This window comes from Nocardia macrotermitis (assembly GCF_009604405.1).
Classification (GTDB): Bacteria; Actinomycetota; Actinomycetes; order Mycobacteriales; family Mycobacteriaceae; genus Nocardia; species Nocardia macrotermitis.
Genome location: NZ_WEGK01000026.1, coordinates 1 through 57,671, shown reverse-complemented (window position 1 = coordinate 57,671; position 57,671 = coordinate 1). Strand labels below are relative to the sequence as shown.

49 protein-coding genes and 1 pseudogene (1 of these 50 running past the window's edge) are annotated in these 57,671 nt (G+C 67.9%); 32 read left to right on the top strand and 18 right to left on the bottom strand.

Annotation, left to right across the window (positions count from 1 at the left end; all coding sequences use genetic code 11):
* Positions 1–1,776, bottom strand: partial view of a heterodisulfide reductase-related iron-sulfur binding cluster gene (locus NRB20_RS35485; RefSeq protein ID WP_153415800.1) — the 5' portion only. It extends 1,695 nt beyond the left edge of the window; only the first 1,776 of its 3,471 coding nucleotides appear in the window; it begins with the start codon at positions 1,774–1,776; the stop codon falls past the left edge of the window.
* Positions 1,777–2,298: 522 nt separating this feature from the next.
* On the opposite strand from NRB20_RS35485, the gene NRB20_RS35480 reads away from it, so the two are divergent.
* A complete protein-coding gene (locus NRB20_RS35480) occupies positions 2,299–3,129 on the top strand; it encodes a hypothetical protein (RefSeq protein WP_227834189.1) in 831 nt (276 codons plus the stop codon).
* A 144-nt stretch (positions 3,130–3,273) separates the two neighbouring features.
* Positions 3,274–3,990: a hypothetical protein gene (locus tag NRB20_RS35475; RefSeq protein ID WP_227834188.1), complete on the top strand. Its 717-nt coding sequence runs from the start codon at positions 3,274–3,276 to the stop codon at positions 3,988–3,990.
* 14 nt (positions 3,991–4,004) lie between these two features.
* Here the strand turns inward: NRB20_RS35475 and NRB20_RS35470 are convergent, their stop codons facing one another.
* From NRB20_RS35470 to NRB20_RS35445, 6 genes are all read right to left on the bottom strand, one after another.
* The gene (locus tag NRB20_RS35470; RefSeq protein WP_153415799.1) at positions 4,005–4,841 is read right to left on the bottom strand and encodes an NRDE family protein; all 837 of its coding nucleotides are present in this window, start codon (positions 4,839–4,841) and stop codon (positions 4,005–4,007) included.
* A gap of 342 nt (positions 4,842–5,183) precedes the next feature.
* A complete protein-coding gene (locus NRB20_RS35465; protein WP_194290124.1) occupies positions 5,184–6,533 on the bottom strand; it encodes a S1 family peptidase in 1,350 nt (449 codons plus the stop codon).
* 110 nt (positions 6,534–6,643) lie between these two features.
* Positions 6,644–8,011, bottom strand: a complete 1,368-nt coding sequence (locus NRB20_RS35460; RefSeq protein WP_153415798.1) for a S1 family peptidase — start codon at positions 8,009–8,011, stop codon at positions 6,644–6,646.
* Positions 8,012–8,180: 169 nt separating this feature from the next.
* Positions 8,181–9,371 (bottom strand): Hsp70 family protein, encoded by a 1,191-nt coding sequence (locus NRB20_RS35455; protein ID WP_153415797.1) that lies wholly within the window; start codon positions 9,369–9,371, stop codon positions 8,181–8,183.
* Between the two features lie 46 nt (positions 9,372–9,417).
* Positions 9,418–11,913, bottom strand: a complete 2,496-nt coding sequence (locus tag NRB20_RS35450; protein WP_153415796.1) for a LuxR C-terminal-related transcriptional regulator — start codon at positions 11,911–11,913, stop codon at positions 9,418–9,420.
* A 7-nt stretch (positions 11,914–11,920) separates the two neighbouring features.
* Entirely contained in the window at positions 11,921–13,594 is a 1,674-nt protein-coding gene (locus NRB20_RS35445) for an Hsp70 family protein (protein WP_153415795.1), read from the bottom strand.
* Between the two features lie 263 nt (positions 13,595–13,857).
* On the opposite strand from NRB20_RS35445, the pseudogene NRB20_RS39725 reads away from it, so the two are divergent.
* Positions 13,858–14,004 (top strand): annotated as a pseudogene (locus tag NRB20_RS39725) (IniB N-terminal domain-containing protein); the annotation flags it as partial.
* A gap of 39 nt (positions 14,005–14,043) precedes the next feature.
* Here the strand turns inward: NRB20_RS39725 and NRB20_RS38735 are convergent.
* On the bottom strand, positions 14,044–14,775 hold the full coding sequence (locus tag NRB20_RS38735) for a hypothetical protein (protein WP_153415794.1): 732 nt from the start codon (positions 14,773–14,775) through the stop codon (positions 14,044–14,046).
* 924 nt (positions 14,776–15,699) lie between these two features.
* Between NRB20_RS38735 and NRB20_RS38730 the strand changes: the two genes are divergently transcribed.
* The 3 genes from NRB20_RS38730 (at position 15,700) to NRB20_RS35425 (ending at position 20,618) form a co-directional block, all read left to right on the top strand.
* Positions 15,700–16,830 (top strand): hypothetical protein, encoded by a 1,131-nt coding sequence (locus NRB20_RS38730; protein ID WP_153415793.1) that lies wholly within the window; start codon positions 15,700–15,702, stop codon positions 16,828–16,830.
* Between the two features lie 29 nt (positions 16,831–16,859).
* Positions 16,860–18,680, top strand: a complete 1,821-nt coding sequence (locus NRB20_RS35430) for a dynamin family protein (protein ID WP_153415792.1) — start codon at positions 16,860–16,862, stop codon at positions 18,678–18,680.
* Between the two features lie 378 nt (positions 18,681–19,058).
* Positions 19,059–20,618 carry a dynamin family protein gene (locus NRB20_RS35425; protein ID WP_319945818.1) on the top strand — a complete coding sequence of 520 codons (1,560 nt, stop codon included), beginning with the start codon at positions 19,059–19,061 and terminating at the stop codon, positions 20,616–20,618.
* Here NRB20_RS35425 and NRB20_RS35420 read toward each other — a convergent pair.
* Positions 20,599–21,744 carry a zinc-binding dehydrogenase gene (locus NRB20_RS35420; protein WP_153415790.1) on the bottom strand — a complete coding sequence of 382 codons (1,146 nt, stop codon included), beginning with the start codon at positions 21,742–21,744 and terminating at the stop codon, positions 20,599–20,601. The genes NRB20_RS35425 and NRB20_RS35420 overlap by 20 nt on opposite strands.
* A 128-nt stretch (positions 21,745–21,872) precedes the next feature.
* Here NRB20_RS35420 and NRB20_RS35415 point away from each other — a divergent pair, with 128 nt between their 5' ends.
* The 9 genes from NRB20_RS35415 to NRB20_RS35375 all read left to right on the top strand — a co-directional run bounded on the left by NRB20_RS35415 (position 21,873) and on the right by NRB20_RS35375 (position 32,246).
* Positions 21,873–22,955: a DUF1707 SHOCT-like domain-containing protein gene (locus NRB20_RS35415; protein WP_153415789.1), complete on the top strand. Its 1,083-nt coding sequence runs from the start codon at positions 21,873–21,875 to the stop codon at positions 22,953–22,955.
* A 9-nt stretch (positions 22,956–22,964) separates the two neighbouring features.
* Positions 22,965–23,792 carry a DUF1707 SHOCT-like domain-containing protein gene (locus tag NRB20_RS35410; protein ID WP_153415788.1) on the top strand — a complete coding sequence of 276 codons (828 nt, stop codon included), beginning with the start codon at positions 22,965–22,967 and terminating at the stop codon, positions 23,790–23,792.
* Positions 23,793–23,887: 95 nt separating this feature from the next.
* The gene (locus NRB20_RS35405; protein ID WP_153415787.1) at positions 23,888–24,775 is read left to right on the top strand and encodes a haloalkane dehalogenase; all 888 of its coding nucleotides are present in this window, start codon (positions 23,888–23,890) and stop codon (positions 24,773–24,775) included.
* A gap of 30 nt (positions 24,776–24,805) precedes the next feature.
* The gene (locus NRB20_RS35400; RefSeq protein ID WP_319945817.1) at positions 24,806–25,810 is read left to right on the top strand and encodes an RNA polymerase sigma factor; all 1,005 of its coding nucleotides are present in this window, start codon (positions 24,806–24,808) and stop codon (positions 25,808–25,810) included.
* A 360-nt stretch (positions 25,811–26,170) separates the two neighbouring features.
* Complete coding sequence (gene dnaK / locus NRB20_RS35395; RefSeq protein WP_153415786.1) at positions 26,171–28,012, top strand: molecular chaperone DnaK; 1,842 nt, start codon at positions 26,171–26,173, stop codon at positions 28,010–28,012.
* Positions 28,009–28,626, top strand: a complete 618-nt coding sequence (gene grpE, locus NRB20_RS35390; protein ID WP_319945816.1) for a nucleotide exchange factor GrpE — start codon at positions 28,009–28,011, stop codon at positions 28,624–28,626. The genes dnaK and grpE overlap by 4 nt, the downstream gene beginning before the upstream one ends.
* 32 nt (positions 28,627–28,658) lie before the next feature.
* The gene (gene dnaJ, locus NRB20_RS35385; protein ID WP_153415785.1) at positions 28,659–29,837 is read left to right on the top strand and encodes a molecular chaperone DnaJ; all 1,179 of its coding nucleotides are present in this window, start codon (positions 28,659–28,661) and stop codon (positions 29,835–29,837) included.
* The gene (locus NRB20_RS35380) at positions 29,837–30,250 is read left to right on the top strand and encodes a heat shock protein transcriptional repressor HspR (RefSeq protein WP_153415784.1); all 414 of its coding nucleotides are present in this window, start codon (positions 29,837–29,839) and stop codon (positions 30,248–30,250) included. The genes dnaJ and NRB20_RS35380 overlap by 1 nt, the downstream gene beginning before the upstream one ends.
* Before the next feature lie 826 nt (positions 30,251–31,076).
* Complete coding sequence (locus tag NRB20_RS35375) at positions 31,077–32,246, top strand: globin domain-containing protein (RefSeq protein ID WP_153415783.1); 1,170 nt, start codon at positions 31,077–31,079, stop codon at positions 32,244–32,246.
* A 150-nt stretch (positions 32,247–32,396) separates the two neighbouring features.
* Here the strand turns inward: NRB20_RS35375 and NRB20_RS35370 are convergent, their stop codons facing one another.
* On the bottom strand, positions 32,397–32,963 hold the full coding sequence (locus NRB20_RS35370; RefSeq protein WP_319945815.1) for a helix-turn-helix domain-containing protein: 567 nt from the start codon (positions 32,961–32,963) through the stop codon (positions 32,397–32,399).
* An 89-nt stretch (positions 32,964–33,052) separates the two neighbouring features.
* Here NRB20_RS35370 and NRB20_RS35365 point away from each other — a divergent pair, with 89 nt between their 5' ends.
* The 5 genes from NRB20_RS35365 to NRB20_RS35345 all read left to right on the top strand — a co-directional run bounded on the left by NRB20_RS35365 (position 33,053) and on the right by NRB20_RS35345 (position 35,530).
* The gene (locus NRB20_RS35365) at positions 33,053–33,256 is read left to right on the top strand and encodes a PLDc N-terminal domain-containing protein (RefSeq protein ID WP_153415782.1); all 204 of its coding nucleotides are present in this window, start codon (positions 33,053–33,055) and stop codon (positions 33,254–33,256) included.
* The gene (locus tag NRB20_RS35360; protein WP_153415781.1) at positions 33,249–34,076 is read left to right on the top strand and encodes an ABC transporter ATP-binding protein; all 828 of its coding nucleotides are present in this window, start codon (positions 33,249–33,251) and stop codon (positions 34,074–34,076) included. Before NRB20_RS35365 ends, NRB20_RS35360 begins: the two co-directional genes overlap by 8 nt.
* Positions 34,073–34,825 (top strand): hypothetical protein, encoded by a 753-nt coding sequence (locus NRB20_RS35355; protein WP_153415780.1) that lies wholly within the window; start codon positions 34,073–34,075, stop codon positions 34,823–34,825. Before NRB20_RS35360 ends, NRB20_RS35355 begins: the two co-directional genes overlap by 4 nt.
* A 112-nt stretch (positions 34,826–34,937) precedes the next feature.
* Entirely contained in the window at positions 34,938–35,174 is a 237-nt protein-coding gene (locus tag NRB20_RS35350) for a hypothetical protein (protein ID WP_194290122.1), read from the top strand.
* A complete protein-coding gene (locus NRB20_RS35345; RefSeq protein WP_319945814.1) occupies positions 35,171–35,530 on the top strand; it encodes a type II toxin-antitoxin system PemK/MazF family toxin in 360 nt (119 codons plus the stop codon). Before NRB20_RS35350 ends, NRB20_RS35345 begins: the two co-directional genes overlap by 4 nt.
* Before the next feature lie 12 nt (positions 35,531–35,542).
* On the opposite strand, the gene NRB20_RS35340 is transcribed toward NRB20_RS35345, so the two are convergent.
* Positions 35,543–36,328, bottom strand: a complete 786-nt coding sequence (locus tag NRB20_RS35340) for an FAD-binding oxidoreductase (RefSeq protein WP_153415778.1) — start codon at positions 36,326–36,328, stop codon at positions 35,543–35,545.
* Between the two features lie 65 nt (positions 36,329–36,393).
* Positions 36,394–37,554, bottom strand: a complete 1,161-nt coding sequence (locus NRB20_RS35335; protein ID WP_319945813.1) for an FAD-binding oxidoreductase — start codon at positions 37,552–37,554, stop codon at positions 36,394–36,396.
* A gap of 305 nt (positions 37,555–37,859) precedes the next feature.
* On the opposite strand from NRB20_RS35335, the gene clpB reads away from it, so the two are divergent.
* The 7 genes from clpB to NRB20_RS35300 all read left to right on the top strand — a co-directional run bounded on the left by clpB (position 37,860) and on the right by NRB20_RS35300 (position 46,139).
* Positions 37,860–40,448 carry an ATP-dependent chaperone ClpB gene (gene clpB, locus NRB20_RS35330; RefSeq protein WP_319945812.1) on the top strand — a complete coding sequence of 863 codons (2,589 nt, stop codon included), beginning with the start codon at positions 37,860–37,862 and terminating at the stop codon, positions 40,446–40,448.
* A gap of 212 nt (positions 40,449–40,660) precedes the next feature.
* Entirely contained in the window at positions 40,661–41,509 is an 849-nt protein-coding gene (locus NRB20_RS35325; RefSeq protein ID WP_153415776.1) for a DUF5666 domain-containing protein, read from the top strand.
* 85 nt (positions 41,510–41,594) lie between these two features.
* Positions 41,595–42,893 carry a hypothetical protein gene (locus NRB20_RS39470; protein WP_319945811.1) on the top strand — a complete coding sequence of 433 codons (1,299 nt, stop codon included), beginning with the start codon at positions 41,595–41,597 and terminating at the stop codon, positions 42,891–42,893.
* 7 nt (positions 42,894–42,900) lie between these two features.
* Entirely contained in the window at positions 42,901–43,710 is an 810-nt protein-coding gene (locus tag NRB20_RS35315; RefSeq protein ID WP_153415775.1) for an SDR family NAD(P)-dependent oxidoreductase, read from the top strand.
* Between the two features lie 51 nt (positions 43,711–43,761).
* Positions 43,762–44,307, top strand: a complete 546-nt coding sequence (gene pyrE, locus NRB20_RS35310) for an orotate phosphoribosyltransferase (protein WP_153415774.1) — start codon at positions 43,762–43,764, stop codon at positions 44,305–44,307.
* An 87-nt stretch (positions 44,308–44,394) separates the two neighbouring features.
* On the top strand, positions 44,395–45,453 hold the full coding sequence (locus NRB20_RS35305) for a beta-ketoacyl-ACP synthase 3 (RefSeq protein WP_319945810.1): 1,059 nt from the start codon (positions 44,395–44,397) through the stop codon (positions 45,451–45,453).
* The gene (locus NRB20_RS35300; protein ID WP_153415773.1) at positions 45,453–46,139 is read left to right on the top strand and encodes a lysoplasmalogenase; all 687 of its coding nucleotides are present in this window, start codon (positions 45,453–45,455) and stop codon (positions 46,137–46,139) included. The genes NRB20_RS35305 and NRB20_RS35300 overlap by 1 nt, the downstream gene beginning before the upstream one ends.
* Positions 46,140–46,295: 156 nt before the next feature.
* Here the strand turns inward: NRB20_RS35300 and NRB20_RS35295 are convergent, their stop codons facing one another.
* Positions 46,296–46,715 carry a hypothetical protein gene (locus NRB20_RS35295; protein ID WP_406603919.1) on the bottom strand — a complete coding sequence of 140 codons (420 nt, stop codon included), beginning with the start codon at positions 46,713–46,715 and terminating at the stop codon, positions 46,296–46,298.
* A 295-nt stretch (positions 46,716–47,010) separates the two neighbouring features.
* Between NRB20_RS35295 and NRB20_RS35290 the strand changes: the two genes are divergently transcribed.
* Together NRB20_RS35290 and NRB20_RS35285 are read left to right on the top strand one after the other, a co-directional pair.
* Positions 47,011–47,694: a TrmH family RNA methyltransferase gene (locus NRB20_RS35290; protein ID WP_319945809.1), complete on the top strand. Its 684-nt coding sequence runs from the start codon at positions 47,011–47,013 to the stop codon at positions 47,692–47,694.
* Positions 47,695–47,921: 227 nt separating this feature from the next.
* Complete coding sequence (locus tag NRB20_RS35285; protein ID WP_227834192.1) at positions 47,922–48,977, top strand: glycoside hydrolase family 76 protein; 1,056 nt, start codon at positions 47,922–47,924, stop codon at positions 48,975–48,977.
* 66 nt (positions 48,978–49,043) lie between these two features.
* Here NRB20_RS35285 and NRB20_RS35280 read toward each other — a convergent pair whose 3' ends face one another.
* Both NRB20_RS35280 and NRB20_RS35275 read right to left on the bottom strand, forming a co-directional pair.
* On the bottom strand, positions 49,044–49,709 hold the full coding sequence (locus NRB20_RS35280) for a DedA family protein (RefSeq protein ID WP_153415808.1): 666 nt from the start codon (positions 49,707–49,709) through the stop codon (positions 49,044–49,046).
* Between the two features lie 40 nt (positions 49,710–49,749).
* Entirely contained in the window at positions 49,750–50,397 is a 648-nt protein-coding gene (locus tag NRB20_RS35275) for a DedA family protein (protein ID WP_153415807.1), read from the bottom strand.
* A gap of 223 nt (positions 50,398–50,620) precedes the next feature.
* Here NRB20_RS35275 and fbaA point away from each other — a divergent pair, with 223 nt between their 5' ends.
* A complete protein-coding gene (gene fbaA / locus NRB20_RS35270; RefSeq protein ID WP_319945808.1) occupies positions 50,621–51,658 on the top strand; it encodes a class II fructose-bisphosphate aldolase in 1,038 nt (345 codons plus the stop codon).
* Positions 51,659–52,299: 641 nt separating this feature from the next.
* Positions 52,300–53,418 carry a BTAD domain-containing putative transcriptional regulator gene (locus tag NRB20_RS35265; RefSeq protein ID WP_153415806.1) on the top strand — a complete coding sequence of 373 codons (1,119 nt, stop codon included), beginning with the start codon at positions 52,300–52,302 and terminating at the stop codon, positions 53,416–53,418.
* 24 nt (positions 53,419–53,442) lie between these two features.
* Here the strand turns inward: NRB20_RS35265 and NRB20_RS35260 are convergent, their stop codons facing one another.
* Positions 53,443–53,781, bottom strand: coding sequence for an excalibur calcium-binding domain-containing protein (locus NRB20_RS35260; RefSeq protein ID WP_319945807.1), 339 nt, complete (start codon positions 53,779–53,781; stop codon positions 53,443–53,445).
* Positions 53,782–54,146: 365 nt separating this feature from the next.
* Between NRB20_RS35260 and NRB20_RS35255 the strand changes: the two genes are divergently transcribed.
* Entirely contained in the window at positions 54,147–55,589 is a 1,443-nt protein-coding gene (locus NRB20_RS35255) for a DUF4185 domain-containing protein (protein WP_153415768.1), read from the top strand.
* 135 nt (positions 55,590–55,724) lie between these two features.
* On the opposite strand, the gene NRB20_RS35250 is transcribed toward NRB20_RS35255, so the two are convergent.
* Complete coding sequence (locus tag NRB20_RS35250; RefSeq protein WP_319945806.1) at positions 55,725–55,928, bottom strand: DUF397 domain-containing protein; 204 nt, start codon at positions 55,926–55,928, stop codon at positions 55,725–55,727.
* A complete protein-coding gene (locus NRB20_RS35245) occupies positions 55,925–56,806 on the bottom strand; it encodes a helix-turn-helix domain-containing protein (RefSeq protein ID WP_194290121.1) in 882 nt (293 codons plus the stop codon). Before NRB20_RS35245 ends, NRB20_RS35250 begins: the two co-directional genes overlap by 4 nt.
* Positions 56,807–57,671 lie beyond the last annotated feature (865 nt).

The following is a 57,671-nucleotide window of genomic DNA, read 5'->3' as shown; positions in this document are numbered from 1 at the left end:
TTGCGTGTGGTGCACGACCTCGTAATTGCCGCCCACCTGCGGGTATTCGTTGTTCAGCGCGTTGAAGCAGTGCGCGCAGGTGACCACGATCTTGCGCTTGGCCTGCTCGACGCCCTCGAACACCGAGTTGAACGTCTCGATGTTCTGCATGGCCAGCTGCTGGAACAGGAATTCGTTACCCGCGCGTCGCGCCGAGTCACCGGTGCAGGTCTCCTCCTGACCGAGCACCATGAACTTCACGCCCGCGGTGGCCAGCAGTTCGGCGACGGCCTTGGTGGTCTTCTTCGCACGGTCCTCGTACGCACCGGCGCAGCCGACCCAGAACAGGTACTCGTACCCGTCGAAGCTCTCGGCGTCCTGACCGAACACCGGAATGTCGAAGTCCAGCTCGGAGATCCAGTTGAGCCGGTCCTTGGCGTTCTGGCCCCAGGGGTTGCCCTTGTTCTCCAGGTTCTTGAACAGACCCGCCAGCTCGGACGGGAACTCCGATTCGATCAGCACCTGGTAGCGCCGCATATCGATGATGTGGTCGACGTGCTCGATATCCACCGGGCACTGCTCGACGCAGGCGCCACAGGTGGTGCAGCTCCACAGCACCTCGGGATCGATGATGCCGCTGACATCCTCGGCCCCGACCAGCGGCCGCTCGGCCTCGGCCCGCGCCGCCTCCGAGATCTGCGCCAGCGCGGCCTCGTTCGGCTTGCCCTCGGCGTCGACCAGACCGATCTCGTCGCCGCCCATATCCTTCTTTCCACCGGCGAGCAGATAGGGAGCCTTGGCCTGCCCGTGGTCCCGCAGCGACATGATCAACAGCTTGGGCGACAACGGTTTACCCGTGTTCCACGCCGGACACTGCGACTGGCACCGACCACATTCGGTGCAGGTGGTGAAGTCCAGCCAGCCCTTCCAGGAGAAATCCTCGACCTTGCCGACGCCCAGGGTGTCGTTGTCGGGATCGATCTCCTCCATGTCCAGCAGGGCCTTGCCCTTGGACGTCATCGGCTTGGCCGCACCCAGCGCGACGCCGCCGTCGTCCTCACGCTTGAAGTAGATGTTGAAGAACGCCGCGAACCGGTGCCACGCCACACCCCAGTTGATGTTCTGGCTCACCACGGCCAGCCAGACCATCGCGGACATCAGCTTGATGAAGGCCAGGATCGAGACCAGTGCGGCGCTGGCGGGCAGGATCTTCGCGATCTGCATGGTCAGGAAGTCGCTGACCGCGTTCGACTCACCGTCGTAGCTGATCACCGCGGCCTTCACACCGACCATGCCGAGGCCCTCGATGAGCACGACCCACTCGACGAAGTACGCGGCCAGGAAGTTGGAGCCGCCGAAGCGCGACAGTCGCGCGGGCACGCGCGGGTGGTTCAACTGGCGGATGGTCATCAGCACGAGCCCGCCGATGATCGTCGCGATTCCGAGCAGTTCATCGATCAGGTGATAGACGAGGGTGTGGCCGACCCAGGGCCAGGTGAAGGTCGGGCTGAAGATCTGCCCGTACGCCTGGAAGACGAGAATGAAGCCGAGCAGGAACCCGACCATCACGAGCCAGTGCGCCCAGCCGACGGTCCGGAATTTGACCATCCGGGTGTGGGCCGCGAACTCCTTGATCATGGTGGCCAGGCGCGGGACGAACGGATGCCAGCGGTCCGGGGCGGGCTGTCCGAGTCGGATCGTGCGGACGATCTTCCAGACGGCCCAGACGAACGCTGCCCAACAGGGGATGCTGACGAGGACACCGATCGTGCCCAACGTGATCGTCAGGGCATTCATGTCGCGACCTTCCTTCGGTTCAACGAGCATTCGGCGGCAGGGCTGTTGCCGCCAGGGTTGTCTCGCATACTAACTGCCAGTAAGTTACTCGCCGGTAACTTAGCTGTCCACTCTATGATCGCTAACTGATACGCCCCAGCGTGCTGGGGTTCGTGGGCCCGGCTCTGTGAGTCGGCTCACGTATTGTCCTGGGCGTTTGCCGTGGCCGGAATGGGTATAACGGTAAAACTCGGCAATTGCCGGTCCGGGGCAAGGACACGCTTACTCCATCCGTGGGAAATGGATGTCGCTTCCTGCTGCCCGTTCGATTAGGCTCAGCGCGTCCTGCTTGCTGTGTAAATCTTTCACTCTGCTCGGGGAGGGTTCCGTAGGCCGCGCCCATCGGCTGTGCCGATGTGGCAGCGACACGAGGGATGCGCGGGCTCTCGCGGAGGGATGACGCACGGCAGTACCTGATGATGATTGGAAACTTGAATGAAGTTCCGCTCCGCTACCGCGGGTGCCGCACTGGTCATCGGTGCAATGACCGCAGCCGTCGGTACCGCGCATGCCGCTCCTGCTCCCAAGCCGGCCAAGGATGCGATCGACTACTCGGTCAAACTGGTCGACAAGGCGGTGGTGGCCACCTTGCAGGGGGGAACCTTCCAGGTGGTCGCGAAGCCCGGCGCCACCCCGCAGGCCGCGCCGCAGCAAATTGTCAATGTGAAAGACAAGGCCGGCAGAATTGCGATGGAAATGCCGCTGGATTACCGGATCTCCGGTGTCCGGATTCCGGTCGTTCCCGTTGTGAAAGACGGCGGTAAGGTGCTGCAACTGACGCCGACCAAACCTACCGGTACGGATATCTCGAAAGCCACCGTGATCGCGCAGCCGTTCACCACCGAGGGCACCCCGATCGCGGTACCGCAGTCCAAGGCCGACGCCCGGGCGCAGGCGAAGCTGAGCGAGGCGGCCGCGCAGAGCGCCTCGACGCAGCAGACCGCGGTCAAGAAGCAGAGCGTGGTCCCGCAGGCCAAGGACATCGCCTCCCCGCAGGAGGACAACGCCGCGATGAGCGACTTCGCGACGAAGTTCGGTCTGGCCACCGGTATCGGCAGCTTCGTCGGCATGGCGATCGGCGCGGTCGTCGGCTGCATCTTCGGTCTGCCGCTGTTCGGTGTGGGCTGCCTCGCCGGCATTCCGGTCGGCGCGACCCTCGGTGGCGTGCTGGGCACCATTGCCGTCGGCGGTCCGACCCTGGTCGCCGCGGGTATGGAACTGGTCCACACCATGCAGACCCCGGCCGGTAAGAGCAAGTGGGCGCAGGCCGTCGGCGTCACCCCCGCACCGTCGGCGAACAAGGCGCACAAGTAATCCCGATTTCCAGCAGACCGGCCCGCTCTCGCGTTTCGTGAGGGCGGGCCGGTCTCGTGGTGTCGGTCCCGCCGCGAAGCCCGGCCCGATCCGCCCGGTTCGGCTAAGATCACGCCCGAAACTGATGAAGGATTGGAATACCGAATGACGTTCCGCAGAAGCGCTGCGGCGGCGGCCGTGGTCATCGGCTCGATGACCGTCGGGCTGGGTACCGCGCACGCCGCCCCTGCACCCACCCGGCCGCAGCTCGAGTACTCGGCCGCGCAGGTCGGGAAGACGGTCGTCACCAAGCTGAAGAACGGTACGTTCCAGCTGGTCGACAAGCCGGGCGCGACGCCCGGACAGACCCGGCGGGTCGTGAACGTCAAGGATTCCACCGGCGCCATCGCCCTCGAACTGCCGCTGGACTTCCGCGTGTCCGGGGTGCGGATCCCGGTCACCCCGGTGCTGCGCGCCGACGGCCGCGAACTCGATCTGACCCCGGTCCGCCCCGCCGGTGTGGATCTGAGCAAGCCGATCGCGCCGCGGCTGGTCGATGCCTCGGTCGACGGGAAACCGTTGCAGGCCAAGCCCGTTGCCTCGGCGGTCGAGAATCAGCGGGCGTTCAACGACGTCGCGACCAAGGCGGGGCTGGCGTTCGCGGTCGGCGGTCTGGTCGGCGCGGTGATCGGCGGTCTGGTCGGTTGCGTGCTCACCTTCTGGATCGTGTGCATCCCCGGGTTGATCCTGGGCGGTATCGGCGGTGGTGTGCTGGGCACGATCATGGCGGGCGGTCCGCCGCTGAACCAGTCCGTCATCGAGCTCCAGAACACCTGGAAGGCCAAGGACGGCACCACCCAGTGGGCGAATCCCGGTCGCTGAGCGCGTTTTCCGGATCAGTCCGGTAGGGCCAGACGCCCGCTGAACGACACCTCGCCCAGCGGACGGCCGTGGATGGCGAAGGATCGTTCGGCGACCGTGAACTCGCCGTCCTCACGCACCAGCAGCACTGTGCTGCACCGGGTTCCGTGATCGGTGCTGGGGATGAAACGTGCCGAGACGATGCGCTCGCGGGCCAATGGCAGTCCGGTGGAAGGCAATTCGTCGTCGGGCGCGATCGTGCGGTCGGCCAGCACGGTGAAATAGCCGTCCACATCGCTGGGATCGTGCGCGACGGCGGCACCCAGAGCTCGCAGTCCCTCGCGCACCTTCGGCCAGGCCGGTGCGTCGGTGTCGGTGCGGATCACGGTGTCGCGCAGGGTGTTCGCCGAACCGAGCAGCGCGCCGTTGGACAGCCCGTGCAGGCCCGGCGGCAGCTCCAGCGGGGTGTGCGCGCTGCGATTGCTGTGCCACCACAGCGTCTGGAGGTCCGAGACGATCAGGTTGTAGCCGTTGTAGCGGTCCGGACCGATCGTGGTGAGGAACTTCTTCGGCGCGAGCTCACCGCGCAGGAAATCCATCAGCAGCGCACCGCGCGAACGCGTCTCGGTGCGATCCTCGCCCGGCCCACGCACATTCGTCACCGCCGCGAACCGATGCGCCGCGCCCATCAACCCCAGCCAGGTCCCGGGAACCGCGCCCGCCGCCCCCAGATCCCGCCCCGCCAGCAACCCGTCCACCTCGGGCCACCATCGCATGGAATCGGTCGGCCGGGTATAGAACTCGTCCCGATTGGCCGCCACGATCAACCGGTACTCGGGGTGCGCCCGCCACGCAGTCAGAACCAGACACATTATCTTTGCCTCCGCTTCGCTCACCCGCTCCGACAGCCGGTATCGACTCCGGACAGGATCCTCCGCATCCGCCGCGTCGATCCAGGTCCGGCCCGGGCAACGGCAGCGGGCCGTCGTTTCCCCGGGGCGGCGGAATTCGGTGACGTCGTGGGATATCCGACCGCGGCTCGGGGCCGGGGCGGTGCGCCACGATCGGATGCATATCACCAGAATGCCGGATGTGCCGTGACCGGGTAACCACCCAGCACCGCCGTTGAACTGCCACATCGTGTGCCCGGACAACGACCGGCGAACATGCGAAAGGGCCGACAGCGGTGTGCTGTCGGCCCTTTCGACGGGAAATCAGTTGGTGCGCAGGCGCAGACCCGGGTTGGCGGACAGGATCGCGCTGACGGGCTGGGCGAACAGCTGGGGCGCGTTACCGGTGAGTGCGCCGATCAGGTCGGGGATCGCGCAGATCGGGTAGTCGGCCACCGACGACGCGCTGGACACGCCCAGCGCCTTCGTCCCGGACACCAGCGGCCCGCCCGAATCACCGGGCAGCGCGCAGATGCTCGCGGAGAACGAGTGCTCCAGGTTGTGATCGCCGACCTGGACCTCCTGGTCGACCGCGCTCACCACACCGCAGCTGAAACCGGTGCGCGAACCCGACTTGCAGACCGGCGCGCCGATGACCGGATTCGCGACGCCGGTGATGGCCAGCGGGGCCCGCCCCGGAACGCGAACCAGGTTGTTGCTGAAGCGGTTCCGCGACGCGCTGTTGATCGCGACGATCGAGTAGTCCTGCGCGCCCAGCACCGACTTCTGGAAGGTGCCCAGCTGCGCGCCCAGGTGCTCGCCCGGCGCGACCTCGTACATGGCCGGGGCGTTCGCGGTGCCCGCGGCGGGGATGTTCGGATCGCAGTGACCGGCGGTGATGTTGACGACGTTGCCGCGGCCATCGACACCGTTGAAGCCCGAGGAGCAGATCAGCTGCATCTTGCCCGCGACCGAGGCGTACGCGTCACCGGCGGCGATCTGGCTGGTGCGCATCTGCCCCGCGACGGCGGACGCCTTCGCGATATCGGACTGCTGCGGACCGGTCGGCGCGGCGGCCATCACGATCACCCGCGCCGGATCGATGAATCCGGGCATCGGCAGTCCGGCCTTGTCGACGCGGACCGCGAGCGCGTTGTTCACGGTGTCGATCACCGCGCCGCGCACCTGCCCCGACACCGACTTGGGCTGACCGGACAGCCACTGCTGGAAGGTGTTCTTCTCGCTGCGCAACGCGGTCTCGGTCTTGGCGACCTGCTTGACCTGGTAACCGGCCTTGGCCGCGGCCTTCGCGGCGTCGTCGTGACCCGCGCCGGGAGCCAGCGCGACCACGGCCTTACCGGCGTCGTTCAGCCAGGCTCCGGCGAAGGTCTGCGGGTACTGCCGCTCGGCGGTGGTCGAGAAATCGCTCACCTGCTGGGCCACGTCGGCCCGGTGCAGGTACTCCTGCGGGGAGATCTTCAGATCCCGCTGCACCGCCGCGGCCAGATCGACCGGCAGATTCGGCGTGGGCGCCTTGGCCGGATCCGCCGATGCCGTGGCCGCCAGCGGGCCCAGCACCAGCATCGCCGCCGAGGCGGCGACCGCTGCGTCGCGGAAACGGTTGCGCGAGCCGCGTCGGGCAGCGCGCGAAGGCAGATGGCGTGGCAGGAGCATGTGCCGACTATATGGGTTTCGCACTCTGATGCCTACTTATCACGTCGGGTGATCGGCCGCGCTGGAGCACATGCCGAAATCGTTCGGGAGAAATTCAGGACAATTCACACTCATCCGGCATTCGGCCGCACGCGGACCGTGATCCCCGAGCCGAGCCCGCCACCGGATTTGGCATCGATGTCGGCCAGGATCGACCGGATCGGAATACCGAGCGAAGCCGTACCGCCGTACTGCGCGAGGTCGATATTGGCCTCCTTGCAGTCCGGTGCGTCGGCCGCGTTGGAACCGCTGGTGATGCCGAGTGCGAGCGTACCGGTGACGATCGCGCCGCCGCTGTCCCCGCCCAGGGTGCAGGCCGAACTGGCGAAACCGCGGACCGTCTTGGACTCGCCCTCCGCGGTGTACAGCTGCGTCTCGACCCGGTCCGCGACGACGTAACCGCAGGTGAACGTGGAGGACTGGCCGGATTTGCAGACCGGTGCGCCGGTCACCGGCTCCGCGGTGCCGGTCAGCGTCAGGGTGGTGCCGTTCGCGCCGCGCACCGTGGGCCGGTCCATTCCGGCCTTCACCGCGCGGTCGGTCAGCTTGATGACCGAGTAGTCCAGGCCGCTCGCGCCGCCGAGCTGGGCGTTCACGAACGAACCCGCCTGCGGGCTGGACTTCAGGTTGCGCGGATCGGGCACCCACACCCCGGCCTGCTGGTTGCCCTTGCCCAGATTCGGATCACAGTGTCCCGCACTGATATTCAACGCGGTGCCGTGCGAGTCGACGCTGTTGAAACCGAACGAGCAGACATCCACGGTCTTGAGCGCGGAATCGTGCAGCGAGGTGGGCGCGCTGATGTAGGTGTCGCCGCCCATCGGGTGGTGATCGACCGGGCCGCCGCCGTCGGGGGACAGGATCACCTTGACGTTGGCGATCAGCGTCGGCAGGTTCAGCAGTTTGCCGGCCGGGGTGTTGGCGACGGTGAGGATCAGCTGGCTGTTCAGTACGTCGATCGCGACCGAGTTGATCGCCGCGGAGACCTGCCGGGGTAGCGCGTTGATCCACTGCGTCAGCTGATCGAGCGAATTCTCCAGCTTGTCCGCCGAGATCGGGGCCAGCCGGGTCTGATATCCGGCCGAGGACGCGGTGTGCGCGGCCTCGAGCGAGGTGACGGCCATCGTCGGCTTACCGTCGCGCGTCATCCAGGCACCGGCGAACTGCTCCGGGTGCGCGGACCGGAACTTGTGCGCGTAGTCGCGCAACTGCTGGGCCTTGGCGGCACGGTCGAGATACTGCGCCGGACTCATCTTCAGATCCCGGGCGATGGCCTGGACCAAGGCGGGCGGTAACTGATCGGCCTTCAGCTGTGCGGTCGCCGGAGCGGGTGCGGCGGCGGCGGGCGCGGTGCCGAGCAGGGGACTCAGGAGCAGGGTCGAGGCGATTGCGACGGTGGAAGCTTTGACCGTTGCGCGACGGCCCGTCAACTTGCGCATGAAGTCCCTTCGTAGGGCACCCGATTGTGCCGGTAGATCCGAGTGCCGTGTTTCGTTGCGCGACAACGACCCTCGCTCTGTTGCGACCGCACCCTCCGGCCGGGCGCCGAATTGTTACGGTCAGCGCACCACTTTAAGGCACAAACGCGGGAAGTTCCCTACGAACCGATCATGGGAAGCCCGAGGAGGGGAAACCGTAGGTCGGGGCCGTCGGAAAGGTCGGGTAGGGGTCGAAAGTGTATGGAAAGTACGGCGATTGGCTCGGCGGGGCATCCCAGGGGTTGCTCGGGTAGGGCGTATCGCTCGGGGGCGCGGTCACGGTCGGATAGGTCGGCGTGGTGGTGCGCGGGGTCGTGGTCGGCGGCGGAGTGGTTGTGGTCGTGGGCGGGGTGACGGTGCGGCGGACCGGCGGTTGCGGGACGGCCGGGGCCGGGGTGTGCCGGATCGTGGTCGGCGGGTGCGTGGTCGTGGTCGGCTGACTCGTCGGGGTCAGGTCGGAACGAGCGTCCGGAACGGTCGGCGCGGGAGTGGAATCGCCACTGCCCAGGACCAGCGCCACCGCGATACCGCCGAGCAGCAGGCCGACAGCGGCGGCCGCGGCGATCAGCATCGGGGTGCGGCGCGGGCCGCTGGGGGGCAGGGCGGCCACGGCCGGGGCCACCCGGGTCGCGGTCGGCTCCGCGGCCGGGGTGGGTGCGGGCGCGGGGGCGGCCGCGGCGGACCGGTCCACCGGGATGGCCGCGGAATACGCCTGCGCCATCGGTTCGCGGATCGCGGGCAGCACATCGGTGGCCTCGAGCGGGTTCTCCGCGTGACTGGGGTCCGGCGGGGTCGTGCCCGCCGGGGTGGACAGCACCGCGGCCAGCGCGTCCCGGGCGGCCGCGGCGGCGTACTCGCGGCCGGTGTGCGCGCCGGGCAGGATCGCCTCGCTGATCAACACCACCGAGCGCAGGCCCAGATAGTCCAGGGCGTCACGCAGGGCCAGCACCTGTGCGGCGGGCCAGTCCGCGGGATGCACGGCATAGAACTCGGCGGGACCGCTCAGCTGCGCCGCCGCCAGATCGATCAGACAGAACAGGGCCGTGGCCAACAGATCCTCGGCCCGGTACGCCTCACCCTCGTCGACGCTGATGCCCGCCGGATCGCCGACGGCCGCGGCGAATCCGGTGATCGAATGCGACGGTCCGGCAGGGGGATCCCCGCCCAGGGTGGTGTCGCCGTCCTCGGCCATGTGCAGAACCGATTCGCGCACCACGAAATTCGGCTCGGACGCCTCATCCCCGGGTTCGCCGCCCCCGCCGGTGACGATCGCCGCCAGGCATTCGTCGTCGGCGATTCGCAGGCCCACCCCTGTGGCCATCCTCGTTACCTCGCCCTCGATCCATCCTGGTTCGTGTTCGCGCCGCCTACACGAGCAGCGAACCGTGTCCCATGGCGCGAAGCATCGACAATAGCTCCGAACGCGACCCGGCCCCGATCCGACGTCGGATGCGCGCGACATGATGCTCCACCGTCTTCGCCGAGATGTACAGCCGAGCGCCGATCTCGCGATAGGTCATCCCCAGCAGGACCAGTTCGGCGACCTCGCGTTCGCGTTCGCTCAGCACCGAGGCCGACGCGGGCGCGGGGGTGGGGCGTTCGGGCTGTCGCGGGAGGACCGGTTCGGCCGGGCGTTGCGGTGGGCGGGCGTCGGCGCGGACGCTGCGGGCGAGTTTGAGCAGTGCGGTCGAATCCGCGGGGTCCGTGCCCGCCAGCGCGGCCTCGCTGGCCAGCCGGGCCGCATCCCAGCGCAGGCCGATCTCGGCGAGTCGGCGGACCGCGGCGGTCACCCGGTCCGGGTCGACCTCGCCGCGCAGCACCAGGATCCAGGTGCGGCCCGCATCGGCCAGGGTGGCGGCGTGCGGATCGCCGGTTTCGGCGGCGGCCTTGAGTTGGTGGGCCGGTGGCAGCAGTTCGTCGGGGCAGCCGCGGGCGATCGCCGCCTGGATCGCGTACCAGTGGAAGGCGTTCGCCCAGGCGGGCGGATTTCCCAAGCGGGACAACAGTTCTCGAGCCGACTCCACGAGCGTTGCGATGCGGCTCTCGTCGTTCAGGCGGATGCCGGCCAACCACAGTTCACCGATCGGCAGCAGTGTCAGCAGATCCGCGCCGACGTCGTCGAAGAGTGGGAGCGCGGCCTGCCAGGCCAGCATGAGCACGGTGTGGTCGCCGCCGCGCCGGGCCAGCCCGACCCGGACGCCGTGCGCGAGCAGACGGTCACGTGGCGTAAGTGCGGCCAGGTCCAGATCCGTGATCAGGGCTGCGGCGGTCTGCTCGTCGCCGCCGAGCATCGCGGTCCACGCGGCCAGGACTGAGTAGGGGGAATCTGCGCCCAGCGCGTCGGCGGCGCGGTGGGGTTCGCCCATGCCTAGGCACAGCAGGGTCGCGATGGTGGTCGCGGTGCAGGGGACGAAGCGGTCGGTGGCGTCGGCGCGGGCGGCCTGGATCAGCGCGGAGGCGGCGGAAAGTGTTGTGGTGCGGGTGGATTCGGTGATCGTGCGGGACAGGGCGTCGGCGATCAGGCCGGAGCGGGTGGTGGCCTCGGTCGGCGGCCACAGGTCCGCGGAGGCCGACAGGGTGGTGGCGGCCTCCGGATCTCCCGACAGGTACAGCACGCTCGCGCCCAGGGCCCAGTCCGCGCCGACGCGGTCCGGGCCGAGCCAGGTGTAGAGGCGGGCGGCGCGGGCGGTCAGGCCGCGGCGGGTCCACACGCCCGCGCAGATCCGTACGGCCGCAGCCAGATCCGCGCGCGGCGCGGCCGGATCGGCGAGGATCGGTTCGGCCAGGCGCAGGGCGGTGTCGCCGTCGCCGATGCGGGCGGCGGCCTCGGACCAGCGGACCGCGATACGGGCGCGGTCCGCGCCGCCGCGTGCGGCGGCGGCGTAGTAGCGGACCGCCTCGTCGCCCGCGTTCTCCGCTGCGGCGCAGAGGAATTCGCACAGGCGCGGATCGTTGACGCCGGATTCGGCGAGCAGCAGGGCGGTGTGATCGCGCAGCAGCCCGGCATCCAGGCGGGCCTGGAGCAGCCGGCGCTGCACGGCCAGGAAGCGGCGGTCGCCGACCAGGGTGCGCAGCGGGGTCTCGGCCGCGGACAGCAGCAGATCGGCGTCGGTGATCAGGGCCGTCGCACGCGCGCGATCGATGAGATCCCTTGCGGCGGAATAGTTCGTGCCCAGGATCTCGGTGAGTTCGTCGGGGTCCAGGCCGGTGCCGGTGGTGGCGACGACGAAGACGTCCAGCAGATCCGGATCGGCGTCCTCGAGCATCGCCCGCGCCCAGGTGGCCACCGCGCGGTCCACCGCGGCCACGCCCGCATCGAGCCTGGTCGCGCTGGCCGCGGAGAGGGTGGCGACCACGCCGCCGTGGATGCCGCCGGTGCGGCGGTGCACGTGTTCGACGATCGCGCGCGGGGTCATCATGCCCAGTTCACGGGCGAACGGGGCGATATCGCTCACGCCGAGCGGGCGCAGATCGGTCACCCGGCCGCGCCGGGACACCGCGTCGGCCAGGGCGCGCAGGGCGTTGTCGTGCGGGCGCGGGCGGGTCGCGACGACGATCGTGCCGCAGTCCGAACCTATTGCGGCGCTGAGTTTTTCCAGCTCGACCGGGTCGAGGGTGTGGGCGTCGTCCAGGATCAGCGCGGGGCGCGCGCCGGGGGCGAGGGCCTCGGCGACGGTGTCGCAGACGGGGATGCCGCGGGCGCGCAGGCGGGTGCGGATCGCGCCGAGCAGGGCGGATTTGCCGGTTGCCGCGCGTCCTCGGATCAGGTGGACGGACTCGCCGTCACCGGATTCCAGTTCGCGCAGGATATCTCGGGTCCCGGGCAGCGATTCGACTGCGACGGACGGACTTCCGGCCACCATTACCACCTCACTTGCCCGTCTGCGGGAGGATCTTGCCCGGTACCTGGAGCACCGTGCCGAGGGTGTTGCCGGTCTGGTTCAGCGGGTTGGTGGACGAATTGCCCAGTGGGGCAGTGGGAATGGCCGGGATGGTCGGGGCGGTGATAACCGTGACCGGTGGTTGTGCGGCGGAATTCGGTGGTTGGGTCGAATTGCCTTGGGGGGCTGGGGATTGCGGTTGTTGCTGGGCGGTAGCGCCTGCTGTCGGGGCGGGGTTCGCGGCGGTGGGGGTGATGCCGTTGCGCGTGGTCGCGGAATTGGCCGCCGGTGCTGCGGGGGCGATGGTGCTGCCCGGTACCGCCGAGGTGGTCGTGCCGCCCGATGTGCCCGCGCCGCGCGGTGCTGCCGATGCGACCGCGCCGCCCGATGCCGGGTTGGGGGTTGTGCTGTTCGATGCGGTGGTCGTATTACTCACGGTCGCAGGCGAACTCGTCGTCGGGGTGGTGGTGCCCAGTGCCAGCGTCCCGGTGGCCAGTGTCGCTGCCGCTATCGCCGCCGCGGCTATCAGGATCACGCGGCGTCGCGAACTGGAGCGTTCGGGGCCGGTGTCCTTCGGAAGTTCCGGTAGGACAGGGGTTTTCGTGACATCGGGCAGAGCTGCCGCCGAATCGACGAGCAGCTCACCGCTCGGCATCACCGTTTCGGGAACCGCCGCCTCGGCGAGCAGCTCGGCCGCCAGCAGCGCCGCACCCGACGCGCTGGTGTGCGCCGGATCCTGGGCGGCGAGTACCGGGATGCCGAATTCGGTCGAGATCAGCTCGGTGACCAGGGGAATCGACGCGCCACCACCGGTCAGCAGGATATGGCCGACCGCGTCGCGATCCACCCCCGCCCGGCGCATCGCCTCGCCGATCAGCCCGACCGAACTCAGCAGCGGCAGGCGGAGCAGATCCTCGATCTCGTCGCGAACCAGGCGGACCTCGCGGCTCACACCCGGCAACCGGACCGGAACCGAGGTGGCGGTATTCGCGGACAGTATCTCTTTGGCATTTCTGCTGCGCTGCCGGACAATGGCCAATTCCTGCTCGACCGCCGGATCGAACGGGTCGAAATCGTTATCACCCACGGCATTTGCCAGAACGTAGCGCATGATCAACAGATCGAATTCGTCACCGGCGACGGAGGTGGAGCGCAGCGATTCTCCGCGCGGTCCGCCGCCGCGGCCGGTATCGGCCAGCGACACGGTCACGCCGGTCGCGCCCAGGTCGTACACCACCACGGTGGTGCCCTCGGCGATGTCGTGGGTGGTCGCCGCCCAGTGCACGGCGGCGGCGGGTTCGGGGACCAGGACCACATCGCTCAGGTCCGCGCGATCGAGTGCGTCGCGCTGGGTCTGCACCGCGTGCGTCGACCACCAGCCGGGGAAGGCGGCGACGGTGCTCGCGGGATCGACGTCGCGCACCGTGGCGGCGATGGCTTCGGCGAGCAGGTCGGCCGGGGCCAGGGCGCGTCCGTCGTCGGTGCGGATGTCCACCGGATCGCCGACCCGGGCGGGCAGGGTGCGCGCCAGATCCGGGTCCAGACCGGGTGCGGTCGGGCCGGTGCGGACGGTGAGCCGGTCGGTCCGGCCCGCGTCCGTCGCGGTCACGGCGACCGTCTGCGACGACCCGGCGGTGATGCCGAGCGTCAGGTCCTGAGTCATGCGAACCCCTGTCGTTGGCGAACGCGCGGTGCGGTGAATCGGCGAGTTCTGCGGTCTGGCTAACGGGCCTGTCGGTCGTCGGGGTGCCCCCGTTACCGGTGTTCGGGGGATTGCGGGGAATTTCCCCTAATCCGTGACATACCCCCAACGCGACCGCTCCCGATATGAGGGGGTTGCACCCCGTTTCGCGTTGTCAGAGCGGTTTCTAACGTCGAAGGCAATTCCCGCCGCGGATCATCGAGTCCGCCGACCCAGGAGACACGATGACCCCCAACGCCATTCTCGAATTCATCCTCGCCCTGCTCCGCGACCACGAGGCCGCCACCGGCTACTGCATCAACCCCACCGAAGCCCTCTCCGCCGCGGGCCTGGGCGCGGTAACCCCCGAAGACATAGCCGCCGTAGCCCCCATGGTCGCCGAATCCGCCCTGGTAACCGGCGGCGACCAACTAGCCGCCATCATCGCCGCCGGTTCCGGAGCCCAGGGCACCGCCGGTGCAGGCGTCGGCGCGACTGCCGGCGGCGGCCTCGGTCTCGGCGGCGGCCTCGGTGCAGGCGCCGGTGCCGGAGCCGGCCTGGGCGGCGGCCTCGAAGTCGGCACCGCCCTGGGCGGCGCGATCGCCACCGGCGCCAACCTCGGAACAGGCATCAACCTCGGCACCGATATCGGCGCGGGCCTCGGCGCAGCTGTCGGCGCGGGCCTCGATACCGCAGCAGGTCTCGGTGCTGAACTCGGTACGGCAGCAGGTCTCGGCGCAGGTCCCGGTGCCGGTGCGGGTCTCGGCGCTGAACTCGGTACGGCAGTGGATGCGGGTCTTGGTGCGGCTGCGGGTGTCGGCGCAGGGCTGGGTGCAGCCGCTGGTGCGGGCGTTGACGCGGCAGCTGGTGTCGGCGCGGGTCTCGGTGCGACTGCGGATGCGGGCCTCGGAACAGCCGCCGATCTTGGGACTGAGCTGGGTGCTGGTTTGGGTGCGGCGACCAATTTGGGTGGGGCGCTGGCTACCGGCCTCGGGGGAGCGGCAGGTCTCGGAACGGAGTTGGGCGCTGGGTTGGGGGCGGCGGCGAATTTGGGCACCGGTCTGGAGTCGGCCGCTGGTGTCGAAGCGGCTGTGGATGCCGGCCTCGGTGCGGCCGCAGGTCTCGGCGCTGCCGTGGGCGCGGGCACGGCTCTCGGCACCCAAAGCACAGCCGATCTCACTTCGGCGACCAACCTGGCCACAGGACTCACCACTACCCTCGGAGCCGCCACCAACTCGACCACCGAACTGAATACCGGCCTCCAATCCGCCGCCAACTCGGTCGGCGATCTCGGCGCAAACCTGGCGACTACCACGAACCTGGGTACCGAACTCGGCGCAGGGCTGGGTACGGCCGCCAACTTGGGTGGGGAGCTGGGGGCTGCGGCGAATCTGGGTACCGAGTTGGGGACGGGCCTCGGTACAGCTGCCGGTGTCGGGACCGAGTTGGGCGCTGGTTTGGGTGCGGTGACCAATGCGGGTGGGGAGTTGGGCACTGGCCTCGGGGGAGCGGCTGAGCTCGGGACGGAGTTGGGTGCGGGTCTCGGGGCTGCCGCGAATCTGGGTACTGAGTTGGGGACAGGTCTTGGTACAGCTGCCGGTGTCGGGACCGAGTTGGGGACCGGCCTTGGGGCGGCGGCGGATCTCGGTACTGGGTTGAGTACTGAACTGGGGGCTGGTTTGGGGTCGGGTGTTGGTCTCGGGGCGGCTGCGGGGGTGGGGACCGAGCTGGCCGACGAATTGGGGACGGGTGTGGAGTCCGCCGCAGGTCTGGGAGCCGGGGCTGCGCTCGGTTCGGAGTTGTCGGGTGACCTCGGTGCGGCGGGCGGTGCCGGGGCGGCTGCGAATACAGTTCTCACAGGTGGTTTGACCAGCGGAATCGGCGCTCTTGCCGATGGTGCGGCGACGTTCGGCGATGCGGTGGGTGGAACCGGTGGTGTGCTCGGCGACCTTCAGGGGACGGCTGGGACTGCCACTCAGATCGGTACGGGGATCTCGTCGGGTATCGGTGGTGCTGTGAACGCTGCCGGCGATTTGTCCACAGGTGTGTCGGGTGCGGCAAACTCGGTGGTGCAGGCGGGAAGTGGTTTGTCCACAACCCTGTCGACCGGTGTGGATTCGGCGGCGCAGGTCGGTAACGGGCTGTCGACCGCGTTGGCGACGGGTGCGGACGCGGCGGTGCAGGTGCCGGATGGTCTGGCGACAACTGTTGTGGCAGAGTCTGATTCGGGGTTGTCGGCGGGGAGTGGGTTGTCCACGAGTCTGTCGGCTGCTGCTGAGTCGGCTACCCAGGCTGGGGGTGGGATTTCTACGGCGTTGTCGGGTGGTGCCGATTCTGCTGTGCAGGTTGGGAACGGGCTTTCCAGTGCACTGTCGGCAGCCGGGGATTCGGGGTTGCAGGTGGGGAGTGGGGTTTCCGCGGCTCATGTCGGGAGTGGGTTGTCCACAACGCTTTCGACTGGTGGGGATTCGGTGGTGCAGGTGGGGAACGGGCTTTCGACGACGTTGGCGGCGGGTGCGGATTCGGCGGTGCATGCGGGGAATGGGTTGTCGACCACGATGTTGACGGGTGTGGAGTCCGCCGGGCAGGTGGGGAACGGGCTTTCGGCTGCGGTGTCGAACGGGGCGGATTCGGCGCTGCATGCTGGGAACGGGGTTGCCACGACGGTGTCGAGTGGTGTGGATTCTGCCGCTCATGTCGGGAGTGGGTTGTCCACAACGCTTTCGGCCGGTGGGGATTCGGCGGCACATGTGGGTGGGGATCTGTCCACGGTGGCGTCGGCTGGGGCGGGGTTGTCCACAGCGGTGTCGGATGCGGGTGGGGCGGCTGTGCACAGTGGGTTGGGGGTGTCGGATGCGGCGCAGGTGGGGGCGGGGTTGGGGACGAGTGTGGGTGGGGTGACCGACAATACGGTGCACAGTGGGTTGGGGACCGGGACCGAGTTGGGGGGATCGCTCGGGGGGACGACGGCGGCTGCGGCGAATCCCTGGGCGAGTGTGGATGTTTCGCATGCGTTCGGGAATGGTGTCGACTCGACGGTGGGCACCGCGACGCACAGTACGGTCGACAGCACGTTGAGTGCCGGGGGACACGGGTCGCTCGGTGGTGGGTTGGACAGTGCCACGCATGCCGGGACGGGGTTGTTCGGCGATGCCGGTGCGGCGACCACCGCCGAGACGCATCCGGGTGTGGATATCACCGGCGGGTTGTTGCACTGAGCGGGACCAGGTGAGGAGAGGCGGCGGATATGGGGACCGTGGTTGTGGATGAATCGGCTTCGGGGGCAACGGTATTGCCCTTGCCGACCTTGCTGGCGGAGACGATCGCAGCCGCGCGGGTCGCGGATCGCGGGGATCTGGTCGGGCGGCTGGAGACGCTGGCCGAGCGGGTGCGCGATCCTCGACGTCGAATCGTGGTGGCGGGCATGGGGAATCAGGGCAAGAGCCAGTTCGTCAACGCCCTGCTGAATCTCGAGATCAGTCCGGTGGGCGACGATGCCACCACCACGGTTCCGCTGGTGTTCGCCTCCGGGCCGGAGCCGCAGGCCGAGGTCGTACTGGCCGGGCCGGACGGGAATTCGGCGCAGGAACAGCGAATTACCGTGCCGGTGAGCGAGATTCACACCGTCACCCCGAACTCGCACGGCCGGGCGACGCGACTCGAGGTCCGGGTGCCGAATCCGTTGCTCGCCGAGGGTATCGTGCTCGTGGACACCCCGGCCACCGGCGGCCACGGAAACTCCGGTGCGGCAGCGGTTCTCGCGATGGTACCGACTGCCGACGCGGTACTGGTGATCTCGGACGCGTCCACCGAACTCACCGAACCCGAGGCCGACCTGCTGCGGCAGATCGCCGAACTCTGCCCGGCCACGGCCCTGCTGCTCGGCAAGATCGATCTGTACCCGCACTGGCGTCAGGTCCTCGATGCCGACCGGGAACACCTGCGGCACAACAGAATCGATGTCCCGATCCTCCCGATATCCGCACTCCTGCGCACCCATGCACTGCGCTTGCAGGACGAACAACTGGGCCGTGAATCGGGCTTCGGCGAACTCTACGACTTCCTGCGCGAACAGGTCGTCGCGCGCGGTCGGGAGGCCACTCGACGCGCGGTGGCGCTCGACATCTCCTCCGCCGCAGAACATCTCGCGCTGGCCCTGAGCAGTGAACTGGTCGCACTGCGGGATCCCGAACGCGGCGAACTGGCCGTCCGCGAATTGCGCACCGCCAGAACCGAAGCCGAGGAACTCTACCGCCGCACCGCCACCTGGCAGCAGACCCTCGGCGACGGCATCACCGATCTGACCGGCGATATCGACCACGACCTGCGCGATCGGCTCCGCAACATCGGCCGCACCGCCGAGGACTGGATCGACGACAACGACCCGTCCCGGCACTGGGACCGCATCGAGGAGTGGCTCACCGCGACCACCGACACCGCCATCGGCGACAACCTGCTGTGGACGCACGCCCGCGCGGTGCAACTGGCCGAACGCGTCGGCGAGCACTTCCTCGAATTCGGCGGCGTGGAACTGCCCGCGCTGCGCCACGGCCTGCACCCCGCCGCCGGTGCGGTGACGCTCGCCGATCTCGAACCCGATCTCGGCCTGGGCCACAAACTCCTGGTCGGCATGCGCGGCTCCTACGGCGGCATGGTGATGATCGGCCTCGCCAGCACGGTCGCCGGTCTCGCGCTGATCAACCCGTTCTCGCTCGGCGCGGGTGTCCTGTTGGGCGGCAAGGCATTCCGCGACGACAAACGCGAACGTCTGCTCCGCCGCCGCGCCGAGGCCAAGACCGCCGTCCGCCGCTACCTCGACGACGTCAGCTTCGCGGCGGGCAAGCAGTCCCGCGACCGCCTGCACCGCATCCACCGCCTGCTCCGCGACCATTTCACCGGCATCGCCGACCGCAGCCTCCGCTCCATCAACGACTCCCTGCAAGCCGCCCAGGACGCCGCGGGCATGGAAACGGCCCGCCGCACCGCCCGCTGCACCGAACTCGAACACCAACTCCACACCGTCGCCCAACTCCGCCGCCACGCCGACGCCCTACTCCCACCGGGATGACCACAGCCACACCCGCAGGGGCTCTCGCCGCGCGCCGCTTCCCATCGCATCTGCTCGGGCGATCGTGGCGTCGCAGGCTGGACCGTCCCGCGTCACCGCATCGGTCCCGCGTCGTCACCGGGATGCCCTCGGCCGAACCCGCGCGGCCTCCGAGCACGACATCGGCTTCGGTCCGATCGCGGCGGGCTGTTCCCGGTCGGGGTCGGCATGCGGACACACCTTGTCGGCAGGTCGTCGGCCGCGCCGCGATCCGACCGCGAAATCGTGGCCGTGCGCCGAAGGGCCTGCGTGTGCACCGGCTCGGGCGGGATGGCTCGGTCGCGGGGGATTACGTCCGGATCGCAGCGGATTCACAGTTGTCGCGGATACGGTGACGTCGTGAATGACGTGGGTGTGGGGCGGGGGATCGTGCCGGAGGCGCGGGGGTTGTTGGCGGCGGCGCGGCGGGCGTTCGAGGGGGAGCCGCGGGTGGGTGGGTTGCTGGCGGAATGTGCGGGGCGGTTGGAGCAGCCGTTGCGGGTGGCGTTGGCGGGGCAGTTGAAGGCCGGGAAGTCGACGTTGCTCAATGCCCTTGTGGGACAGGATATTGCGCCGACCGATGCGACCGAGTGCACCCGCATGGTGACCTGGTATCGGCACGGCGCCACGCCCCGGGTGGGTGCGATGTCGGCCGACGGGGTCCGCGCGGACGTCGTGGTGCGCAGGTCGCCGGGCGCGGACGGCCTACCGGGCGCGCACGGCCTGACCTTCGACCTGTCCGCACTGCGCTGGCCCGCCGGTGAGCGCCGCGAGGTCGACCATCTCGCGGTGGAGTGGCCCGCCGCGACGCTGTCCCGCACCACGATCATCGACACGCCGGGCATCTCCTCGCTGTCCCGCGCGGTGTCGCACCGGACCGAGCGTCTGCTCGCCGAGAGCCCCGAGGACACCGGCGACACCCTGCCCGCCGCCGACGCCGTGGTCTACCTGCTGCGCCGCCTCGACGACGCGGATATCGACTTCCTGGAACGAATCGGCACCGGCGAACAGGGCCCGCTCGGCGTGATCGGCGTGGTCTCGCGCGCCGACGAGATCGGTTCGGGCCGCATCGACGCCCTGCATTCCGCCCGCGATGTGGCGTCCCGATTCGCCGGTGAGCTGGAGCGAACGGGCTTGTGCCAGGAGGTGATTCCGGTCGTCGGGCTGCTCGCCTTCGCCGCCGCCACCCTGCGTCAGCGCGAGTTCGACGCCTTCGAGGCGCTGGCCACGGTCCCGGTCGATGATCTCGCCCTCGCCCTGCTGTCCGCGGACCGATTCGCCCGCCCCGACCTGCCGCTGCCGGTACCGCCCGCGCTGCGCGCACATCTGGCCGCCCGATTCGGCCTGTTCGGAATCCGCTTGGCAGTCACCCTGATTCGCCTCGGTGCACGCGATTCCTCCACGCTGGCAACTGAATTGACGAACAGAAGCGGCCTGGACGAACTGCGCACCGTCCTGGACGTCCAATTCGCCCAGCGCGCAGACCAATTGAAGGCTCACTCCGCCCTGACCGGCTTGTCCCGAATCCTCACCGCCCACTCCGGCACGGCCGCCGATCAACTCCTGCCCCGCGTCCGCACCCTCTTGGCCGACGTCCACGGCTTCGCCGAACTCCGCCTGCTCGGCCACCTCCGCACCGACGAATTACCTTTCGCGCCAGACGATCTCACCGAACTGCACCGACTCATCGGCGGCACCGGCATCGCCCCCCACCTCCGCCTCGGCCTCCCGCCCGACGCCACCCCCGCCCAACTTCGCGCCGCAGCCCTCGCCGCCATCCGCAAGTGGCGATCCCGCGCCGCCCACCCCCTGTCCGATCAGTTCACCGCCACGGCCTGCCGCACCGCCACCCGCAGCGCCGAGGGCGTCCTGGACCTTCTCCAGGACGCCGACGCCCCGGTCACGCCGTCGGATCGATGAGGATCTTCGCGTGCTGCTCCGGGCTGGCCAGTTCGGTGAACGCGTCTGCCACGCCGTCCAATCCGACGGTCCCGGTGATCAGCGGCGTCGGATCGACCCGCCCTTCGGCGATCATGTGCAGGGTGTCGCGGAATTCGCCGGGGTCGTAACCGAAGACGGAACGCAGGTCGAGTTCCTTGTTGATGGCCATGGCGGGGCGGAAGTGGTCGGTCTGCATGCAGACGCCGACGACGATGACGCGGGCGCGCGGCGGGGCGGCGGTGACGATCTGCTCGATCATGCCCGGCACGCCGACGCACTCGAACACCACCGGTCCGGCGGGGTCCAAGCCGAGGGTGTGCGTCATCCGGAACAGGTACCACCAGGGCAGATTCGGGATGCGACGCAGTTTCTCCATGGCGTCGAAGCCGAGGTTCAGGATGTCGGTGACGCCGTCGATCCGGCTGCCGCGCGGCCCGGCGGTCCACGGTTGCTCGACGGCCGGATCGACCACCGCGTCCGCGCCGCAGCGCGCGGCGAGTTCGCGGCGGCGCGGGGAGTTCTCGCTCGCCACGACGGTGTGCACGCCCGCCGCCTTCAACATCGAGATGACCGCGAGACCGATCGGTCCGCAACCGATCACGAAGGCGGTCTGTTTGCGTCCGATGCGGCTCGCGCGCACCGCGTGCCAGGCCACCGCCATGGGTTCGGTGAGGGCGGCCAGTTCGTCGGACAGGCCGTTGGGGATCGGGAACGTCATCGATTCCTGCACCAGCACCTGTTCGGCGTAACCGCCGGGCGCGGCCTCGGACAGTCCGGTCAGCTGCGGCTGCCGCCCGCCGCGCAGGATCGGCAGCGCGACCACCCGGGTGCCCGGCCGCCACCGCTTGCGACAGCCGCGCCCGTAATCGACTATCTCCCCGCAGAATTCGTGCCCGAGCACCACCCGCTGATCGGATCGCATGAACCCGTCGTACCCGGTCGCGACGGCCAGCTCCGCGAGCTCGTCACAGTGCACCCGCGCATGCAGATCCGACCCGCAGATCCCGCACCGCCGCACATCGATCACCGCCTGCCCCGCCCCCGGCTCGGGCGCGGGCACATCGGCGACCTCGAGCACACCCTCGGAACACACCACAGCCTTCATGCTGCGAACCGTACCGCGCAGTCGCCCACGCGCAGGCCGACTTCGAAGCCACTCGCCCGCAGCCGTCACCATCCCGGCGACGAACAACAGGGTGCCGCAACGCCGCGCCGACGTTCTACCATCCAAGGGTGAGCCCCCGATCGTCCGATATGCCTGGTACGCCGAACGTGGCCGAGGCAGGGATGCGGGCTCGCGACATGGATCGGGTCCGGGCCCGCACGCTGCTCGACGCGGCGTACGAGGAGGGCCAGCTCGGCGCCGACGAGTACCACGACCGCTCCGACCGCGCCGGAACCGCGAAAACGATCGGTCAGCTGCGCGGACTGGTGGCGGACCTACAGGCCCCGGCGGGCGTGGCGGCCTGGTCCGAACCGCCCGCGCCGAACCCGCGGCATCGGCTCGGCCGCTATCCGCACCACATCCGCGCCCGCGACGAGGATCGCGATCTGGCCTGCCGAGCGTTGGACGCGGCCCTGGCCGACGGACAACTCTCGTCTGAGGAACATCAGACCCTGACCGCCCTGACCGCCGAGGCGAAAACCCTGGGTGACCTCGCCGGGCTGACCGACGATCTGCAGCAACCCGCGCCCGCCCCGATCGATCCGCGACAGCGCATCCGGCCGCGCGGAGCCTGGTTCGCCGCCGCGCTGATCGTCGTCGCGGTGCTCGCGGCGGTCGGCGGATTCCAGCTGACCCACCACTCGGCGCCACCCACCCCGACCGCGGCTCCGGCGGCAAAGGCCGTGCAGCCCTTGGTGATCGACACACCCGACCTGACCACCGCCGCCGGATTCGACAAGTTCCGCACCCTCTACCGGACGAAATTCGGCGATACCGTGGTCGACGAGCTGACCCTGTTCTCCGACTACGCCTCGGTCCAGCGCACCTGGCGCGACCAGCCGAATCGGGTCGTCGACTACACCTTCCGGGGTGGTTTCGCCCTCGGCGGCGCGGTCACCACCCGCGACCGCACCAAACCGTTCTTCGACCTGGCCGCGGTGAACGTCGCCGCGCTCGGCGATCTGCTCACCCGCGCGCCCGCGCTGACGAAGGTCGAGGGCGGCGCCGTGAGTCACCTCGGCATGGAGATCGACAGCAGCGACGACGTGCCGATGATCAGGATCTTCGTCGGCAACAAGTTCAACGAGAGCGGATTCCTCGAGGCCACGCCCGCCGGGCAGCTCGTCCGCGCATACCCCTTCGACAATTAGGCGCGGCTGATGCACACCTCCGGTCCCACCCCGTCCGGGCGTCCCGGATCGCCCGCTCGCACCGCGAATCGCGCACTGCGCGTTCGTGATTCGGATCGGGTGGACGCGTGCGCGGTGCTGGACGCGGCCTGCGGCGACGGCCAGCTGACCGAACTCGAACATGCCGAACGCACTCGGATCGCCATGCGCGCCGGCACTTTCGCGCAATTGGACGCCGTCCTGGACGATCTACAGATCCCGGCGAATCTCGTCGACCGGCCGGCGACCAGCCGGGCTCATCGCAGACCGGCACGTCGCTGGTTGCGGGCGGGCGCGTTCGTGGCGGCCGTGGCGCTGATCGGCATGCTGTGCGGCTGGGTGTCCAGCGACGACGGCCCGGTCGCGAGCCACAGGACGCCGGATATGACGACCGCGGCCGGTCTCGAATCCTTCCTGACCACCTACCGCGCCCATTTCGGCGATCTGCTCGCCGACGAGGTGGTCCTGCATCCGGACACCGCGTCGATCGAACGGCCTGCCGCGGGCGACCCGTCGAAGTCCGAAAGAACCTGGTACCGAGATAAATTCAGCAGCGGCAGCACCACCTCCCGGAAACCGGACCTGCAACCGCTCGATCTCGGCAAACTCGACCTGGCGAAACTGGCCGCCCTGCTGGCCGGTGCGGCGCAGTCGGTCGGCGCGCCCGGTAATCCGATCAGCCACATCATCATCGACCGTTCCGGCATCAGCCGGGACGCGCCGCCCGCGGTGAGCATCTACGTCGGGGGTGCCGTGTCCGGATATCTCATGGTCGACTTCACCGGCGAGCCGCTGTACATCTCCAAGGCGAGCCGTTAGTCAGCCTGTGATGTACATCACTTCGAATGGTCGTCACAGCCCTCCCCGATGACGTGTCCAACCCGGTGTAAGCACTTCTACCGGAAGGATCCGAGATGCCCGTCATCGACGTTCTCGACTCGTTCATGCACTACAGCGACACCGGCGAGGGCGATGTGCCGGTCGTCTTCCTGCACGGCAACCCCACCTCTTCGTACCTGTGGCGCAACGTGATTCCGCACGTGCGCGGCGAGGTGCGCGCGCTGGCCCCGGACCTGATCGGGATGGGCGAGTCGGGCAAACCCGATATCGGCTACCGGTTCGCCGACCACGCCCGCTACCTGGACGCCTGGTTCGACGCCCTCGACCTGGACCGGGCCGTCCTCGTCGGCCACGACTGGGGCGGCGCGCTGGCCATGCACCGGCTGGCCCGGCATCCCGAACGGGTGCGCGGGATCGCCGTCCTCGAAACCTTCCTGCGCCCGCTGAGCTGGGCCGAGATGCCGCCGCAGGGCGCGGACCTGTTCCGCGGCTTCCGTTCTCCGGAGGGTGCGCGAATGATCTTGCAGGAGAACATGTTCATCGAATTCAACCTGCCCTTCGGTGCGAAGAGCCTGACCCCCGCCGATCTGGACGTCTACCGCGCGCCCTACCCGACGCCGGAGTCCCGACGCCCGATGCTGGTGTGGCCCAGGGAGATTCCGTTCGACGGCGAACCCGCCGACGTCGCAGCGATCATGACCGACTACGGCCGCGCGATGGCCGACACCCCGCAGATCCCCAAACTGCTGATGGCGGTCGAGAACGGCATCGGCATGGGCGGTAACGAAACAATCGACTGGGCCACAACGACATTCGCCAACATTGAAACGGTAGGCATCGGCCCGGCGGGACATCACGCCCCCGAAGATCAGCCCGACGCGATCGGCAAGGCCATCGCCCAGTGGCTCGGCAAACACGACCTGTCCCGACCGTCTTCGTCCATCGAGAAGGTCTCGCGCTGAACGAAGAGTCCACTGATCGATGAGTCTTCGGTGAAGACCCATCGAGTGACGGGCGAGTTCGATCAGGGCGGCGCGAATCCGATGTGGTGTGCAGTGGTGGGAGTTTCCGGTCTGCTTGCGTGCGCGGCCGATCCGCCGAACCATGGTGAGGTGGAGATCGGATCGGCCGACGCGCCGTTCACGCAGGAGCCCGCCATCGGCGAGGCGGATCTGGTCGCGCGCGCCGTCGCCGGTGACGCCGCCGCGATCACGGAAGTCGTTCGGCTGCTCCAGGATCCGCTCTACCGCCTGGCGCTGCGCATGACCGGCAGCCCGCCCGACGCCGAGGACGCCACCCAGGAGATCCTGCTGCGCGTCCTGGGCAACCTGTCCACCTGGCGTGCCGAGGCCCGCTTGCTGACCTGGGCGTATCGCATCGGCGTCAACCAGTTGCTGAACCTGCGCCGCCGCAGCCCGCAGGAGCGCGCCCAGATCTCACTGGACGATTTCGCCACCGATCTGCGCGACGGCCTCGCCGAACAGGACTACCGCGGCCCCGAGGCGACCCTGCTCACCCGCGAGGTCCGCCTCACCTGTAGCCAGGCCATGCTGCAATGCCTGAGTCGCGACGAACGGATCGCCTTCGTCCTGGGCGACGTCTTCGAACTGGGCTCCCCCGAGGCCGCCTGGGTCCTCGGCATCACCCCGGCCACCTACCGAAAACGCTTGCAGCGAGCCAAGAAACGCCTCGGCGACTTCCTGAACTCCACCTGCGGCATCACGAATCCGAAGGCCGCCTGCCACTGCGCCCGCCGCGTCGACAAGGCCGTCGAGATCGGCCGCGTCGACCCCCGCCGCCCCGCCTACGCCACCCACCCGACCACCCCCGGCGCCCGCACCGCGCTCGAGGTCGAACAGCAGATGTCCCGCCTGCACGACGCCGCCGCGATCTTCCGCTCCCACCCGGACTACGCCGTCCCGGCCACCCGCACGGAAAGCATTCAGCGCCTGCTGAATTCGGGCCGCTTCCCGCTCCTGGACGAATCACGCGACTGACGCCGGGCAGCACCGGTCGCCGACATCGACCGGCAGGACATCGGCGCTTCGACGCCGCACCTCGTCTACCAGGAGGTTTCGGTTGTCGACCCGGTCCGGGAAAATATTTTCGCCGAGCGGGAATGGATGAGGTGGGCCGCTCGTTATCCAGATCGACGCAAAGTTGAGCGTGCAGGACTCAAGTTCTCGGTTGACTCGGACCCCGGGTCGATGCAAGATTGAGTCGACCACGCTCAGTATTGCTGAGGACCGTGCTCCAGGCGGTGTCGGGGTGAGGTCCGGTGGTTGTCGCAACGGCAACCGCGGCAGGCGTCTGCCCTGCATCGCCACATACAGGTACGTCATACAGGAGGAACCACAATGGCTCGTGCGGTCGGTATCGACCTCGGGACCACGAACTCTGTCGTCGCCGTTCTCGAAGGCGGCGAACCGGTCGTCGTCGCCAACTCGGAAGGATCGCGGACCAGTCCGTCGATCGTCGCGTTCGCGAAGAACGGCGAGGTACTCGTCGGCCAGCCCGCGAAGAACCAGGCCGTCACCAACGTCGATCGCACCATCCGCTCGGTCAAGCGCCACATCGGCACCGACTGGAGCGTGGACATCGACGGGAAGAAGTACACGCCGCAGGAGATCAGCGCCCGCGTGCTGATGAAGCTCAAGCGCGACGCGGAGGCCTACCTCGGTGAGGAGATCGCCGACGCGGTCATCACCGTCCCGGCGTACTTCGAGGACGCCCAGCGCCAGGCCACCAAGGAAGCCGGCCAGATCGCCGGCCTGAACGTGCTGCGCATCGTCAACGAGCCCACCGCCGCGGCCCTGGCCTACGGCCTGGACAAGGGCGACAAGGAACAGACCATCCTGGTCTTCGACCTCGGTGGCGGCACCTTCGACGTCTCGCTGCTGGAAATCGGCGAGGGCGTCGTCGAGGTCCGCGCCACCTCCGGCGACAACCACCTCGGTGGTGACGACTGGGACGAGCGCGTCGTGCAGTGGCTGGTCGACAAGTTCAAGGGCTCCTCGGGCATCGACCTGACCAAGGACAAGATGGCGATGCAGCGGCTGCGTGAGGCCGCGGAGAAGGCCAAGATCGAACTCAGCTCCAGCCAGAGCACCTCGATCAACCTGCCCTACATCACCGTCGACGCCGACAAGAACCCGCTGTTCCTGGACGAGCAGCTGACCCGCTCGGAGTTCCAGAAGATCACCTCCGATCTGCTGGACCGCACCCGGCAGCCGTTCCAGTCCGTCATCAAAGACGCCGGAATCTCGGTCTCGGACATCGATCACGTTGTCCTCGTGGGTGGTTCGACCCGTATGCCCGCGGTCTCCGAGCTGGTCAAGGAACTGACCGGTGGCAAGGAGCCCAACAAGGGCGTCAACCCGGACGAGGTCGTCGCCGTCGGCGCCGCCCTGCAGGCCGGTGTGCTCAAGGGTGAGGTCAAGGACGTCCTGCTGCTCGATGTGACCCCGCTGTCGCTGGGTATCGAGACCAAGGGCGGCGTGATGACCAAGCTCATCGAGCGCAACACCACGATCCCGACCAAGCGTTCGGAGACCTTCACCACCGCCGATGACAACCAGCCGTCGGTGCAGATCCAGGTCTTCCAGGGTGAGCGCGAGATCGCCTCGCACAACAAGCTGCTCGGTTCGTTCGAGCTGACCGGCATCCCGCCGGCCCCGCGCGGCGTGCCGCAGATCGAGGTCACCTTCGACATCGACGCCAACGGCATCGTGCACGTGACCGCGAAGGACAAGGGCACCGGCAAGGAGAACACGATCAAGATCCAGGACGGCTCCGGCCTGTCCAAGGAGGAGATCGACCGGATGGTCAAGGACGCCGAGGCGCACGCCGCGGAGGACAAGACCCGTCGCGAGGAGGCCGAGACCCGCAACCAGGCCGAGTCGCTGGTGCACCAGACCGAGAAGTTCATCAAGGACAACGAGGACAAGGTGCCCGCGGACGTGAAGGGGAAGGTCGAATCGGCCATCACCGACGCGAACGAGGCGCTCAAGGGCACCGACATCGCGGCCATCAAGACCGCGGTGGAGAAGCTGGCCACCGAGTCGCAGGCCCTGGGCCAGGCGATCTACGATGCGTCCGCCGCCGAGGGCGCCGCTGCCTCGGGCAACGGTTCGGCTGCTCCCGACTCCGATGACACGGTCGTCGACGCGGAGGTCGTGGAAGAGCCGGAGAAGAAGTGACCGAACACAATTCGGAATCCGAACCGGTAACGATCGTGGACAACCGCAAGGTCGATCCGGTCACTGGTGAGGTCCGCCCGGCCGCGGCGTCGCAGGACGCCGCGGCCGAGGGGGGACCGGGCCCGGTGTCCGGCGACGAGGCGCACACCGATCCGGTGCACGCCGAACTGGCCGAGCGCACCGCCGATCTGCAGCGCCTGACCGCCGAATACGCCAACTACCGGCGGCGCACCGAACGCGACCGCAAGGCCGCGATCGACACCGCCAAGGCGTCGGTGGTCACCGAACTGCTCGGCGTGCTGGACGATCTGGATCGTGCTCGCGCACACGGTGATCTGGAGTCCGGCCCGCTGAAGTCCGTGGCCGACAAGCTGTCCGAGGCATTGCAGAAACAGGGCCTCGAGGAGTTCGGCACGGAGGGCGAGGCGTTCGACCCGACGGTGCACGAGGCCGTGCAGCACGAGGGCGAGGGCCACGATCCGGTGATCGGTGTGGTGATGCGCAAGGGGTACCGCTTCGGCGATCGGGTGCTGCGGCACGCGCTTGTCGGAGTGACCGACGGGGTAACAGATCTGGTGACAGGAAATGCTGGCACCGATGACGACGACCAATGAGCGTCCATCTGAGCTGAGGAAGGAGGAGATGCCTGGTGAATCGTGAGTGGCTCGAGAAGGACTTCTACAAGGAGCTGGGTATTTCCTCCGGCGCTACCCAGGACGAGATCAAGAAGGCGTATCGCAAACTGGCCCGCGACCTGCATCCGGACAAGAATCCGGGTGACGCCGCGGCCGAGGAGCGGTTCAAGGCCGTCAGCGAGGCGCATGCCGTGCTGTCCGATCCGGAGAAGCGCTCGGAGTACGACGAGGCCCGCAAGTTGTTCGCCAACGGCGGTTTCGGCCGCGGCGGGTTCTCGCCCGGCGGTGGCTACGGCCAGGGTGGATTCAACGATTTCAACCTGGGCGACATCTTCGGCGGCGCGGCGGGTTCCACCGCCGACGGCGGGCTCGGCGATATCCTCGGCGGCCTGTTCAACCGCGGTGCGGGCGGTGCGACACGCACCTCCACGCGGCCACGGCGGGGCAGCGATGTGGAGACCGAGACCAATCTCGGCTTCCGCGAGGCCGCGCAGGGTGTGACGGTGCCGCTGCGGATGACGAGTCCGTCGCCGTGTACCACCTGTCACGGCAGCGGCGCCAAGCCCGGCACGAGTCCGCGAGTCTGCCCGCACTGCAACGGAACCGGCGTCATCAGCCGGAACCAGGGTGCGTTCGGATTCAGCGAGCCGTGCGAGGACTGCCGCGGTACGGGCTCGATCATCGACGACCCGTGCGTGGACTGCCGCGGTACCGGCATCCAGAACCGGACCCGCACCATCACCGTGCGGATTCCGCCGGGTGTGCGGGACGGGCAGCGGATCCGGTTGGCGGGTCAGGGCGAGGCGGGTCTGCGCGGCGCTCCCGCGGGTGACCTGTTCGTCACGGTGCATGTCAGCAACGACAAGGTCTTCGGCCGCAACGGCGACGACCTGACGTTGGTGCTGCCGGTCAGCTACAGCGAATTGGTGCTCGGCACAACGGTTTCGGTTCCCACACTGGAGGGCCGGGTCGGGGTGAAGGTGCCCGCGGGCACCGCCGACGGACGTACCCTGAGAGTGCGTGGGCGCGGTGTGCCCAAGCGCTCCGGTGGTGCGGGCGATCTGCTGGTGACCGTGAAGGTCGCGGTGCCGCCGAAGCTGGACGAGGAAGCCGCCGAGGCGCTGCGTCACTACGCGGAGGCGGAGAAGGCCGGCGGATTCGATCCGCGAGCCGGATGGGCAGGTGCGTAATGTCCGGTCAGGCAGGGAATCCACCCCTCGGTAATCAGGGTGGCTCGAGCGCCGAGTACTTCGTGATCTCGGTGGCAGCCCAGCTGGCCGGTATGCACGCGCAGACCCTGCGCACCTACGACCGGCTGGGCCTGGTCACCCCCCACCGCACCTCGGGTGGTGGCCGTCGCTACTCGAACCGGGATGTGGAACTGCTCCGCGAGGTGCAGCGCCTGTCCCAGGACGAGGGCGTCAACCTGGCCGGTATCAAGCGGATCATCGAACTGACCAACCAGGTCGAGGCCCTGCAGCAGCGCGTGGCCGAACTCACCGAAGAGGTCGACCACCTACGCTCCTCCTACCGCCCCGACCTGACCCCGCCCCAACGCAGCACCGCCCTCGTGGTCTGGCAGCCCCGCAACAAGCGCCGCTAGCCACGAAAACCCCACCAGGACAGCGTCTCTGCTCGCAGAGGCGCTGTTCTCGTCTGTGCCTGCTCTGATGCTTGCGGTCGAGGCGATCGCGCCCTCGTCGCGGGGTGCGAGATATCGATCGGTACAGCGCATCTGGAACGAGGTCACTGATCTCGACGGACCGACTCGGGAAATAATGAGAGGAAACTCAACGGTCGCGGATCAGCGGGCCGGTTGACCAGTGGATTCATCTGCGGCAGAACGTAACCGAAGAGTTCCGGATCAATATCAACCGTGGGGTGGGGGTGCATGCACTGTCCGGGCGCATGCGGGTGGTGAGTGGGGTTGCGAGGTGCCGCGTGCCATGGATCGGATGGAGGCCGGGAGGCGCTCGGTGCGCGGCCCCAGGTGTGGTTGCGGGTGGTGTGCTGTGTTCATAGGGGTGGATTGGGCGATTTGTCTCCAGGGGTGCCTGCTGCGGAGTGCCGCTTGTGGTGGCGGAAAGATTGCTGGGTGGGTTGACCGGGGTTGGATGGTCGGCCTGATCGACCGGTGATTGATTGCAGAGAGATCGCTAGAAAAGTGAGTCTTTCAAAATGAAGGTTGTTGATTTGGTGGAGTCTTGGCGGGGAATGACCGGATTTACTGGGCAAACGGTTGGTTTATGAGGGGTTGGGCCTGCATCGGGCAGGTTCGGGGGGAATTACATGTGGGTTGTTCGGGTGGATCGGTACGGGTCTGGCAAACCTCGCATAGACTCTGAGCGCGTCGGCTGCTGCCGGGTTTCTGGGCGGTGTGATATCGCGGTCGGGCTCGTAATCGAGTGTGAGATGGGGTTGTGAGACAGATGGATTCGCGTGCCACCGCCATGGTCCGGACGACGTTCAAGGCGGTTGCTGCGGATGAGGAGGGGCCCGGGAAGGTGGCGGGATCGTTTTACGCGATCCTGTTCAGCGCACAACCGCAGCTGCGCGAATACTTTCCCGCCTCCCTCGACACCGAGCGCGAGCGGCTGGTCAAGGCCCTCGCCCACATGGTGGATCGGCTCGACGAACCCGATGAGCTGCTGCCGTTCCTGGCCCAGCTCGGGCGCGACCACCGCAAGTACGGCATCGGGCCGGAACATTATCCGGCCGTGGGGAATTCGCTGATTTCGGCGGTGCGCACGCATGCGCGGACCGAGCTGTGGACCGAGGAGGTCGAGCGCGCCTGGCAGGAGTGCGTCGAGCTGATCACCCGGACCATGCTGGTCGGCGCGCAGGATTCGGACCTGCCCGCGGTGTGGTCCGGCACGGTGATCGAGCATCGCCGGGTGCTGAACGATCTGGCCGTCGTGCGGGTGCGGTTGGATCAGCCGATGCGGTACGCCGCCGGACAGTATCTGAGCGTGCAGATCCCGGCGCGGCTGCGGATGTGGCGGTATCTGTCCCCGGCCGTGCCGCCGAATGCGGAGGGGGAGCTCGAATTCCACGTCCGCGGGCGCACCGGCGGCTGGGTCAGCCCGGCGCTGGTCGGCCACACCGACGTCGGCGATCGGTGGCTGCTGAGCGCGCCGATGGGCGGGCTCGGGGTGCCGCGCAACACCCGGCGCAAACTCCTCATGATCGGCTGCGGCACCGGAATCGCCCCGCTCCGAGCGCAACTCGTGGCGATGGCCCGTCGTCGGTCCAATCCGCGGGTGCACCTGTTCGTCGGCGGGCATCATCCGTGCGACCTCTACGACCTGGAGATTCTGAGCGAGTTGGCCGTGGCCAACAAGTGGCTGACCGTCACCCCGATCGTCGAGAGTGACGAAAACCCTTGGTGGCACTTCGATTCCGTCGAAACGTCGCTGGACCTGCCGGGCCTGGACCCGTGTCGCACCGGCCGGATCGGCGCGGTCGTCGCGGGTTACGGCCCGTGGGCGGACCGTGACATCCAGATCTCGGGTTCCCCGTCGATGGTGCAGACCACCAAGTTCCGCCTGATGGCCGCGGGCACTCCGGCCGCGAATATCCGCCACGATCCGATGTTCTGAGTGCGGATGTTATTGGGGTAGAGGTGATTCCGCCGTTCCCGCGAGGGTCCGGGGCCGGGTGCGACCGTTGAGCCGCAGTCGTCGCCCGTCCTCGGCCTTCGCCGGAACTACGGGATCACCGCGACGGAACTTGTTGATGCGCAGGCGATTTCACTCCCGCTCATCCGTAGCCGGTGGTTCGGGCGTCGGGTCCGGACCGGCGGGGATGTGGAAGGTGCGCACCGTACGCCGGACGCGTCCGGGCGCGGGCCCGTTGGCCAGCCGCGGTGCGACGACCCGTGACAGGTCCTCGATGAATTCGATGAATTCGGCGTCGTCCAACCACATTCCGGCCACCCGGTAGCCGACTCCGTCGCGGACGTAATCGATCTCGTCGCGTTCGAGGTAGCGGTCGAAGTCGGCCAGCAGCCCCGCGACGAAGGCGGTGAACGCGCGCCGATGATCCTCGGTGCTCATCGTGGCCAGCTGCTCGGGGGTGATCTGGGCGGCGGTGAGCCGGAGCCGGTAGGTGCGTTCGATCGTGCCGCGGATCCGGCGTTCGGCCACGATCTCCAGGACCTCGGCGTCGACCATGCGCGCGACGTGCCGGTAGAGGCTGCCCGGCGGGATGTCGTCGAGTTCGGCGCTCAGCTCGCTCGTGGTCAACGTCCGATCGCCCAGGAATGTCTGCACGATCCGCAATCGCACCGGATGCAGCAGTAGTTCGACCGAGTCCACGCTCCGATCGTAGCATTGTTATCGCTATTGATAATGTTCGCGGAACTGTGAATAATATGGGTCGTCACGCCCATGAGGAGGGGAACGAGATGTCGAATGTCCCGATGGCCGCGCTGGCGCCGCTGGTGCTGGTGGCTCTGTGTTTCGTCGGTTTCTGCTGGTACGACCTGTCCCGTTCGCGGGTGCGGTATCTGCCCCGCTGGCTGTGGGCGATCGTCTGCCTGATCAGCATTCCGCTCGGCGGGATCGTGTATCTGGTCGTCGGGCGGGACGGCGGGGTCGAACGTGGCTGATCCGCAACTCGAGGTGTCGGACGTGTCGGTGCGGTTCGGCGACTTCACGGCGTTGGATCACATCGACTGGACCGTCGCGGGACCGGGCGTCATCGGCCTGATCGGACTCAACGGCGCGGGGAAGACCACGCTGATCCGCGCGGTGCTGGGCCTGCAACGGGTCGGCGCGGGCGTCGTGCGGGTGCCGATCGGACTGGGCGCGATCGGATACTGCCCGGACACACCGGGTTTCGAGCCGTGGCTGTCCGCGCGGGAGGTGCTCGAACAATCCCTGGCGATCGGCCCGGGTCGGCGTGCGGGTCGGGTGTCGGTCGACGCGACGCTGGAGTCGGTGGACCTGGCCCGCCACGCGCATCGGCGGGCGGGCGGTTTCTCGCGAGGGATGTTGCAGCGCTTGGGAATTGCCGCGGCGCTGGTCAGGCAGCCGGAGGTGCTGATACTGGACGAGCCGACCAGCGCCCTGGATCCGGAGGGTCGCGCGGCGGTGCTCGCGCTGATCCGAGAGCTGGGCGAGCGGATGACGGTGGTGTTCTCCAGTCACCTGCTCGCCGACGTCGAGGACCTCGCCGACCGCCTGCTGGTGCTGCATCGCGGGCACACCGTGTTCACCGGCGACACCGCGACATTCCGCGCCGAACACGCGACCCCGCCGACGCTGCGCATCGCGCTGCGCGGCGGCCGGACCGTCGAAGCCGCTGCGCCGCAATGGGGTTCGACGCTGGCCGAGGTGTCGGCGCACGCCGCCGACATCGACGACATCGAGATCTCGCGCGGTTCGCTGGCCGACGCGTTCTTCACCGCGATCGGGGAAAGGTCATGAGCCGCATGGTGTTCCGCATCGAGTGGTATCGCTGGTTGCGCACCCGCCGCCTGGTCGCACTGGTGGCGGCCTTCGCGTTGTTCGGCTGCCTGTCCCTGTTCGGTGCGAAATACCTGCCGGACCTGCTCGGCCAATCCTCGGAGATCCGACTGCTCCGCACACCGGACTGGCACGACGGGCTGCAACAGTACGTGAAGAACTCCGGCCTGCTGCTCGCCGCGGTCTCGATGGTGCTGGCCGCCCAGGCATGCGCGGTCCGCGGCGACACCGCGATCGGCATCTACTACCTGAGCCGCGAAACCTCACCGCTGCGCCTGTACCTACCGCGACTACTGGTGGCAGGCGGCGTGGTCGCAGCGGCCGCACTGTTCGGCGCGGCCCTCGCACTGTACGAATGCCACGCACTGTTCGGCCCGTTCCCCCTCGCCGCCGCCACGAGTTGGCTTGCCGTGCAATGGTTCGCACTGATCACGATCGCGATCTTCACCGCATCCCTGGCAGCCCGAACCCACTCGGCAGGCCTCGCCGCCGCAACAACCGCAGGACTGTACGTACTGAGCCTCTTCGCCGCCTCCCTCCCCTCGGTACAACCCTGGCTCCCCACCACCGCCCTACAGCCGACCATCACCACCACCGCCCCCTCCCTCCCCGCTGCAACGAAATCACTTGCAGCCCTACTGATCCTGTCCGCACTAGCGACCACATCGGCCCTGACCACACCGATCCGCACCATCCGCACAACCAGCTGACCGGCGAGGGCGCGACCTTAGATCCCACCGGCTGACCATAGAGGTATCCCGGAAGGTATCCTTGCAAGGTATACTCGATCGTATTCGGCGATATGTGAAGGGAGGTGCGCCCATGGCCACCATGTCTTCGATGAAGGTCGAGCAGTCGGTTCGGGAGCGAGTGAGTTCGCTGGCGCAGTTGGAGGGGCTCACCGTCTCGCAGACGATTGCTCGATTGCTCGACGAGCACGATCGGAAGCTGCGGTTCGCGGCCGTGGCGGCGGCGTACGCGGAAGCGGACTCGGATTACGTTGCCGAGGTGCGGGAATGGGATGAGACGCTCGAAGATGGTTTGGGTGACGGTCTGTGAGTGCTGCGCGACCGTCGCTCCGGCCGGGGCAGGTCGTCTGGATCGATTTCTCCCCCACGCAGGGTCGTGAACAGATGGGCCGTCGACCGGCGGTGGTCATCTCGACCGCCGACTATCTGCGAACGGTCCGGGATCTCGCCGTGGTGGTGCCGGTGACCACCACGGACCGGGGCTGGCCACATCATGTCCGGCTGCGGGGCGATGAACTCGCGCTGGAGCAGGTCTGCTTCGCCATGACGGAACAACCGCGCACGGTGAGTCTCGCCCGGATCGGCAAGGATTCCGGCGCGGTGGACGACCGTACGCTGGCGGTGATCCGCCGCTGGATCAGTGACTTCGTGGTGACGGAGAGCTGACCGGCAACGGCCTCAAACCCCTTCGTAGCGAATGGCTTCGGCGGGGGTGCCGGTCTGGATGAGGCGGTCCACGGTGGCGGTGGTCATGGCGGGGGAGCCGCAGACCAGGATCTGGTGGTGTTCCAGGGGGCCCATTTCGCCGACGACGTCGGCGAGGGTGCCTTCCAGCATTTCGTCCACGTCGAAGCCCACGTCCACGCGGGACGCCTCGTACCAGGGGTCTTCCCAGGTCGGGTCCTCGGGGGTGTCGACCACGGGAATCACTGTCAGCCAGGGCAATTCGCCGGTGAGCAGGTAGAGCATGTCCGAGGCGTAGAGGTCGCGGGGGGAGCGGCCGCCGATGAACAGGTGGGTGCGGGGTGGTTCGGGGCGGCGGGAGATCTCCAGCAGGATCGAGCGCAGGGGGGCCAGGCCGGTGCCGCCGGCGAGCATCACCACGTCGGTCGCGTCGTTGTCGACGGCGAGCCAGCCGCCGGGATCGGTGATCCGCCATTCGTCGCCCGGCTGGGTGTCCGCGACGATCGTGCCGCTGCACCAGCCGCCCGGCACGGCCCGCACGTGGAATTCCAGCTTGCCGTCCAGCGAGGGGGCCAGCGCGGGCGAGAGTCGCCGCCGGACGCCGGGATGTTGCGGGATCTGCACCTCGACCGACTGCCCGGCGACGAACGGCACGTAGTCACCGATCAGCCGCACCACCGCGATGTCGTGCCGCAACCGGTGATGTCCGACCACCGTCGCGGCCCATTCGGTGGGCATGCCCAGGTGGATCTCGCCGGTCTCGTCGGGGCCGAGGGTCATACACCATCCTTGTTCGTCGAAATGTCGAAATACCTTGTGCTACAAGCGGACAGATCGGCGGCGGATCACACCGGATCCGCGGTGATGGACCATTCCGGCGTGCCGACCGCCACCAGCGCCCGGGTGGTGGCCGCGATCATCCGGGCCGATCCGGCGATCTGGATCTGCCGATCGGACCAGGAGCCGAAACTCGCCACCACCGCACCCAGATTACCGATCAACCTGCGGTGCATGCCGAACGGCGGGTCGGCCGGGGGATGCGGATACCACCAGGGGTTGGATGCGTTCTCGCACACCGGGATCACGGTCAGCCAGGGATTGCTGAGCGAGAGCTGCCACATGTTCTGCACGTCGTACAGGTCGCACGGATACTGCCCGCCCATGAAGAAGTGCACGCGCGGATTGTCCCCGCGCCGGCCCATTTCGATGAGTTGCGCACGCAGCGGGGCGATTCCGGTGCCCGAACCGATCATCAGCACATCGCTGCCGGTGTCCCGGTCCACGTGCAGCCCGCCGAGCGGCCCGGCGATCTGCCAGACGTCCCCGACCTCGGTCTCGGCCACGATGGCCGGGCTCACCCAGCCGTTCTCCACCTTGCGGACGTGGAATTCGATCTCCCCGTAGGGATTCGTCGGAATCGCGGGCGAGAGGTACCGCCACATCTTGGGCCGCTGCGGCACCGACACGGGAACATACTGTCCGGCCTGATACGGAATCGGCGTCTGCGACTGCAACCGCACGATCGCCAGATCCTCCAGCACCTGCCGGTGCCCGACCACGGTGGCCTCCCAGAACGGCTGGGAGGTATCGGAATTCGCGCCGATGGCCATCGAGGCGGAGATGAGGATGCCGATGTCGCGCCAGCCCGCCTCGAGCTCGTCCGACCAGCCGCCGATGCCGCAGTAGGTGCGGAACGCGGCCACCAGCGCGCGCCCGGCGATATCGTAGTGAGCCGCCTCGACCCCGTATTTGCGGTGGTCACGGGCGAGCTGTTCGAGAAAGTGCTGGGCCCGGTCCCAGTCCTCGAGATGGTCGAGCACGAACTGCACGGCCGTCATCACCCGTTTGGGTTGCATGTCCATGGCGGGCGGGAACAACTCCCGCAGCCGGGGGTTCTCGCCGAACATATGGGCGTAGAACGCGCTGACCAGCCGTTCGGGCCCGTTCGGCGCATCGATGACGGACCGGTAATTGGCGCGGACCAGCGCAGCCGAACGCGCATCCACGACTCGAGCTTCCTTTCTGCATAGAACGGTCCGGGCCGTGGCCCGGACCGGCTCGTATTCCAGTATCCCCGAAAAAACCGTGGTCGCACGGTTATGTGGCGTTGACGGTACCGAACTTCGCCGAGGGGGAAACGTCGTGGTCGACACCGCGTCGGGCTAGCGTGGGGGAGTGGGCCCCCGATGGTGTTGCGTACGCCACTCGAAAGCTTCAAACTTGAGCGGAACAGACTCAACTTCTACTGCGTTGAATGATTCGAGAGCAGTCGAACGAGGCTGCGAAGAGACGACAAGTAGGAAGGTGCAGAGTGGACTCGTTCAGTCCCACCACCAAGACCCAGGCGGCCCTGACCGCCGCATTGCAGGCCGCCTCGGCCGCGGGCAATCCGGAGATCCGTCCGGCGCACTTGCTGGTGGCGTTGCTGGATCAGACCGACGGCATCGCCGCCCCGCTGCTCGAGGCCGTCGCCGTCGATCCGGCCACGGTCCGGCGCGAGGCCCAGGGCATCGTGGACCGGCTGCCGCAGGCGACCGGTGCGACCACCACGCCGCAACTCGGCCGCGAGGCGCTCGCGGCCATCACCGCCGCCCAGCAACTGGCCACCGAACTCGGCGACGAGTACGTCTCCACCGAACATCTGATGGTCGGGCTGGCACGCGGGGATTCCGATGTGTCTCAACTACTTCTGAAGTACGGCGCGAGCGCGGACGCGTTGCGCGAGGCGTTCACCGCCGTGCGCGGCAACGCCCGCGTCACCTCCCCGGATCCTGAGGGCAGCTACCAGGCGCTGGAGAAGTACTCCACCGATCTGACCGCCGCCGCCCGCGAGGGCAAACTCGATCCGGTCATCGGCCGCGACACCGAGATCCGGCGCGTGGTACAGGTTTTGAGCCGGCGCACCAAGAACAACCCGGTGCTGATCGGCGAGCCCGGCGTCGGCAAGACCGCCATCGTGGAGGGTCTGGCCCAGCGCATCATCGCCGGTGACGTGCCGGAGTCGTTGCGCGGCAAGCGATTGGTCTCGCTCGACCTGGGCGCGATGGTCGCCGGCGCGAAGTACCGCGGTGAATTCGAGGAGCGGCTCAAGGCCGTGCTCGAGGACATCAAACAGAGTGCGGGACAGATCATCACGTTCATCGATGAGCTGCACACCATCGTCGGCGCGGGCGCGACCGGCGAGTCGGCCATGGACGCGGGCAACATGATCAAGCCGATGCTCGCGCGCGGTGAACTGCGTCTCGTGGGCGCGACCACGTTGGACGAGTACCGCCAGCACATCGAGAAGGACGCGGCCCTGGAACGCCGCTTCCAGCAGGTGCTGGTCGGCGAGCCGTCGGTGGAGGACACCGTCGGCATCCTGCGCGGCCTCAAGGAGCGGTACGAGGTGCACCACGGCGTGCGCATCACCGACTCCGCGCTGGTCGCCGCGGCCACCCTGTCCGATCGGTACATCACCTCCCGGTTCCTGCCGGACAAGGCGATCGACCTGGTCGACGAGTCGGCCTCGCGGCTGCGCATGGAGATCGACTCGCGTCCGGTGGAGATCGATGAGGTCGAACGCGCGGTGCGACGGTTGGAGATCGAAGAGGTCGCCCTGGCGAAGGAGACCGACGCGGCCTCCAAGCAGCGCTTGGAGAAGTTGCGTGGCGAACTGGCCGACGACCGCGAGAAGCTCAACCAGCTGATGGCCCGCTGGCAGAACGAGAAGCAGGCCATCGACGGTGTGCGCGTGATCAAGGAGGAGTTGGAGTCGCTGCGCGGCGAATCCGAGCGCGCCGAACGCGACGGCGATCTGGGCAAGGCCGCCGAACTGCGCTACGGCCGCATCCCGCAGCTGGAGAAGCAGCTCGCCGAGGCCGAGGAGAAGGCCGGGACCAGCGGCAGCGGCCCCGACGGCCCCAGCGGCAGCGGTTCTGATGGCTCCTTGATGCTGAAGGAGGAGGTCGGCCCGGACGATATCGCCGAGGTGGTGTCGTCGTGGACCGGAATCCCCGTCGGCCGCATGCTCGAAGGCGAGACGCAGAAGTTGCTGCGGATGGAGGAGGAGTTGCGCGGCCGCGTGGTCGGGCAGGCCGAACCCGTGCGCGCGGTGTCCGACGCGGTGCGCCGGGCGCGGGCCGGGGTCGCGGATCCGAACCGTCCGACGGGCTCGTTCCTGTTCGTCGGCCCGACCGGTGTCGGCAAGACGGAACTGGCGAAAGCGTTGGCGGACTTCCTGTTCGACGACGAGCGCGCCATGATCCGGATCGACATGAGTGAGTACTCCGAGAAGCACGCGGTGGCTCGGCTGGTCGGCGCGCCGCCCGGATACGTCGGCTACGACCAGGGCGGTCAGCTGACCGAGGCGGTGCGACGGCGGCCGTACACGGTGGTGCTGTTCGACGAGATCGAGAAGGCGCACCCGGACGTGTTCGACATCCTGTTGCAGGTGCTCGACGAGGGCCGGTTGACCGACGGCCAGGGCCGCACGGTCGACTTCCGCAACACCATCCTCATCCTCACCTCCAACCTGGGTGCGGGCGGTGACAAGGACTTCGTGATGAATTCGGTGCGCGCCGCCTTCAAACCGGAATTCCTGAACCGCCTCGACGATGTGGTGATGTTCCAGGCGCTGAACGAGGAGGAGCTCGAGGAGATCGTCGACATCCAGCTGAACCAGTTGCAGAAGCGGCTGGCCCAGCGTCGGCTCACCCTGGACGTCAGCGATTCGGCCCGCTTCTGGCTGGCCGTGCGCGGCTACGACCCGGCCTACGGCGCGCGTCCGCTGCGTCGGCTGATCCAGCAGGCCATCGGCGATTCACTCGCCAAGGAACTGCTGGCGGGCGAGGTCACCGACGGCGATCTGGTGAAGGTCAACGTCTCGCCCGATGGTGACGGCCTCATCGTGGGCAGGTAACCGGTCGGCGGGCCCAGCGGCGAACGTGCTGGTCCGCTGGGCTCTCGGGTTGCACGCCGACAGCAAAGTTCGCGGCCCGGCTCGCCGGTCGGACGCGTGGCGGGTGCGAGGAACGAGTGCCCGGCACGGGGCCGAGTGGTGAGGCTCAGGGGGCCGCGAACCCGCCGGAGCGAAGCGGAGGCAAAAAATACTGCCTCCCCTAGTCTGGATGTATGACCACTCCGAGCGATCCGTGGGCAGAGCGACCGGCGTCGTCCGACGCGCCGACCGAGTATCTCGGTGGGTCGGGCGCTGAGCCGACGGAGTACTCGGACGCGTACGGCTCGACCGAGCCGTACAAGTATTTCGATCAAGCGGCCGGGCCGAATCCGACCCGGGCGCTGCCGCCGTATCAGAGCCAGTGGGGCGTCTACGAGGGTCCCGGTCCGGGCGAGGCGGCTTATGACACGCAGTGGATCGGTCCGGCTCGCACGATGCCGACCCAGCACGGTCCGAACCCGACACTGGTCGGCCCGACCGAGCTGCCACCGGATCAACCGGATCAGCTACCCCCGCATCGCAATCGGCGCGGGATGTGGGTCGGGCTGACGCTGGTCGCCTTCGCGGTGGTCGTGCTCGGGGCGGTCGCGGTGGGACTGTTCCTGGGCGGCGACTCCTCGACGTCCTCGACCGCCGCGGGCACCACGTACCGCACCGCGCCCACCCAGCTGCCGATGTTCCCGCAGTCCCCCGACAATCACGGCACCGGCACGACCACCGCGCCGCAACTGCCCGGCCTCGGCGGCACCATCGACAGCCTGGGCGCGACGATGGGCACCATCAGCGCCAACGACGGATCCACCCTGACCGTCGATTCCCTGTCCGGCAACACCATCACCGTGCACACCGACGCGAAAACCGAGGTGATCGCGTTGGGGTCGAGCACGATCGCGGATCTGCACCCCGGCGACATGGTCGTGGTCCAGGGCGACAAGAACGCCGACGGCTCGATCCAGGCCAAGATCGTCATCGGCACCGCACTGCCCTCGCAGGGCACCCCCACCCCCACCCCGACCCGCTGATCCACCGCCCGCGGACCGGGCGGCCACGCACAACACGCAGTGCACACACCACGCGCGGTCCGCGTGGGAACTAGACTTGTCCGCGATGACGGCAATGTGGTTCGGACTCGCGGCGATCGCACTGGTGGGTGCGATCGTGCTGCTGTATTTCGATCGGCTCCAGCGGCAGCGGACCGGTCACGTGCGTCAGGTCTGGGCGAAAGCCCAGGGCTACACCTATGTTTCGGTCGAACCGGCCCTGGCGTCCACGTGGCGCCGGGGTGCGATGGCCAAGCTCGGGTACCTGTCCGCGGTCGATGTGGTCTCCGGTAATCGCAAGGGCGAGAAGTTCGTGCTGTTCGATCTGGAGGACGCCGCGACGCTGGTCGCGGTGCGCCGGCAGATCGGCTCGGACATCGATATCGACCTGCGCCTCAAGACCGCCGCCCCACCAAAGGACGCGGATCTGGAGTTGCTCGGCGCGATCGGCGACCGGGTGGTGTTCGCGACGAATCCCGATATCGCCCGGCACGCGGTGGATCAGCGGATGGTCGCGTTCATCGAAACCCTGTCCGGCAGCGTGCAACAGCTCTGGAGCGAGGGCAACTGGACGCTCGGCGTGCTGCCGGTCGGCCTGTCCTCTCGGGAGTGGGAGGGCGCGGTCGACGCGGTGCTGCGACTGTCCGGCCTGCTGCACGTGCTGCCGCCGGTGGCCGGTGGCGAGTCCGGCGAGCTGGACGCGCACGATCCGGGACGTCCGCGGGCCCGCGCCGAGGACGACGATCCGGAATACGACGAGAACCGTTCGCGCGCACGGGGTTACGACGACGAACGGCGGTATGCCGAACGTCCCGAGCCGGATCGCCGCTACGACGACCGCGACTCCGGCGACCCGGACGACCGCGCGTACTCGCCCGCGAAGTCCGCGGAATTCGATTCCGAGCGTCGCGGTTTCGACGCCGACCGCCGTGGTGCGGACGCCGACCGCCGGGCCACCGACCCGGACCGTCGCGGTTTCGACGCCGACCGTCGTGGTGCGGACGCCGAACGCCGTGGTCCCGACCCGGATCGTCGCGACTTCGATTCCGAGCGACGTGATTTCGAGATCCCGGCCGACGACTCCGACGAGGGATTCGCTCCGCTGGTCCAGGACATCGCCGGGGAATCCGAACCGCCGCAACGTCGCCCGGCCCTGGCCGTGGTGCCCGATCCGCGCAGCCGCGTGCGCCGCAACTGGCCACCGGCCGAGGAGAAGGGCCCGGAGGACCGGGGCCGGGAAACCCACGATTCCGGCGATTTCGACGAACCCGAATTCGCCGAGGACCTGCACGAGGACGAACAGTCCGAGCGTCCCGGCGGCCCGTTCCACCCCGGCTTCCGCCCCTACCAGGGACCCGCGCGATGATTGGGGCATGACCGGAACACCCGCCGCCCGCCTGCCCGGCGCGCACCGGCCCGTCGCCATGGTCACCGGCCCGAGTTCGGGGATCGGGCACGCCTACGCGACGCGGCTGGCCTCGCTCGGCTACGACCTGGTGCTGGTCGCCCGGGACGAGCAGCGGCTCACCGCTCTCGCCGACGAGCTGAGCAGGCGTTTCGACACCCATTCGGAGATCGTGCCCGCGGATCTGGCCGTCGCCGCCGACCGCGAACGGGTCGCCGCGCGCCTCGCGGAGGGCGTCGAATTCCTGGTCAACAACGCGGGCCTGGGCATCTCCGGCGAGTTCTGGACCAACGACCCCGAACGCCTGCAGGCGCAACTGGACGTCAACGTCACCGCGGTCATGCAATTGACCCGCGCCGCGCTGCCGTCGATGATCGCCGCGGCCAACGGTTCGATTGTGAATGTTGCCAGCGTCGCGGGCCTTGTTCCTGGACGTGGCTCGACCTATTCGGCGTCGAAGGCCTACGTCGTATCCTTGTGCGAAGGGCTGGCGGGCGGACTCGCGGGTACGGGAGTTCGAGTGCAGGCGCTGTGCCCCGGATTCGTCCACACCGAATTCCACGATCGGGCCGGTATCGACATGTCGTCGCTACCGAAGGCGATGTGGCTCGATGTCGAGCAGGTAGTGGCGGGTTCACTGCGTGATCTGGAATCGAACCAGGTGGTCAGCGTGCCCGGAGCCCAGTACAAGGTGCTCACCACGGTGGCCGGGATGATCCCGCGCACCCTGCTGGTCCGCGTCAACCGGACCCTGTTCAACGCACGCGGTAGGACGTAGAGCGGCCAGGCCCGCAGTGGCCGGTCGACCAGAAAGGACACGGCACACACCATGATCGAATCGACCACCGACCGGGACAGACTGGCCGAGTTGGTACGGGAACTGGCCGTCGTACACGGCCGGGTCACCCTGTCGTCGGGCAAGGAGGCCGACTACTACGTCGACCTGCGCCGCGCGACACTACATCACCAGGCCGCGCCGCTGATCGGAAAGTTGTTGCGCGAGTTGGTATCCGACTGGGAGTTCGACGCGGTCGGCGGGTTGACCATGGGCGCGGACCCGGTGGCCGGTGCGATGCTGCACGCGCCCGGGCGTCCGGTGGACGCGTTCGTGGTGCGCAAGGCCGCCAAGACGCACGGGATGCAGCGGCAGATCGAGGGCCCGGACATCGTCGGCAAGCGGGTGCTGGTGGTCGAGGACACCACCACCACCGGCAACTCCCCGCTGACCGCGGTGCGCGCGTTGCGCGAGGCCGGGGCGACGGTGGTCGGCGTGGCGACCGTGGTGGACCGGGAGACCGGCGCGGATCAGGTGATCGCCGCGGAGGGCCTGGAATACCGATCGATTCTCGGGCTCAAGGATCTCGCCCTGGGGTGACGGGGACGTCCACTGCTGTTCGTACTGGGTTAGCCTGGACGCTGATTTCCGTCGAACAGTGTGGTTGAAGGGTCGTGTGAGTCGCCTGTGGTGAGCATTGCGGTGAACAAGGGGCGTGAGAATGTCGCGATGCTCGGCATCGGTGCTTACCGGCCCACCCGGGTCGTCAGTAACGCCGAGGTCTGTGAGGTGCTCGATTCCACTCCCGAGTGGATCTTCGAGCGCACCGGAATCCGCAATCGGCGGTGGATCAGCGGCGACGAGACGCTGCGGTCGATGGCGGTCGCGGCGGGGGAGCGTGCGATCGCCAACAGCGGCGTCGAGCGTTCCCGGATCGGCGCACTGGTGCTGGCCAGTTCGAGTTGGTTGAAACTGACCCCGCACGGTGCGCCGACCATCGCCTTCGACCTGGGCATGAACGGTATTCCGGCGTTCGATCTGACCTCGGGCTGCGGCGGTTTCGGCTACGGGCTCGGGGTGGCCGCCGATATGATCCGGTCCGGTTCGGCCGACTACATCCTGGTCATCGGGGCCGAGACGATGACCGTCGGACTCGATCCGACCGATCGCGGTACCGCGATGATCTTCGGTGACGGCGCGGGCGCGGTGGTGGTCGGGCCCGCCGAGGAGAACGGCATCTCCCCGACGGTGTGGGGCAGTGACGGCGAGAACGCCGAGGCGATCGCGCAGAACATCGACTTCATGGAGTACCAGGAGAAGGCGCAGAGTCTCCAGGGTGCGGATCCGGAGACCGATCCGGTCGGCCGGATGACGTTGCGGATGGCCGGACCCCGGGTGTTCCGCTGGGCCGCGGTGACGTTGCCGCGGGCGTTGTCCTCGGCGCTGGAGTTGTCGGGGGTGGCCAAGGAGGAGATCGAGATCTTCATCCCGCATCAGGCCAACGCCCGGATCAACGATCTGATGCGCAAGAATCTCGGCCTTTCCGACGATATCCCGATGGCCAACGACATCGAGAACACCGGGAACACCTCGGCGGCGTCGATTCCGCTGGCGATGGAGGAGATGCTGGTCAGCGGGCGGGCCAAGGGCGGTCAGCTGGCGTTGCTGCTCGGGTTCGGGGCCGGGTTGAGTTATGCGGGTCAGGTGGTCCGGCTGCCACCCGCGCCGCGTGAGCCCAGTTTCTGATGCGGGGTCCGCGGGTCGCCTATCTGGCCGCGGCGGCGGTGACCGTGGCCGGTGCGCTCACCGGACGTGAGCGCTGGCAGTGGATCGGTAAGCCCGCGTTGATGCCGCTGCTGGCCGCGGATGTCGTGCGGTCCGGTGCCGCGCTGGAGTCGGCGGATCGGCGGCTGCTACTCGGTTCGCTGGCGGCCGCGACTGTGGGAGATGTGCTGCTGATCGATCCGGATGACGATCGTCGCCTGGTCGCGGGTGCGAGTGCGTTCGCGGTGATGCAGAGCGGATATTCGGCGCTGTGGTGGCGGCGGGGTGCGCGGCCGCAGGTGGCGGTCGCTGCGCCTCGGATCGCGGCGTGGTTGGGAGCCGGTGCGCTGCTGCGGGTTCGGGCTCCCCGGATCGCGTTGCCGTTGAGTGCGTACGGTGCGACGCTCGGCACGGCCGCTGTGCTGGCCTCGGATCCCGGTCTGGCTCCCGGTGCGGAAGTTGTTGCGGGCATGGCACTTCCGTCCGCCGACCCGCGCAGTCGCCTGGGCCTGGGCGCGCTGCTGTTCACCCTTTCGGACGGGCTGATCGTGGTGCGTCGCCTGTTCGCGCGGAGTACGCGTGCGCGGCGGATCAGTGAGGGCGTCATCCTGGGGACCTACGCCGCCGCGCAATACTTACTGACCGACCCCCGAGTTCACGAGCGGTAGCCGTTCCCCCGCCGAGGTGTCCGTGCGCTCGGATGGTCGGGTGCCGGATGATTCGTGTGTGCCGGAACGTCGGCCGACCCGTCCTGGTGCGCCGGACGGTGTTCGTCGGCAGGATCTGCGCGAACGACGTCCCGATGCGGGCAGCGGCGGTAATCCCTACAGGCACAGGATGATTCGGTCGCGGTCGGAGGGGTCGACGCGGATGGAGATCGTCTCGCCGACCGCGATTCTGGGGCGGTCGATCGGCGCGACGTCGAAAACGATGGTGCCGCGGTAGGTTTCGGAGCCCGGGACGTTCAGTTCCAGATCCAGCCGGGTGAGTTCGGTGTGATGGTCGGTGTGGCCGATCGGGTGTACGCCCTCGATCACGGCCCACCCTTCCAGGCCGTGCCGCAGCAGTTTCCGGTCGCTGTGCGAGGGGCGTTGCGCGTAGAGCATCCCCAGCCCGACGCAGGACCCGAACATCCCCACCAGCCCGACCATCTGGAACACCACCGTCCCCGGCGGCGTCCGATGCACCACCCACCCCAGCCACAGGCCGAGCAGGATCATGTACCCGACGGTCACACCGAGCACCGTGCGAAGTATCCGCGAGTGGTCCATGACCCACCTCCACCACCACTGTCCAGGGTAGATGCGATATCGCGTCCCGCGCGGGAAACGGCCCATCCGCGACACTGTCGAAATGTCCTGATCACGCGGTTCTCGTCGTGTTGTGTGCGGTGCCGATCGTGGGCGGTCGAGTGGACGTTCCCGGTGCCGACGGGGCAGAGTCCGAGGTCGCGGTCCGGCGTGGCGGACGCGAGCGACAGCCGTGGTCGCGACTGTGTGATCATCCATCGGTGTTGTGCACCGGAATTCGGCAGATATCGTGAGCGCGGACGAGCCCTCGGACGAGCAGGAACTTCCCGGCCCGACGGAATGGGGTGAGCATCCGCACGGGGTGGGTCCGTGGGCGCAGGAGTTCGGGACCGAACCGCCGCCCGACGCGCGGCTGGATCCGGAGTTGCTCGCGCAGGGGGATCGGCGCAATGTCGTGGACGCCTACCGGTACTGGAAGCGCGAGGCGATCGTCGCCGACATCGATGCGCGCCGACACGAATTCCATGTCGCCATCGAGAATTTCGGGCACGACGCGAATATCGGAACCGTGGTCCGCACGGCCAACGCGTTCGCCGCGGCGGCGGTGCACATCGTCGGGCGGCGGCGCTGGAATCGGCGCGGCGCGATGGTGACCGACCGGTATCAGCACCTCGAACATCACGCCGATCTCGCGGAACTGCTGGCCTTCGCCGAACGCGCCGATCTGGTCGTGGTCGCGGTCGACAACGTCCCCGGCGCGATCCCGCTGGAAACCGCGCAACTCCCGCGCAACTGCCTGCTGTTGTTCGGTCAGGAGGGGCCGGGGGTGACCGAGCAGGCCAAATCCGCGGCGGTGATGACGGTCTCGATCGCGCAGTTCGGTTCCACCCGCAGCATCAACGCCGGGGTCGCGGCGGGTATCGCCATGCACGCCTGGATCGCGCAGCACGCGGACCTCACCCGGGCCTGGTGAAACGGGCCGTGACCGGCCGGGGCGATCGCGGATACGAGACGGTTGCGTAACGAATCGGGCGCGAAAACTGAGCTTCTGCTGGCACTATGGAAGGTATGAGTGCGTCCAGCGACGATGTACCCGCACCACAGCGTGCCCGGTCCGCGGCAGGCGCCGCGGCCGACCCGACGGCCGCGGAGTGGTCGCGCCGGGCCGATTTGGCCGAATCCGCCCTCGTCTCGCGCAATATGCGCAGGTTGTGGGGTCTGCCGGGGACCGAACTGGGCGTCGTCGGCTGGCCCGCGGTGCTGCGCGAGAGCCTCTTCCTCACCTGGAACTACTGGTGGCAGGCCCATCTGATCGATTGCGCGGTCGATGCCGCCAACCGGGAGCCCACCGCGGCCCGGGTGCGTCGGGTGGCGGCGCTGGCGCGCGGGCATCGTCTGCGCAACATCACCGGCTGGACCAACAACTACTACGACGACATGGCCTGGCTGGCGCTGGCCCTCCAGCGCGCCGAACACATTCGCGGCGTCACCGATGTGCGCGGCGGACTCGTCGCGCTGGAGAAGGCGTTGACCACCGGCTGGCAGCCGCAGATCGGCGCACTCCCGTGGCGTAAGGGTGCGGATTACTACAACACCCCGGCCAACGGCCCGGCCGCGATCGCGCTGGCCCGCTTCGGCCGCTACACCCGCGCCGCCGAGATCGCCGACTGGCTGGACAAGAATCTGCGCGACAGCGAGACCGGCCTGATCCTGGACGGGGTGCATCTGCCCTCGGATCGGATGGAGCGCAACGTCTTCACCTACTGCCAGGGCGTCGTACTGGGCCTGGAAACCGAATTGGCCGTGCACACAGGCGAATCCGTGCATGTGGACCGGGTGCGCGCGTTGGTCGCCGCCGTTGCGGAACATATGACCGACCGCGGCGTCGTCACCGGTGGCGGCGGTGGCGACGGCGGTCTCTTCAACGGAATCCTGGCGCGCTACCTCGCCCTGGTCGCCCTGCTGCTGCCCGGTGAGGACCCCGACCGCGCCCAGATCCGGCGGCAGGCGGCCGCGATCGTCACCGCCTCGGCCCGCGCGGCCTGGGACCACCGCCTCGAGGTGGAGGGCGAACCACTGTTCGGCGCGGTCTGGGCCGAATCGGCGAAACTCCCCGTCGGCACCGCGGGCGCGGCGAAGTTCACCGCGAACGGATCGGTCACCGCCTCCAGCACCCCGGAGCGCGACCTGTCGGTGCAGCTGTCGGGCTGGCTGCTGATGGAGGCCGCGTACACGGTCACCGCCGCCGGGTTCTGAACACCTGGCGGGTGGACCGCCGCGGGGGTGAGTCCGCGGCTCGGTCCGCGCGCGGTCACCGACCGCTCAGGCGGCGTCGCCCTCGGAGCACATGGACTCGGGGCGGTCGAGGTCGAATTCCTCGGCGGGACGGGACATTTCGACGCGGTACTGCCGGATGCCCAGGGCGGTTCCGATGATCAGGCAGGCCACCAGCGTGCCGATCACGGTCGGCATCAGCCAGGACACCTTGCCCAGGAAACCGCCCGCGTAGAAGCCGATCAGCAGCAGCACCGGCGCCCAGATGATCGCGCCGATCGTGCTGGCGAGGGTGTAGCGGCGGTGATCCATCCGCGCGGCCCCGGCCACCAGCGGGCACAGCGTGCGGATCCACGGAATCCAGCGCGCCACCAGCACGGCCAGGAACCCGTGCCGATGCAGCATCTCAGTGACCCGGGTCAGATTCCGGGTGTTGATATATCGCCCGTCGCGCCGGGCCACCAGTTTGTGCCCCGTCCGATGCCCGATGACGTACCCCACCTGATTACCCGCGATCGCGGCGATCATGGTGGCCACGGCCAGCGCCCACACCTGGGTGCTGCCGGTCTCGTGCGAGGCCAGCACGATCCCGGCGGTGAGCAGCATCGAGTCACCGGGCAGGAACAGGCCGATGATCAGGGCGCATTCCAGGAATACGAAGATCAGGACGATCGTCCATACCAGCATCGGCCCAGCGGACTCCAGCGGTTCCATACCGCCGAGCGCGAGGGTTACAGGGGTGTTCGGCAAGGTGTCAGCGCAAGGATTCGTTCGTCGGAACAACGTCGGATTCGGTCTCGAGCACGGGCTCGTGGTTACGGAGCTTCTTCGCGACCGAGATGATGCCCGGCAGGATCGAGACGAGCACGATCAGCATGAAGATCGCCTCGACGTGGTTCCGGATGAACTCCACATTGCCCAGCCAGAAGCCCAGGATGGTGATGCCGCCGCCCCACGCGATACCGCCGACGATGTCGAAGGTCAGAAACTTGCGGTACTCCATCTGGGACACGCCCGCCAACACCGGCATGAAGGTGCGCACGATCGGCACGAAACGACCCAGGATGATGGTCTTGGGCCCGTGCTTCTCGAAGAACGCGTGCGTTTCGGTGATGTAGCGCTGCTTGAAGAAGCGCCCGTCCTGTTTGTGGAACAGCGCGGGGCCGATGGCCCGCCCGATCCAGTACGCACACTGATCGCCGAGGATCGCCGTGATGGCCGCGGCGGGCAGCAGCACATAGATCGAGACCGGTGGGTGCGTGTACGCCGCGAGCATGCCGCCGGTGAACAGCAGCGAATCGCCCGGCAGGATCGGGAACAGCAGCCCCGTCTCGATGAAGACGATGACCAGGATCGCCGGCAGCACCGCATTGCTCAACCAGGTCTCGGTGAGCAGATGCATCGGATCGAGCAGCCCCTTGATTCCGGAGCTACTCGCAAGAACGTCGGTAATGGCCAGCGCGGTCACGGCAACCACAGTACCGGCCCCCGGGCTATCACATCGACCCGTGCCGAATTTGCCGTGGTGGACCGGGTGCGGGTACGGCGGTACCACCTTCCGGAGCGCGGGCCCGGCACCTTAGGGTGAGAGGGGACAGATGTTTCTTCCCACCACGGAGGTCCTAGTGCCCATTGCGACTCCGGAGGTCTACGCCGAGATGCTCGGTCGGGCCAAAGAGAACTCCTTCGCATTCCCCGCGATCAACTGCACGTCCTCGGAGACGATCAACGCGGCGATCCGCGGTTTCGCCGAGGCCGGTAGTGACGGCATCATCCAGTTCTCCACCGGTGGAGCCGAATTCGGTTCGGGGCAGGGCGTGAAGGATATGGTCGTCGGCGCCACCGCGCTGGCGGAGTTCGCGCACGTGATCGCCGCGAGGTACGACGTCACCATCGCGCTGCACACCGACCACTGCCCCAAGGACAAGCTGGACACGTTCGTGCGCCCGCTGATCGCCATCTCCCAGGAGCGGGTGAAGGCCGGGCAGCACCCGCTGTTCCAGTCGCACATGTGGGACGGTTCGGCGATTCCGATCGACGAGAACCTGGAGATCGCCAAGGAACTGCTGAAGCAGACCGCCGCCGCGAACATCATCCTCGAGGTCGAGATCGGCGTCGTCGGCGGCGAGGAGGACGGTGTCGAGGCGGAGATCAACGAGAAGCTCTACACCTCCTCCGAGGACTTCCGCAAGACCATCGACGCGCTGGGTTCCGGGGAGAACGGCAAGTACCTGCTCGCCGCGACCTTCGGCAATGTGCACGGGGTGTACAAGCCGGGCAACGTCGTGCTCAAGCCCGAGGTGCTCGCCGAGGGCCAGCGGGTGGCCGCGGCCAAGCTGGGGCTGGGCGAGGGTTCGAAGCCGTTCGACTTCGTCTTCCACGGCGGTTCGGGCTCGCTGAAATCCGAGATCGACGACTCGCTGAAGTACGGCGTGGTGAAGATGAACGTCGACACCGACACCCAGTACGCGTTCACCCGCCCGATCGCCGGGCACATGTTCGCCAACTACGACGGTGTGCTGAAGATCGACGGCGAGGTCGGCAACAAGAAGACCTACGACCCGCGCAGCTACCTGAAGAAGGCCGAGACCTCGATGGCCGAGCGCGTTGTCGAGGCGTGCAACGACCTGAAGTCGGCGGGTAAGTCGGTCAGCGCGAAGTAGCGCGAGACACGATCTGCTCCCCGCCTCTTCGAGATTTCGGCGTGTCGTCGTCTCCGGGAGGCTTGTGTGTCGGGCCGACGATTGGCCCTCCGCGACTCGGCGGGTCGTCGGGTGCCGGGACGGGCCGACAGCTGGCTCGTCCGCCTCTCCGCGATTCAGCCGGTCGTCGGGTGCGGCGAGGCTTGGCGTGTCGGGCTGGCAGTTGGCTCCTCCGCCTCTCCGCGACTCAGCGGGTCCTGGGGTGCGGTGAGGCTTGCGTGTCGGGCCGACAGTTGGCTCCTCCGCCTCTCCGCGACTCAGCGGGTCGTCGGGTGCGGGAAGGGTTGCGTGTCGGGCCGACAGTTGGCAATGTTGTTTGGTTCTGGGCGTACCCGGTGAGTTACCGATGTTCTCGCGAGATCAGTTGTTGCGCGGGCAGCGGGGCTTGTAGGTGTCGCGCGACCTGCGTTGTCGGATGGCGGTAGGGTGCGCTCGGATTCGGGCGTTCTCGGCAACTCGTCGATGGGCGTGCGCGATCGGATATTGCGCGGGTCCGCCGGGGTCACGGTATTCGTGACCCCGGCGGGACTGTGTCCTAGCGGCTAGGCGGGGTAAAGGTGTCACACAGCTTGGATGTGCGGGTGCTCGGGCCCGTGCGGTTGATGATCGACGGTGCGCCCGTCGCGGTCGGTGGGCCCAAGCCGCGGGCGTTGCTGGCGGCGTTGACGGTGAATCGGCGGCGGGCGGTGTCCTCGCAGGCGCTGGCCGACATCGTCTGGAACGAGGATCCGCCGGACTCGTATCAGGCCAGTTTGCAGGTGTTCGTCTCGAATATCCGTAAGACGCTGCGTAATTCGGGTCTGGATCCGGCGACGGTGTTGCGCACCGAGTCGGCGGGGTACCGGCTGGAGATCCCGGACACCGGATGCGATCTGGGGCGGTTCGACGCGGCGCGGCGGGCCGGTGCGGAGGCCGTGACGGCGGGGGATCATCGCGGGGCGTCGGAGTTGTTCGGCACGGCGCTGGCCGAGTGGAGCGGTAAGGCGCTGGACGATCTGTCCGGCCTGCATTTCGCCGAGAGTTTCGCGACCGCGATGGACGAGGAGCGGCTGCTCGTCGCCTCGGCCCGGATCGATGCCGAAATCGCTTGTGGGCGTGCGTCTTCCGTGGTCGGCGAACTGGTGTCGATGACCGGCGAGCATCCGCTGCGAGAGCCGCTGTGGGTGCAGCTGATCACCGCGCTGTACCTGTCCGGGCGGCAGGCCGACGCGTTGGAGGCGTGCCGCCGGGTGCGCGCGGTGCTGGCCGACGAGCTCGGTATCGATCCGGGTCCGGCGCTGGCCGAACTCGAACAGCGGGTGCTGCGGCAGGAACCGTTGAACACCGTCGATCTCGCCAAGGTCGAGCGGCTGGCGCAGGCGATGACCGAGACGGTCACCGAGACGCCGCGTTCGGCGCGTTCGGGTCGGCTGCGGCTGCCCGACGGACGCGCGGTCCCGATTCCCAAGGGCGGCTTGAAGATCGGCCGCATGACCGACAACGATCTGGTGCTCGACGACCCGAAGGTCAGCCGGTATCACGCGCACATCCTGCCGAGCCGGGCCGGGCTGCTGATCAAGGATCTGCATTCGGCCAACGGCATCTACATCAACGAGGAGCCGATCGACAGCGGTTCGGTGCTCGCCGACGGTGATGCGGTGCGGATCGGGGCGACGATCCTGCGGTTCGAGGGATCCTCGGACGCGCCGCCCACCGCCGCGTTGACACCTGTTGCGACGTAAGAGTTTTCGGGGTTCTACGACGGGTCAGGGCGTCGGGCTGCCGGGTGCGCAGGCCACGCCGGTGCCCTTCGGGTCGAGCGCGGTGCTGTAGCCGGGCTGCGAGGGATACAGCGGGGCCTTGCCCGCCGCGCGCACAGCGGCGCAGTTCGGATACCAGACCAGGGTGTTCTGGTCGTCGGAGGTGTTCTGCGACGGGCTGATCGTGCCCTGATTGTTCACGGTGAATCCGCTGCCGCCCGCGCTCGAACCGCCGGTACCGGCGCCCGAACCGGGTGCGGCCAGGGCCGCGGCGGGTGCGACGAGACCGAGCAACCCGGCTGCGGCGACGACGGGAATCATGCGGCGAAATGCTGGAATCTTCACGGCGGCAATCCTGAACACTGCGATCGGTCGAATATTTCGCCTCAACTCTAGGCGCTGTTCCTGAGAACGAGTCGGTACCGCGAGGTCGTGGGACCCGCATGCCGTGTGCCGCACGAGTGCCATCGACAGTGGGCCGCGTCCGCTTCGCGCTGGGAGCGTGAGGATGCTGCCTGCCTCACCGGAGCGAACGGCCGGGCCGAACGGGCGGCCGAAAATTCCGCTTCGCGCTGGGAGCGGAGGATGCCGCCTCTGCCTCGCCGGAGCGAACGGCCGGGGCGAACGGGCGGCCGAAAATTCCGCCGGAACTCCAGTAGGGTCTGGTCGCGGGAGAAACGTGCCAGTGGGGGAGCGAGGGGTTGGACTGTATGGCCAAGCGGCTGTTCGCTGTCGTCGGGACGGTCGTCGTCGGGGTGTTGGGCATACCGCCCGTGGTGCACGCCGATCCGGTCGCGGTGGCCGGAATCGGGCCGTGCGCAACCGATCCGGTGCCCACACACGCCTCGCTGGTGCCGAAGACGCTGGAAGTTCCGGTGCCGTATCCGGTGGTCACCGTGGATCCGGGGCCGCAGCCGTCCGGGCCGGTCAGGCGGACCGATATGACGTTGCCCGCCAACCCCTGCACCGATCCGTGCCCAGATCTGACCGACACTCCCACACCGTCGCCGAGCCTGCTGCAACGCCTCGGCCTGCCCGATGTGCTGGTGAACCCCAAACCGTTCTATTTCGCGCTGCCGCCGGGCCCGTCACCGCACACCGGCCCGCCGCCGCCCGCGCAGCAGCATCCGCCGACCGAGCCGGGCGCGCAGACCGCGGCCCGGCCCGCACCGCGGGTCGGCGAGGTGCGGGAGGTGGCCAAGGAGACCGGCGCGAATTCGGTCAATCGCACCGACAAACGCTGGCAGGTGTACGGCACCGATCTGGGCATCTCGTGGGAGAGCGCGCCCGGTGAGGTGGCGATGGCGTTCGGCGACACCGTGGGCGTCGGCTTCCATCCGCCGGGCGGGATGGGGCAGGACTGGCGCAGTAATGTGTTGGCGTTCAGCAGGAATCGCGATCTGAGTCACGGCGCGATCTTCGATCGGATGGTCACCGACGACCGGTGTCACGCCGCCGAGGTGCTGGACAGTCGCAAGAAGGACAACATCGAGATCACCACGATCCCGACCTCCGGTTTCGCGCTCGGATCGCGACAGTTCCTGAGCTACATGTCGATTCGCACCTGGAACAGCGCGCCGGGCACCTTCTTCACCAACTACGGCGGTATCGCCTACTCCGACGATCACGGCCGGACCTGGACCAAGGACCCCTACGCGCACTGGGACGACATCTTCGGATTGGCGAATTTCCAAGTGGCGGCGATGGTTCCGCAGGGTGACTACGTCTACATGTTCGGCACGCCCAACACCCGCCTGGGCGCGGTCGGGCTGGCCCGGGTGCGAAAAGACCAGGTGCTCAACACTTCCGCGTATCAGTACTGGCACGAGGGCGCGTGGACGCCGGTCGGCGGGGCCGCCTCGGCCACACCCGTGGTGCAGGCCCCGGCCGGTGAACTGTCGGTGCGTTACGACCCCGCGCGGCAGGTCTGGCAGATGAGCTACCTCGACACCGCCAAGGGCGCAATCGTGCTGCGCGAAGCGAATTCACCCCAGGGCGTCTGGTCCGAGAGCACGCCGACGGTCAGCATCTCGCGCTATCCGGAACTCTACGGCGGCTTCATCCACCCGTGGTCCACCGGCTCGGACCTCTACTTCACCATCAGCACCTGGAGCGACTACAACGTCTATCTGATGCACGCGCAAATCAACTGAGTTCCGCCAGCTCCGACACCAAGGTCGCGCAGTTCCGCCAGCGCTGACACCGGGGCACCCAGTTTCGACGCCCCCTCGGCCGGGAGCTGACGCCGTCGGCGGTCTCGACGGCGATCAGTTCTCAGGCGAAAGTGTTCAGCCGTCGAGTTTGCCGTTCATCACGACCCCGGTGAACGCTGTCCACTCGTCGGCAGTGAAGACCAGCGCAGGTCCGGCCGGATTCTTCGAGTCGCGCAAACCCACGTGGCCGGCCTTCAACCAGGCAACTTCGACACAATCGGTCTTCGCTCCGGAACGCGACGACTTGAACCAGCGTGCGTTAGTCAGGTCGATATTCACTGGTCGTATCTCCTTGCGATCTTTCTGAGACGGTCTCGGGATTCTTGTTCCCCCAGCGCAGAGCGTTGCAGAGTCTCGTGGACGGCGCGGAAGTGCCTCACCTGATCTTCTCCTTCGAAAAACTCTGCGCCAACCGTGGTTTCGGCGAAAACCACTGTCGGCTCACTGTCGGGAAAACCCAGCATGGTGTATGGAGTAACAATCAGTCCAGTCGGAAATCCGACGTTGTGCTTCAGCAGCTGTATCGAGATGTTGTCTCTCGTACTCAGGTCCGCGACGTGATAACACTGTGCGGCCATCTGCCGGTCGGTTCCGACTCCGAGCGCCGTGAACAAGATTTCACTCAGGAGGAAGCTCGCCCGGACAGGACCATGGGAACGAGTGAGGATAGCGGCTCGCTGGATCCGGAATCCGATGCGGCGTTCGATCTCCGCTTCGGACGCGGTGCTGCCGTCGACGTCCCGTTGCATCGCCCGTACGTAGTCCGGAGTCTGCAACAGTCCCGGAACCGCAAGTGACTGATAGGCGATCAGTTGTGACGCAACGGATTCCAGTTCGATGTAGGTGCTGTAGCCCGGGTCGATCAAGTCCTTGTGCTCCTGAAGCCACATGGACATCTTCCCGTCCTGCGCGAGGGACTGAAGATATTTCGTGCGGGCCGCCTTCAGCCCATACCACGCGCAGAGATGATCGGTAATGGCTCGGAGCTTGCTCTCCTGCTGTCCGTTCTCGACTCGACTGAGTACGGTTCGGCTGTAGTCGGTTCGGGCCGCGAGTTGGTCCAGGGTCAGGCCGTTCTCGATTCGCAGATCCTTGAGCTGCTTACCGAGCTGGCGGCGCGCGAGAGTTGTCCCGCTCAGATCCGGCTTGGGTGGCATCTCACCTCCTGATCGTTTCCCAGTTTCTGACATGCTGTTTCCCTCTTCAGGAAACACTATAGGGAGTCCGGAGGAGACGAGCTGGGCATTCGGCAGATTTTGGGAATCCCTGACAGAAACTTCCCGACAGTCCGTGGTGAGAGTCACGCTGTTGTCATGACACAGCAAACCGAAGACCTCACGGTTGGTCAGGTCCGCGTACTCAGGGCTCTGAACTGTGGAGGGGTACTTACGAACTGGCAGATTCGACGTGCGACGAGTCTGCATCGCTTCGAAGTTCGACGGGTGGTTACGAACTTGTCCAGTCGCGGACTGATCGTGGTTCGAAGCTACGACAAGCGTTGCAGCATAACCGATTCGGGCCGCAATACACTCGCGGCCTGCTCGCTGACCTGCGGAAGGTTGGGAGCGGATGTCTGACTGCATGTATCATCCACTGCTGCAACGTCTTTCGGGCAAAGGAATGTGCCCGTTGTTCACGACGTCGACGACGTGGATTCTACTGGGTCTGCTCATCGTCGTGTTGACGGGATTCATCGCCTACGAGTGCCGCCCCGAATCGAGTCGATCCCGTCGGAGAACGCCGCGCCGCCGCTGGAAAATGCGGCGCAGGTGAAGTCATGACACTGGAGCCCTCCGCGATCGTGGCGATCAACCCGTCGCTGTGCGGCGGTCGGCAACACCTATACGAGAGGGCGCTGTACAGACTTGCTGTCAGGCTCGGATATCTGGTTCTAGCCTCGCGCATTCACCGGAATTCCGACACCGTGTGTCGGTATGAGGAAAGGGTGCTCTGACCTGCGATAATTCGAGTTGTCTAGGTTCGAATATGGCAGTTGCAGGAGCACCCTTTCGGTGAGTCAGT

Excerpts from the sequence above, each read along its gene's own strand:
- NRB20_RS35350 (WP_194290122.1), top strand. The coding sequence starts at position 34,938 with ATGGCCACCATGTCTTCGATGAAGGTCGAGCAGTCGGTTCGGGAGCGA.
- NRB20_RS35375 (WP_153415783.1), top strand. The coding sequence starts at position 31,077 with ATGGATTCGCGTGCCACCGCCATGGTCCGGACGACGTTCAAGGCGGTT.
- NRB20_RS39470 (WP_319945811.1), top strand. The coding sequence starts at position 41,595 with ATGACGGCAATGTGGTTCGGACTCGCGGCGATCGCACTGGTGGGTGCG.
- NRB20_RS35430 (WP_153415792.1), top strand. The coding sequence starts at position 16,860 with ATGGGGACCGTGGTTGTGGATGAATCGGCTTCGGGGGCAACGGTATTG.
- NRB20_RS35465 (WP_194290124.1), bottom strand. The coding sequence starts at position 6,533 with ATGCTCCTGCCACGCCATCTGCCTTCGCGCGCTGCCCGACGCGGCTCG.
- NRB20_RS35420 (WP_153415790.1), bottom strand. The coding sequence starts at position 21,744 with ATGAAGGCTGTGGTGTGTTCCGAGGGTGTGCTCGAGGTCGCCGATGTG.
- NRB20_RS35355 (WP_153415780.1), top strand. The coding sequence starts at position 34,073 with ATGAGCCGCATGGTGTTCCGCATCGAGTGGTATCGCTGGTTGCGCACC.
- NRB20_RS35380 (WP_153415784.1), top strand. The coding sequence starts at position 29,837 with ATGTCCGGTCAGGCAGGGAATCCACCCCTCGGTAATCAGGGTGGCTCG.
- NRB20_RS35365 (WP_153415782.1), top strand. The coding sequence starts at position 33,053 with ATGTCGAATGTCCCGATGGCCGCGCTGGCGCCGCTGGTGCTGGTGGCT.
- NRB20_RS35265 (WP_153415806.1), top strand. The coding sequence starts at position 52,300 with ATGATCGACGGTGCGCCCGTCGCGGTCGGTGGGCCCAAGCCGCGGGCG.
- NRB20_RS35315 (WP_153415775.1), top strand. The coding sequence starts at position 42,901 with ATGACCGGAACACCCGCCGCCCGCCTGCCCGGCGCGCACCGGCCCGTC.
- NRB20_RS35460 (WP_153415798.1), bottom strand. The coding sequence starts at position 8,011 with ATGCGCAAGTTGACGGGCCGTCGCGCAACGGTCAAAGCTTCCACCGTC.
- NRB20_RS35280 (WP_153415808.1), bottom strand. The coding sequence starts at position 49,709 with ATGGAACCGCTGGAGTCCGCTGGGCCGATGCTGGTATGGACGATCGTC.
- NRB20_RS35470 (WP_153415799.1), bottom strand. The coding sequence starts at position 4,841 with ATGTGTCTGGTTCTGACTGCGTGGCGGGCGCACCCCGAGTACCGGTTG.
- dnaK (WP_153415786.1), top strand. The coding sequence starts at position 26,171 with ATGGCTCGTGCGGTCGGTATCGACCTCGGGACCACGAACTCTGTCGTC.
- NRB20_RS35255 (WP_153415768.1), top strand. The coding sequence starts at position 54,147 with ATGGCCAAGCGGCTGTTCGCTGTCGTCGGGACGGTCGTCGTCGGGGTG.
- NRB20_RS35300 (WP_153415773.1), top strand. The coding sequence starts at position 45,453 with ATGCGGGGTCCGCGGGTCGCCTATCTGGCCGCGGCGGCGGTGACCGTG.
- NRB20_RS35405 (WP_153415787.1), top strand. The coding sequence starts at position 23,888 with ATGCCCGTCATCGACGTTCTCGACTCGTTCATGCACTACAGCGACACC.
- NRB20_RS35285 (WP_227834192.1), top strand. The coding sequence starts at position 47,922 with ATGCGCAGGTTGTGGGGTCTGCCGGGGACCGAACTGGGCGTCGTCGGC.
- NRB20_RS35445 (WP_153415795.1), bottom strand. The coding sequence starts at position 13,594 with ATGACTCAGGACCTGACGCTCGGCATCACCGCCGGGTCGTCGCAGACG.
- NRB20_RS35450 (WP_153415796.1), bottom strand. The coding sequence starts at position 11,913 with ATGGTGGCCGGAAGTCCGTCCGTCGCAGTCGAATCGCTGCCCGGGACC.
- NRB20_RS35275 (WP_153415807.1), bottom strand. The coding sequence starts at position 50,397 with ATGCATCTGCTCACCGAGACCTGGTTGAGCAATGCGGTGCTGCCGGCG.
- NRB20_RS35455 (WP_153415797.1), bottom strand. The coding sequence starts at position 9,371 with ATGGCCACAGGGGTGGGCCTGCGAATCGCCGACGACGAATGCCTGGCG.
- NRB20_RS35245 (WP_194290121.1), bottom strand. The coding sequence starts at position 56,806 with ATGCCACCCAAGCCGGATCTGAGCGGGACAACTCTCGCGCGCCGCCAG.
- NRB20_RS35480 (WP_227834189.1), top strand. The coding sequence starts at position 2,299 with ATGACCGCAGCCGTCGGTACCGCGCATGCCGCTCCTGCTCCCAAGCCG.
- NRB20_RS35475 (WP_227834188.1), top strand. The coding sequence starts at position 3,274 with ATGACGTTCCGCAGAAGCGCTGCGGCGGCGGCCGTGGTCATCGGCTCG.
- NRB20_RS35410 (WP_153415788.1), top strand. The coding sequence starts at position 22,965 with ATGCACACCTCCGGTCCCACCCCGTCCGGGCGTCCCGGATCGCCCGCT.
- NRB20_RS35325 (WP_153415776.1), top strand. The coding sequence starts at position 40,661 with ATGACCACTCCGAGCGATCCGTGGGCAGAGCGACCGGCGTCGTCCGAC.
- NRB20_RS35340 (WP_153415778.1), bottom strand. The coding sequence starts at position 36,328 with ATGACCCTCGGCCCCGACGAGACCGGCGAGATCCACCTGGGCATGCCC.
- pyrE (WP_153415774.1), top strand. The coding sequence starts at position 43,762 with ATGATCGAATCGACCACCGACCGGGACAGACTGGCCGAGTTGGTACGG.